Here is a 54,582-nt window from a genome sequence, read left to right on the forward strand (position 1 = left end):
GTCCCGATGGATGATCCAAGAACCAGACTTAGAACCACTTGATTTAGAGGCGTTTTATGCCAGTTATCCTTCAATCGAAGAAATTAATCTTTCTATTCAAAGTGAGGATATCGATACCGTCTTATATGCATTCGGTAGTTGGATGACGATTGGTTTGGAACAAGAACGGTTAGTCCAGGAAATGATGAAACGGATCAACACGACGACGGAGCCGGACCTCCTTGACTTCTTCGCCCAAAGTTTGACGAATTTGGTGTTGAATACAGGGGCGGACGTTTACGTTTCCAATGAACAGTTGGCACGACTCCTGGAATCAAAAGGAGTTGATTCCGATTTAAATGTTTACATCAACTGGTTACGCGCTGAAGATTAACATTCATTTCGGGAGGTCTACATTATGTCTGAAACCTTTTTGTTTTTGATCATTATCGCTTCTCTGACCATTTGGATCAGCCTGTCAAAAGAAGTATCTAAATCATCTCAAGATTTTAACCGTCCCAAAATGCTGACCTTATTGACCGCCGGATCACTCTCTACGATCCTTCTAATCATTGTGCTTGTCCAGTCATGACAGCCGTCTGATGAGAAAGACTATTTTCTTAACACGACAGGAATAGAGGTGCTTCAGTATGAAGTTCAAAACGTTTCTCCTCGGTTTCATCAGCGTCTATCTTTTGCTGAGCCTTCCTGCATTTTTAGGCATCGGGTCTGTCATCGACTGGGTCCCGGAAGCAACCTTCGTCCAAAAATTCAACGGCATCGTGATGGAAGGCCTGACCCGTCACGCGCTGATCAAAAGTATCCTTGCCGCAATCATCAGTCTGTCCGTAAGCCTGTTGTTCTTTAGATACAGGGTCCGTAAAAAACGCTGACGGGACGCCTGCTTCCTTCCCAACGATTTTTTCCAAAAACAAGACGTCCCTCTTTCGAGAAGGACGTCTTGTACTGTTTTACCGGATACTATTCGACTGTGCTTCATACCGTTCCCGTGTCCAGCGGTACAGCCGGCTCGTCACGGTCCGCCCGTCAATCCGTCCCATGACGAACGGTCGGTCCAACACATGTTCAAATCCCAGTTTTTCGATGACCCGGCGTGACGGAACATTAAAGTCAAAGTGCGCACACCAGACAAGATCGACTTTCATCGTCTCAAATGCCACTCCGAGGGCGGTCCGGACGATTTCCGGCATCCGGCCCTGCCCCCAGTAGTCGGGATGAAGAACAAATCCGAACTCGACCTGCTTCAAGTCGGCTAGTTCCTCAATCGGACGCCGGTCATGAAAACCGAAGCTGCCGATGACCCTTTCCGTCGCCTTGTCGACGATTGCATACCCGTCGTTCGCCTCTTGAAAGATGTTGATGACGTCCCGACTTTCGGCAAGCGACGTATGTGGTGCCCAGCCGGCATTTGGTCCGACACGCGGATCCTTCGCATACGCATAAAGACTCTCGGCGTCACTTTTCTGCCAGCGCCGTAACCGGTGCCGCTCTGTTTCAATGATTTCCACGTTTCTATCCCCTCCCACTTTAAGAAGCCTGTTGTTTCTCGACGATTTTTTCTTTCCGGAACAAGCCGAGGTAGACCAGTCCGAGTCCGAGACAAACGATCAGTCCGATATAGACACTCATCATGAACGGCGCAAGCATCGCTCCGAGGATGAGCGTCGACCGCGACAGTAAATCGGCACCGGCGTGCGATGTGCCGGCAAAGGCCGAGTAAGCGCCGCGTTGGTCAGCCGGCATCATGTTGGCTTGTGCCGCATTCAGCGTTGGGGAATAGAGCAGTTCCCCGATCGTCGCGATGAAGATGAATGTCAGCAGCAAGGTCAGGGAATTGGCACTCGTCACTGTCGCATAGCCGATGATGTAGAGGACCAGTCCGCCGACCAATGCCTGTTTGTTCGTAAAACGGTTCGACAGACGCTGGATGAAAAACGTCAGACAGACGACGAGAATCGTATTTTCAATGTTGATCAGACTGAGCATCCGGACGCCGTTAACGGTCAGGTCACCAATCGTCACCGTATCGAATTCTTCCGCTAAACGAACGGCAACGTAACTCCCCATCGAAAACTCCGCGGCCAGAATACACATCGAACCGAAGACAACTTTGACGAACGGCCGGTCACGCCAGGCGATCTGATAACTTTTTCCGAGATCTACGAGGACGGTCCGGAGCGGTTGTTTTTGCCAGACATGTTTGGATTCGTCGAGCAGGAAATGATACGCCACCGGCAACAGCAGGGACGTACACGTCAAAAGACTGAATAAGAACAACCGGTTGCTGACGTAAAGCCAGCCACCGAGCGCCGTTCCGAGGGCAATCGACAGATTGATCAACCAGTAGTCGATCGCATAAACGGCACGCCGGTTTTCCGGCGTCGTCGCATCGATGATGATTGCACTCATCGCCGGCCGACCGATATTACTCGTCACCGTGAAGACGGCATAGGCAATCGTAAAAAGTAGCATCTGATCCATGGCGAGACAAATCGTCATCGTCAAAAACATCAATCCGGTCGCAGTCGTCGAGAAAACGAGCAACCGTCTTCTCGGAAAGCGGTCGGCGAGATAGCCGCCAATCAAACCGATCAGGAAGCTGATAATCACCGTCCCGATCAAAAAGACGCCGGCAAATACTTTGTTGTACGCTTGAACAAATAACAGGGCCATGAACGGCATGATGGCGAACGAAATCGTCCGGTTAAAAAACGACGTTACAAGTCTGACTTTAATTGGTTGAGGCATTTCTTTCCATTTCATTTTTTATAGATCGGCGGAGATCCCCGACTTTAGTCAGGGTTGGGACCGACCTTCACCTCCTTCTGGTTGGATATCGACGAGCCAGGTCTTCGCTTTCTCGAGCAATGTCAGTTTCTTATAAGAAGCAGATTTGTGAATGCTGAAGCCTGCTATCGTTCGGAGGTCGAAGTAGCCGTTCTTGCGTCTTCCGAACACGAAACACGTTTGCTCCTCGTATTGCACCTTGTCGAACAGTTGATAGCCGTGGACAAGGCGCTCCGCTTTGTTTGCCTTTCTTTTACCCTTTTTACCGATGGTCATCTTATGCAGTTGACGGTTGTTCGCGCGTACCTGTCGGAAAAGATACGACACCTTCGGTGCTTCTCCTAATGGATTCCCGCTGATGCAACGTGCGTCGACAGCATGACGCTTCTCCAGTCCATTTTGGATGCGTGTGTTCTTCGTTAGGAAGCCATAGGTCAGTTTGACGTAAGGATACGCTTCTTTGACGGCGTTGTAGATGAACCAACGCATGACTGTCATCTGTGAGGCATCACGGAGAGAACGAGACTTCCGTTGGAAGAGATGCTCCAATTTTTGCTGATGAATCTTGTGGTGGCATGTTTCGCAGAGTGTGATGAGATTGTCAGGAGAATCACCTCCGGTCCGACGACTTTCGATATGGTGGACGTTTAGGATATTATCCTTCGACTTCCCTTTACAATGCTGACACATGTGCTTGTCTCGGAAGAACACGTATTCTCGGACATTCCAAAAACCGAGTTGGTCGCCCTTCTGATACAGATCACCGGATATATCAGGGTTCTTGATTTTTTGAATGTCGAACTGAGCGACTTCAATCGTTAGATGTTTGATCGGCAACAAACGATGAATCATCCGGATCAGTTTGAGATGGGCATCTACTTTATGCTGAATGGATGGAGCAAGCCATCCTTTGGGTTTCTTACGATTAAGAAATCGAGCTTGACGGTAGCGTGTCTTCCGACTTCTTCTTGCGTTTCGCATGGCACGTCGTGTCGCTAGTAGGTCTTGGATGTCGGTGCGCAGTTGAACTTCTCCTTCGAGCAAGACCTTTGTGGATGTTGTCGCTGAGAAACCGATCTGCTTCGTTCCGGCGTCCACCCCGAGGGAGATCGGTTGTTTATAACCACTTGCCCCGTAGAGTAGTTGAATGGTGAATGGTGTTCGCTTGACTATTTTTGCTTTCTTCTCGTCTAAAAGATGACGAGCTTTTCTGGGTTTACACGGCATTAAAGGTTCACCATGTTGATTGAGTACGAAAACGAGCATATCGTTTTCCTCCTTAAGAGTCAGATGTTCTTCGTCAATGTTGGAAAGGCTTTTTCCATCTGCAACACCGCCCCGACCTAACAGGACTTTTAATCACAGACGACAGGGCAAACGGCTAGAACGGGCACCGAGAGGTGTCATGACCCAACCAACGTAGTTCGTGAGAACCTAGACTAGTCAATTTCAAGCTGTATAAGCCCGTCACTTTAGTGATAGGTAATTGACATTGTCACCTTCCATTCTCTACCTGTATGATAAACAAGACACAGCGACTAAAAAATGGACATCGTTAAGAAAAGATGTCCCCTTTTAGAATGGAGGAATGAGATGGACGCTTATTTGTTCACCTTATGGAAATCCTGCCGGGAAGGATCGTACTCAATTGCCGAATTGGCCGACACGATCCACTTAAGTCCCAAACAAACGAAACGGTATTTGAACCGTTGGCAGGAAGAAGGATGGTTGCACTATACGAGCGGTCGGGGTCGCGGACATCTGACGGCACTCGTCTGGCTGCGTCACGTCGAACGGGAATACGCGAAACAGATGCTGGAGCGGATCGAACGGGAGTCGGTCGACGCCGTGACGGAAGAACTCAGCTGGGACTGGTCACCCGCTCAAACGGGACGGTTCATGCGGCAACTCGAGCGAAAGTTCGGCTATACGCAGGAATCGTCGGATACCCTGCTGATTCCGCGGAATCGACCTTTTTTGACGACTGATCCGCTCGAAGCCGCCGACATTCACAGTGCCCACCTCGTCCAAAATGTCTTCAGCCGGTTGTTTGCCATCGACGCGGACGGTAAACTCCGGGGCGAACTGGCACATCATTATGCCTGGAACGGGTCAACGTTATCGCTGTATTTACGAAAAGATGTCCGGTTTCACGACGGTTCGCTGTTGACGAGCAAAGACGTCACAAAAAGCCTGCGGAAGCTCATTGCCTATCCGGCGTACGCCCGGTCGTACCGGCATGTCCAACACATTCAATCCAATGGACCGTATCAGGTCGATGTGACACTCGATCAACGCCGGCATTCCCTGTTGCCGAAACTGGCGACGATTCATACGAGCATCAGTAAAGACAACATTGGGACGGGCGCCTTCCAATTGACGCAGAATAACAATAAAAAAACGATTTTGTCGGCGTTCCCGAACTATTTCGGCATCCGGGCACTGCTCGACCGAATCGAGTTCATTCAAATGCCGGACGCCTACGATCCGGTTTACCGGACATCGCGGTCGGACTCCGGTGAGACGGATACGATCGCGACCCAGTCCGGCTTTGGTCTCGTTTTTTTTAACCCGCGTCCCGGCGGACCGTTCGAACGCCCGGAAGCCCGCCACTACATACACCGTTTGATTGCTTCGATTCGACCGGAGATTCAGTCCATCAGAGAGCGGAGTTTTCCGAACGACCGCGGATTTCTTGAACAGTACAGTTCCGTTTATCCGCCACCGACTGGTCCTGCCGTTTCGTTTGACCAGCCGCTCCGGATCAAACTGACCGACTTCACGGACAAGGTGACCCGTTGGTTGTGCGAAGCATTCGATACACATCAGATTCCGTACGAACTCGTCCCGGTCGGTTTTCAGGAAAGCATCACCGATTTTCACGTCTTTGACACGATTGATCTTGTCGTGCACGCGGAAGTGTTTGAGCGGAACTTGCCAGTCGCCTTCCATCAGTTTTTGACGAATGACTTTTCACCGCCCGCTAAAATGTTTGGTCAGATGCCGGAAATGGAGGCGTGGATCGCCCAATACGACGAGACATCGTTTGCGGACTGGATGACGCTCCATCAGACCGTGGAACGGTACTTGATTGACTCGTCCTACTTCATTCCGCTCTACGATGATACACGGATCATCCCGTTCCCGATCGAGTTGCAAAACATCACGATTGATTCGTTCGGCTACTTTGATTTCTCGAAGCTTTGGATTTCCTCTTGATCTCCGACTTCACTCAGAGGTTTTTGTCTGTTATTTGACGAATTGATGGCGCACTTGTGACAAGTATCACGTACAGTTTTTAATCTAGTATTTTATTTATTGCATTTAAGACCCTGCTGGATGATACTGGAGACGAGCTCACAACGACCCACTCACAACGAAAAAGGAAGTGTCTGTATGTTAACGTCATCTACCATCGAAATCGTCAAGTCGACTGTCCCGGTTCTCGCCGAACACGGTCACAGCATCACACGTGTCTTTTACCAACGCCTGTTTGAACACCATCCGGAAATGAAACATATCTTCAACCAGTCGAACCAAAAAAATGACCGCCAGTCGCAAGCCTTGGCGACGGCCGTCTACGCTGCTGCCGCCCACATCGACCGCCTTGAGGAACTGAAGCCGACCTTATTGCCGGTCCTCCATAAGCACCGCAGTCTGCAGATCAAACCGTTTATGTACAACATCGTCGGGACGGAACTGATCGGGGCGATAAAGGACGTACTTGGTGACGCCGCGACACCTGACATCATCGACGCCTGGACAGCCGGATACGGTGAAATCGCCAACCTGTTCATTTCGCTTGAGGCAGAGTTGTATGAACAAGATGAGCAGGACAAAGCGTTTGTCGGTTACCAGCCGTTCCTCATCGATGCGATCACGCTGGAGTCAAGCGACATCAAAACGTTTACGCTGATTCCGGCGGACGGACGTCCGTTACCAACTTACTTAGCTGGTCAATACGTCACGGTCCGCCTGCAAGCACCGGACGGACTCTGGCAAAACCGGCAGTACAGCCTGACGAAAGCCGCCGACGAAATCTCATATGAGATTTCCGTCAAACAAGACGGATCGGTGTCGGGACAACTCCATGACTTAACGGTCGGTGACTCTCTCTTATTAAGTGCACCGGCGGGTCAGTTCATATTACCGGATTCCGGTGCCCCATTCGTCGGACTTGCCGGTGGGATCGGTTTGACGCCACTGCTTGCGATGGCGGAAGCCGCGCTTGCCGACGGACGACCGGTCACGTTGCACGTCGCCGTCCAGGACGATCTCGATCATCCGTTCACGTCACGATTGAACCAACTTGAGACATTCGGTGCAAGCGTCGTTCGGTACGCGGAACGTAATGCACAAGCCGGGACACGCGCAGGACGATTGACGCGTGATGAGCTGACTTCAATCGATCCAGCGGCCGAGACGTTTGTCTGTGGTCCGGAAGCGATGATCCAGTTTGTCCGGCAACACTGGACAGGACATCCGGATAACCTGCACTACGAAGTGTTTGGTCCGAGCCTCGCCCTTGCGGCACCGACCGTCGTCTCTTAACGCATAAAAAACGAACGACCCCACATGCGGGATCGTTCGTTTTTGTCTGTTTATGTAGCCGCTTATTCCGGTGTGATCCGTCTCCATAAGACGTTTAACAGCACCGTCATTCCACCAATCGGAATCAAAAACATCAAAGCCAGCATCGTCATATTATCCATTCGTCACATTCTCCTCTGTAAGCGTTTTTATTAGTATATCGTTTCTTTAAAGACACGCCCTCCGCCTAAAGACGGATTTGTCATCCGGCTTCATCCCGTCGCACGTGATCACGGGTTTTGTTACGCTTAAAGCGAATCAACAGGACCGTTGCCAGTAACCCCGTAGCGGAAAACAACACAAACACCGTCTCGATCGCAAACACCGTCGTCAAGTAGGAAGAAAGGGCAAAACAGATCGCGGAGCAGAGCGTCGACGCGGCGACCATCGCCGAACGAATCCGGCCCAGCAACGCATCCGGTGTCGTCTGTTGCAACAAGGTCGCAAACGGAATCCCAAACAAACTGAGTGCCATCCCAAGTAACAACATGCCACTAAAGGCAAACGGTAACGTCGTCGTCAGTCCGACCGCTAACGTAAAGACACCTTGCAATAGGATGGATAGTCGGAACATCTGTGTCAAGTCGAGTCGGTCCGCAAACCGGGCATAGAGGAGCGACATACCGATACCACCAATGACGAGGGCCAGTTCAAGCAAGGAAAACGTGTGTGCTCCACCCTGCAGGACATCCTTCGCGAATGGGGCGAGCAAGGCATTCGCCGGTGTAATCATCCAGTTGGCGATGATCCCGAACACTAAAATCCGGATCAACCGGGCGTCCTGAAGCAAATAACGGAACCCGGCCCGCAAGTCGCTCCAATAGGTCGTTTTTTCCGCGACTGCATCAACAGACATCGACCGTAACGGGAACAACAGGAACCAGGCGATGACGTGCAGGATTGCCTCCAGTACTAAAATCGTCTCGATTGAGAATCGGGCGATCAACATCCCTCCGGCGAGGAGTCCCGCTAACGTCCCGATCCGGTCCAGGGTGCTCAAGTAGGCATTGGCGACCGGTAATTTTTCAGCATCGACGATCCGGGTCACGACCTTAAACGCCGTATTACCGCCGATGACTTGTAAAAACGTCTGGACGACGAGTAGAACCAGTAGCGGAACCAGCGTCGTTTCCGTTTGCGTCAAGAGGAACCAGACAAAAAACAATACCAGGAAACGAATCAGGACGGTCGACTTCAGCAATCGGACCGGTTCGACCCGGTCAATCCACGGTCCGATCAAACTGGAACTGACGAAACGAATCAAAAAGACACCGCCGATCAACAAAGCCAGTTCTGCCGGTGACAACAGCTGGGCGCACGTCCAGTAGATGGCGATGTAGGAGACACTCGCCCCGACGACGGCAATCAAATCCGATGCGTAAAAATAACGAAACAAACGTGTCATCCGCTTCTCCTTTCACTTTCACCATATGGATCATACAGTCAGGTTTTTACTTTTTATCAGTTTACACTTTTTTACATAAGACGCCTAGTTGGGAAATGCTTTTTTACAAAATTGGAACTAGCCGACATCGTTTCGTCATATTGTGTTCATCTTGTTATCGACTTCTCATCGGACTGTAACGAAGATTGTAGCGTTTGTCCTCTATACTAAAAGCAGAAGGAAGTGAATAACCATGAGAATGCATACACGAACGGTTTCCCATCATCAATCGACCGACCATCCGTCTGAGTCACGGCTTGGTTATTACTTTTTACTCATCGTCTTGCCGCTTGGACTCGCCCATTTGGCGCAGTCACTAGTCCCCGTGACCCATTCGCCTCAATCGATCTTTTTATCCGTACTTACGGTGTGCGCGATCGGTCTTTTTTCGATTCTAGGGAGTCGGACCGAGGGCAGCCCCAAAACAACCTTTTTCAGCTACGCGCTGTTTTTAGTCGTCAGTTTATTGTCGACCTTTGCCATGCCCCTGATTTGATGTGAAAACATATGTAAAAACATACCTGATTCGGATCCGTCCGAATCAGACAGACTCAACAAAACCAGCCTCTCGCAAAAGCGGGAGACTGGTTTTGTTTTGTTCTTCAGTTGTTCGCACCGACATACGTAAAGAGTGGTCCCCGAAGTTCAAACGAATAATCTTCGGCGTTGACGATGCCGACGATGGCGTCACTGTCGAGCAACTGGTCGAGGAATCCTGCCATCTCGGCTGCCGTGTGGTACTTCGCGACGTGTTTGCTGTAATCAAATCCAGCTTCCCCACGCGAACGGTCCGCAAATTCCGTTTCCGTCGCAGCAGGCGCCAAGACTTTCGCCCGCAGTTTCGCACCGGACTGTTTCAGTTCCTGGGCGAGTCCTTCCGTGTAGGCACTGACATAAAACTTCGTCGCACAATACGTGACGGCGTTCGGGACAATCCGGTAGCCGCCGCCGGACGAGACGTTCAAGACGGTTGTTCCTTCGACATCGTGGTAGTCGTGGACATACAGACTCGTCAAGACCGTCAACGCCTCGATGTTCAGACGGAGCATCTTCTCGATTTTTGAGACCGATACGTCCTTGACGTTGTCAAAATCACCAAAGCCGGCGTTGTTGATCCACGTCTCGATATCGAGGTCTTTTAGCGAGGCATACAATTCATGGACGTTCGCCGACTCCGTCAAGTCGACGGACCGTAAGATGACATCGCTGTCCGGTGCAAGAGCTTTGACTTCGTCGCGTAGTTTTTCGAGTTCGTCTGTCCGGCGGGCGACGAGGACAAGCGATTTTCCTTTTTGCGCGAGCACTTTCGCCGTTTCGTATCCGATGCCTGAGCTGGCTCCTGTAATGACTGTGTATTTCATCTGTAATTCCCCATTTCTGTTTGGTATAGTGAAAGCCTACACGTTAGAGTGAACTCTAAGTCAAGCAAGAAAGGTGGTACGACATGTATACGATTTCTGAAATCAGTCAGTTGACAAAGACGACGGCCCATACGATCCGGTATTACGAAAAAGAAGGTTTGTTGTTCCCGACCCGGACGGCGAGCGGTATCCGGCGGTATGACGACACCCAGCTCAACTGGCTCCGCTTCGTCCTGCGTCTGCGGGCGACCCATATGCCGATCGAACAGATCCGGGAATATGTCGAACTGTTTCTTGCTTCGTCCGAGACGCATGATACATCTCTCGAGCGGCTCCGCCTCCTTGAAGTCCATCAGCAAAACGTGCGCGACCAGCTCGCTGAACTCGCACAAACGGAACAGCTGATTGCGGACAAGATTGCCGCTTACCGTAAGCTTCATCCCTCTGTTGCACCGGAAGCGTTCCGCTCCACTTAAGAAAACATCTGGTCCAGCTGTTCGAACACCTCGTTTAAACGGTCGGTCGCAAGTTTCCCGTAAGCATCCCCGAGACTGATTTCTGTTGAACAATACCCGTCTTTGTCGACGAGGTAACCGACAAGACCAATGCCCGTCGTTTCCTGAATCTGTTCGAGCTTAGGGGAGACCTCATCCGACTGCCCCGAAAAATGCAGGTGGAACATGTTCGAGACAGGGACTTCCGGCGTCGTGAAGACACCCGGCAACGCATTAAACCGTTCCGCCAGTTGTTTCGCGTTTTCATAATACTGACCCATCCGGTCTTTCCGGAGTTCATAATAATGGTCGGCTGAGACGATATACGGATAAAGACTGATCAAATCCCCGCCGTACCGTCGTTTCCAAATCCGCGCCGTTTGACAAAAGGCCGCCGGTCCCGCGAGTATCGCCCCGGCAATCCCGCCGAGTCCTTTATAAAACGAGATGTAGACGCTGTCGAACAAGGCGGCTATTTCCGCTGCCGTCTTTTGATAATAGGGCAACATCTCAAACAAACGGGCACCATCCAAATGAAGACGAATCCCCCGTTCGCGGCAATGCCGACTGATGGCTTCCAGTTCCGTAAATGTCGGGGCGACCCCGCCAATCTCGCGTTGCGGGAGTTCAAGCAACAGACAGGCAATCTCCGGCAAGGCCTTGATCTCGTCAAGCGTCATCAGCCGGTCCGCCTCGCCGACCAGCAGTGTCTGGATCGGATGAAGTTCCTTCAGACCGTCCTGTTCATGGATCTCGAGATGACAGAGCGGGTGATAGGCGACGGTCCGGTTCCCCGTCTCGTCGGACCAGATCCGTAAGGCGATTTGCTGTGCCATCGTCCCACTCGGGAAAAAGACCGCCTCTTCCATCCCGAGTAGGTCTGCCATCTTCTGTTCGAACGGTTCGATGAAGGGACCGGTACCGTACTGATCGCTTGAACGTCCGTCTTCGATTGCCGCGAACGCTGCGGTTAAGACGCCGACATTCCGTTTGCCATGGCCACTGACCTGTCCTGTAGATTGTTGAAAGGTCGTTCGTAATCGACTCATCTGAAAACCTCCATTTTTTTAGGAAATAATGACTATTTTTTGAAAAAACAAAACCTTTTGACGATGAATTTGCTATACTCAGTTGAGATTCATTCATCATCCGTTTTTTGCGGCAAAAAAAGAGGTGCTTCATGCTGACATCCATCCGACTGAAACTTGGATTATTCCTTTCTGTCGTCCTGCTGATCTTGTTACTGATCAAATCATTTGTCCCACGCCTATTGACTCACGTTGTTTCTCTTTTCGACAGCCAAACCGAACTTTCCTGTACGACGCGTTGTGGCGACTCCTACGAGCTGTCACTTCCTTCCGAACCACTCACGCTCACTCTTGATCCGATCATTGATGTCGTCGCAACCGAACCGGAGCCGGCATTTTTACGGACGGTTTTGATTCCTTGGTCGTCGCACCGCCCTATCCGTTCATCTTCATCTTACTTGTCTTCGCAACAGCCGCCCTGATCGCCTACTACATAAAAATCGTCCGGCCAATACGCTTCCAACCGATTCACTTTGCGACCAGTCGCGTTCAGGTCTTGCATTATCCGGATCACCATTTGCCGGCAGAAGACATCCGCCAACATATGCTGTTGTTCAACCGTCGGCTACCGGAGCCGTTACAACGACGAGATCAGGAAACGATGACGGAATGGTTTGACCGGATTGAATTCCCGTCACCGGTCAGTCCCCATTATTTAGAAGTCCGATACAGTGACAAATTTTCTGTACCCGCTCATCAATTGACGTTTTTCAAACAGACGACGGAAGATTTTTTACGTCATGTCGGTTCGATGACCGTCTGATGTCCATGTACTTGTCTTTGACAACGTGCATCGAAATCAGACGGTTTTGTGTAGTTCTTCTAACAAATTCCCTAAAAATCCAATTTCCGGTCACTTTTTAAGGCACAACTGATATTTTTCAAAAAAGATGGGTAATATAGACTATATAGTTAAGTAACAGCATATATTTTTTTGAACTGTTTTTCGGGAAGAGAGCGAGGCGAAACGAGATGATTTCAGCACAAGAAGCATACTTCATCAAGAATGGTTTGAATGAACGTTTTCAAGACCCTCGAATCGACTGTGATTTTTCAATTTTCTCGCTTGAACCGTTTCAACTCTTGTTACATGTTCACGATGAAGAAATGGATGAATTGAGTACGGAAACCCGGTATGTCTTGAGTCGAGAAATTCGGTCCCAATTGAATCAACTTGATGCAAAAGTTGGTGGGACACCGGTCAAGACCGTGTTCGTCATTTCTGCTCCGTTGATTTCCGACCATTCCTATTGTGTGATTTTGCAATGATTCGATGACCAACAAAGAGCTCTGACCCCATCTTCTGGATGAGATCAGAGCTCTTTGTCATACATCAACTGGCTTCATGGCTCGAAATTTGGTTTCGTCCACTTGCTTTCGCTCGGTACAACGCTTGATCGGCCAGAATGATCAAATCCCCTTCCGACAAAGTATCATCCGGTCGGACGACCGCGACTCCGATGCTGACACTGAGTTGACAAAGCGGTTGATAAGCGGCATGTTCGATGTTCAACTGTAAGATTTCACTGCGAATCCGTTCCGCGACCTGTTTGACGTGATCCGCCTGTTCCGTCAAGATGACGGCAAACTCCTCTCCGCCGTACCGGGAGACGAGACCGTACTCACTCGCATGTTTCTTTAACGAGTCAGCGACTTTCTCGAGACACCAGTCCCCTTTCAAGTGACCGTACGTATCGTTATAGAGCTTGAATTCATCGACATCCACTAAAATCAAGGCAACGTCCGTCTGCTGTTCCTTCGCCACCCTGAACGACGTCTCCAGATGTTCGTCAAACGCCCGTCGGTTCGGAATTCCCGTCAAGGCGTCATGCAACGATCGATGGATCAACGTCTGTTTGCTTCGTTCGAGCCGGATTGTCTGCAGGAAGGCCATCAGCAGCAAAACGGCAACACTGACGACGATGACGATGACCCATTTTGCTGAGGCCGAGGCGGCTTTCGAACGATCCGTTGCCTCTTGAATGATGTTATCGATGTCTTGGCGAATCTTGGCGTTGATCGGACGGAACTGGTTGATATAGTCCATGCCACTGTAGCGTTTCAGCGTCGCTCGTTCCACTTGGTTATCTTGGATCCAGCTAATTTGCTGTTCGTAAAAACCGTCCGTCCGTTGAATCAACGGGATCGCTTCTTCTGTCAATAATTGTTTCATGATCGGATGACGCTGATCGAGCATTCTTAGCCACGCAATCGTCTCCTTGAGTTCAGCGTTTGTCGTTTTGAATTGTTGGAAGGTTTGGTCATTTTGATTGAGCAAATAACTCCGGACCGTCAATTCCTGGTCAAGCAACAACGGGAACAGTTGGGACGCCGCGTTTGAGATCGGTATCGCCTCCGTGATGATCCGGTCGTTTTCTTGTTCGATTTTTAAAAAGGCATTATAACTCCAGATGCTTGTAAACAATAAAGAAAACAATGCCAGCAGCAGGTAAAGTTGCAACGTCGATAGTTTCAAGTTCAGTCTGACCTCTTTCTTGTCCGTCGCCTCGACTTACGACCGATGACGATGCGGTGCGCTACCTTATTATCGGTATCTTGGGATCAAACCATTAGCGCTCTACTCGAAATAATGCCCGTTGTCTGCACATTCCAAACAATTTACGAACTCCTTTTTGATTTTTGTTGTTTTAATTCGCGTAACCACTCTTGTGCCTGTTCAGCGGAGTGCGTCAGATTATTATTTTTCCACCAGGCATAGATCAGACTACTTGCCCCAAGACCAGCCGTCAGAGCCGTCTCGACCTGCGGCGTCTCAAACGGAAGCCGCGTATAGCCGAGTGCGAGTAACGTCAGGTTCACGAAACTGTACAAGGGAACGAGGAGCCGGAGTACGGCGACATACCGGCTCTTCATCGATCTGCTCCAAACAGGTGACGCCAGGTGACAGGACCAATCACCCCGTCCGCCTGCAAGTGATGCCGTTGCTGAAACTGTTTCACGACCCGTGTCAATGTCGTGTCAAACCGTCCGGTCAAAGGGAGACGCAGCCGCTTTTGGATCAGCCGGATGACAGTCCCGTCCATCCAGGTCGCGGCCGGATGGAGCGGTCGCCCCGGATACCGTGGACCAAGAAGTGGTTTCGGTTGTTTATTGACGGCGTCATAGAGCTGAAAATGCGGATAATCAGGGAAGTTGCCCCAATCGCCGCCCCACTGCATCTGGTATTGTTTCATCGCTCGGACGAGGCGCTGCAGTCGCGGATCGGGCGGTGCCAGGAATTCCGCCCGCTTGCCCCCGTCGGCATACAAAAACAAGTCGACAGCGACTCCGAAATTGTGATTCGACGCACCCCCCTTCGCATACGTGACGATTTTTCCGGGGCGTGTCCGCCCGATTGCATACAAGGCGTCCTGTTCCTGTCTTGTCCGAAAGGCTTGGGCAATCCCAATCGGTAAACCTTCTGCCGCGAGTTCCGTGATGACGGAGCGGGTGATCGCGACGACGTCCGGGTCCATCTCCTTCGTCAACTTCCGGTCCGCCTGTTCGAGTAACCAGTCAAGTGATGGTGTCATATGATCCTCCTTGTTAGATGAGTTGTGCTAACAGTTGTGCCAGTTCCGCTTGATCCGGGACTGTTTGTTCGAATTGCTGTTTCTGTTTTGCCTCGACCTGTTGTTGTTGCCTGCGTTCCCGCTCGACCCAGTCTGGTAAACGGGTCCGGTTCGTTTTGTGCCGAGCACGATGGGACCGTTGCTGACGTCGTCGTTCGTGGTCATCAATTTCCTCAGGCGTCAACAGATGCTGCTTCTTCAACTTGTTGACAATTGCCTTGATGTAGTTGAAATGCCGGATGTTCGCCGCCGTTGCTTGTTCGATTGCATGATGCACGACGGCATCACTGCTCTCTTGGACAAGCTGATCGAGCTGACGGCGGATTGACGGGGTGACACGTCCGATTTCAGTGTCAAAGTGCTGGACGATTTCGTTCATGGTTTCTCCACTTGGTGAAGGTGAGTGTTTTTTAAAAGTATTGTTCTTAACCCCTTTTTCTTTGGGGTCGACAGGTGGCTGACCCGCTGTCGTCTCCTGCCCCCCCTCCTGCCGAGAGACGACGCGTTCCGGCAGACAGATTCGGTAACCGTTTGACGTCTGTCCGCCGTGACGGTCAAATCGTTTGACCTTCTCGATCCATCCTTTTTCAATCAATGACTGTAGACACGTCTTGACGGTCGTCTTGCCGCACGGGACGGCGTCCGCCAGCGTCTGGTGTGACGGGAAAGCGAGTCCATCCGATCCGGCATAACTCTGGACCAGAAAATAGATCATCTTTTCATGGACGGATGAGAAGTTTGCTCCGTCGCGTAACACGTGGTGTTCGATTCGTAAGTAAGGTTGCATGAATGGTTCCTCCTTTGATGTCAGGAGGGGACACCTCCTTTCTATGAAGGAATAACAGTTTCAACTATCCGTTTGTTCGAAAAAAAACAAAAAAATAGGCACGGTCTTCGGAATCAACTGTTCCGAAAAGCCGTGCCTGTCGTTTACATGAAACGGAGATACAAATAAGGGAGCACACCTGCGAGCAACATGCTAAACCCTGCCATGCCGAGCGTGACGATGATCGCTTTTGAACTCGAAATCGTTTGTTTTGGGTACGCTAAAAAAACGGCTCTGACGATCGTCAAGAGCATCAGGCCACTCAAGAGACACGAGCCGATGAGGAGGACAATCAGTAAATCCATGACATATCACCTTCCATCATTTAGGATATCGTACATATGATTTGATGCTAACTTTCCTTGACGGAAATCTCAAGCTGGTTAGACTAGAAAGTAGAACGCTTTCATGAGACAGACTAAAAAGGAGTTTTTGGATGCAAAGACAGCACGCACTACTTAACCGCCTCGATCAAATCGGGCGTCAACTTGAACAAACACAGGATGCCTGGTTATTGCTTGGACTCGGCTCCGTCGGACAGGAGCTGGAACGGCTCGATGCCTATTCCGACCTCGATTTTTTCGTCATTACGAAACCGGGACAGAAACAACGGTTCCTCGATCGGCTCGACTGGCTCGAGTCCGTTCATCCACTCAGCTTCATCTTCCAAAACACTGTCGACGGTTTTAAGCTGTTATTCGCCGATGGGATTTACGGAGAATGCGCGATTTTTGAACTGGATGAGATGCCGGACATCGCTTTTTCTCCCGGTCGAATCGTTTGGCAAGATCCAACATTCCCGGGCGTTGACTTGACGGTTTCAAAACAAGTCCCCCCCTCGATACGACGGGATACACTCGACTTTGCACTGAACGAGGCCTTGACGAATCTCTACGTCGGACTGTGCCGCTATGCACGCGGCGAACGGCTGTCCGGTCTTCAGCTTGTCGAACAACATGCTTTTTCAAATCTGTTGTCCGTCCTGCATCTGCTCGAGCCGGAAGTCGTTTATTATCCGGACCAGTACGGCAATGAACGCCGGGCCGAGCAACGGTTCCCGCAAGCAAAGGACCGGTTTGCGGACGTGCTCCAAGGGTACAACCGGGTGCCGCAATCAGCCCTCGCGCTGCTCGACTGGCTTGAGCAACTGCACCCTGTCAATCAAGCAATGGCCGATGAAATCCGCCGCTTGGCTGCTGTTTGTCAAAAGCAAAACGAATTCAAGTAAAATGACTCGTTTCACGCGACTTTAATCTTAAAGCGTGTGGGACGAGTCTTGTTTTACATTCATTACTGTGTTTCAAGGTTGACAGTCTAAGTACCCCTCTGCTTGCAGCTGCTCCAACTGTCTCGCCAAAAATCCGTCAAACGGGAAGTCCTGTTTTTCAATTTTACTTTGCAGACGGCGCAGCATCTGCTCCGCCCCTTCAATCACCTCAAGCGGATAATGATACATTCGCTGATGCGCTAAAAATTCCTCCTCAATTATTTTGGTAACCGTGACGTGACGATAAACCCTTTTGTATTGGTCCCGGATACGTGAAAGACGGGCGTATCCGGAATTTTGAGTGCGCGGTGTTTGGTGTATTGCACAAAATAGGTACGACCGGCTGTTTGAATCTGATACGCGTGTTCTTGTTTGAGGTAGTTCAAATATTCTTCGAGCACCCAATTCTCCTCATACATCTTCGTACTGTGCGGCAGACCCACGTAGCGGATGTGCCACGGTTCAAACGAGATTCCCGTCAAGCTCTCTTTCCCCTTTGGATACCGGATGACAAAACCAAACTGATGCGCATGCTTGGCAAGCCATCTGCCCTCTTTCGACTGTTTCATTTTGCCGCGTGTCGAACCGATGTCTACCGACAGACCCGTCTGGTGTTCGCTGTGTCCAGCAGGCAACGCAAAGTCCGCACCATATTCTTCATACAATGCCTGTTGCACTTTCCCACTTCGGTAGGCACTATTGATTTGAAAGTGATCGATGCCGACCTTTTTCGCCCGTTGCATCATCCGTTGCAGAGCGGCTGCGACATGATCCTCAAGCAGTAAATCAGGCTCAAGGCTTGTTTCCGATACCTGTTTGGTAACAATAGATAAATTACGGGGATCTTCTTGAATCTTCGTCTGCTTGTTGATTAACACCAAATCTCCCTGATACAAGGAAACCTCTTTTAAGGAAATCGATTGTGTCAAAGCCGGTGTCCGGCTCACATAAAATTGATACAGAATGAGGCACGTTAATAGGACGACGATTGTTTTTTTCATGTTACACCCTCTCCTTTACTTCCTTACACTCAGCGTAAAGAAAAGGGTTTAAAGGAAAGTCGGGAAAAACCTTAAAGATTTCTTAAATCGGACGGCAACGTGACTTCAAACCGAATTTGTCCATCCGGTTGTTTGATTTCAATCGTCCCTGCGTGTTTCTCGACGATTGTCTTCGCAATGAACAAGCCGAGACCCGTCTGTTTCGTCGGCATGTTCCGGACTTGATCCACCGTATAAAACATATCAAACAGATGCGGGACGTCTTCTTTTCGAATCGGCGGACCGTAGTTCGTAATGTGAATCGTGATGACCTCACCTTGTCGGGTTGCTTGAACTTCGATCGGCCGACTCACATCGCCGTAACGCAGCGCATTACTGAGTAGATTCTCGAAGACCCGCGCCAGTTCTTTCCCGTTTCCGTAGACGGTGAGATTCGGAGCGATTTGTTGGTCAATCCGACCATCGACTCGGCTGATCAAAGGATACATCTCGTCCAGGAGTTGAAGTAGCAACTCGTGCAGGTCAACCATTGACTGTTCAGTCGCCTTGAGTGACAGGTCCAATTTGGAGATATCGAACAGGGTTTCTATCAACTCCTCGAGATCACGGGATTTTTTATAGGCGATCTTCGTATAGGCGACGCGTTGCTCGGCAGTGGTTGACGGTTGGTTCAATAAGTCCAAGTATCCCGTCACCGATGTCAGAGGTGTCCGTAAATCGTGGGCTAAATTGGCAATCAATGTTTCTTTACTGCGCTGGGCTAATGTCTCGGCTTGAATCGCGGTCCGCAATCCACTGCTCGCCTCGTTGAGATCGTTTGCGATTTGACGGAATTCATCTTTTGAGGAAATCTCGATCTGATGCGAAAAATCACCGGCTGCCAATTGGCGGATCCCGGTCGAGATTTCATTGAAGTATTTGGTATAAGTCCGCGTCAATAAGTAGAAAATGAGGATGGAGAAGGGAATATACAGCGCTAAAAACACATAAATATCACCGACTTCGCGCATCCAAAATCGGTACTTCATGTAGGTATCGCCGTAAAAGACGTGGTGATGGTAATAGTATTGCAGGGATTTGTAGATCGCGAACGTGACGACTGCTGCGATCAGCAGACTTTGGATGAACAGATAGATGATCCGCGTCCGGAAACTGTTGATGAATTTACGCATTAACCTTGTACCCGACTCCCCAGACCGTTTCGATCAACATGTTCGCTTTGTTCGTATCACAAATTTTTTTCCGTAAAGTCCGGATGTGAACCATGACAGTGTTGGCCCCTTCAAAATAATCCTCCTTCCACACACGCTGGAAGATTTTTTCTGAACTGAACACTTGATTGGGTGAGCTCGCGAGTAACCAGAAGATATCAAACTCTTTTGGTGTCAGATTAACCTTTTGTTCATTGACCAGCACCGTCCGTTGATCCGCATCCAGACTCACGTTTTGAATACTAATGGTGTCTGTCTTGGATGAAGCCATCTGTCCTGTCCATTGAAAGGCGCGCCGTAACTGGGCATTGACCCGGGCGACCAACTCCAACGGATTAAACGGTTTCGTCATATAGTCATCCGCCCCGATCACGAGCCCGCTGATTTTATCAAAATCGGACTGTTTGGCACTCAAGAAGATGACCGGTGTCTGATTGATCTGCCGGATTTGCGTCAACACTTCATGACCGTTCATTTCCGGCATCATGATGTCTAGGATCACAAGATCGATCGACCGCTGTTGAAACAATGACAGACCCGATTTTCCGTCATACGCAAGTATCGTAGCGAATCCTTCGTTGCGTAAATGAATCGAGACGAGCTCGGCGATTTCGACTTCGTCTTCGATGATGAGAATCGTTCGTGTCTGCATAAGCTGGCTCCTTTTCTACGTCTGAACAGCTTATATGATGGCATAACGAATCCTTCATTCCCCTTTTTTCAAAACAGATTCCGCACGTTTTTTTACAATCGTTTCCAAACGTTATCCGACTTCTGTTTGGTTAGTCTAAAATCACATTTTTCTCTTCCGCACGTAACTTGGCGAGGGACGTTTTCATCTGGTGAATCACTTCTTCCGTATGCCGTTCCCATGTCGCAAGCTCCGCGACGATCACAAGCGGTTGCTGCGACCGATACGACCGCGTCGGATTTCCGGGAAATCGTTTGTCGGTCAAATTCGGATCATCTTCGAACGTCCCGAGCGGCTCGACAAGATAGATGCGTTCAGTCTCGTCTCCTTTTGCGAGTTCTGCACCCCACTTGGCGGCCTCAAGCGTTGCCGTGAAATAGATGTAGTTGGCTCGTTTGTCCTGATAATTGGATGGAAACTTCGCCTCCAGCTGATCACCGACGTTCAACGCTACTTTTGTCCCATGGAAGAACGGTCCCCGGTCCAGTACTTCAGTTTGATCCGTCATCAAAATCCACTTCCTCTCTTCAGTGTTCTTGCTAGTAGTATAAGGGGTGATTTGACAGAAAAGTAGTCTGTTTCCTTTAGGGCAATCGCGGTATACTTCTAGTAGAGGAATACATTACACGTTACCCGGCAGACGAACGTTCCATGAGGAGTGCTTTAGTCAATCGGGTACTTTTCATGCATTTTATTTCGCAGCACGATTAAATCGGCTACTGCAATTGATCCGCATTTCCTGTCCCAAAATTCCCCCTATTCGCCCTTCTTGTTTGACAACTTTTGTCAGCATGGTATCGTAAAAGTATCAAGGTCAAGGATGTGGAAAATCATGTTCATCGTCGAGTTATTGATCAACGCCTGTATCGCCTTTACCGGATTTTATATCATCTCGAAAATCATCCATTCCACCCAATTTTCATCCTCTACGATGAAGTCGATCATTATCGGACTGGCGACCGGATTACTCGGTGTCCTGTTGATGTTCAAGGGCATTCAAGTCAACGAGTCACTCCGGATGGATTTACGACATTTACCACTCGTCTTACTGGCATTTTACGGCATTCGTTTTCCGCTCGTCATTGCGACAGGAGTCATCGGCAGTTCCCGTTTTTTGTTTGGTGTCACACCACAAGCCTTCGTCGCGTTCATCGCGATTCTCGCCATCAGCAGCGGCATGATTTACATCCACCGCAAATTGCTCAACCGACCGTTCCTGCAAAACATTGCCTTAAACGTCTGGGCCCTGTTAATGATCACAATTGCTGTCTTGATCAACTTAGGATTCAATGAAACCGCAATTTTACTTCTGCTATCGACCTGGACGATTGGTCTTGCCGTCGGTGTCCTCTCGAGTATGCTGACGCTTGATTTTCAGATCTTGAATCAGCAGGTCCAACTGTACAAGAAGTCAGCTGAACTTGATCATCTGACAGGTCTGTATAACCGACGGGTCTGGGATGACCGGACAGCGGGACTCGAACAGGAAGGGCGGATCTACAACGTCCTCGCGCTCGACATCGATCACTTTAAGCATGTCAACGATACGTACGGCCACGGTAACGGGGATCTTGTCTTACAACAGTTCGCCAACATCTTGAAACAAGAGACGCGTCCGCACGATATCACGGCCCGGATTGGTGGTGAGGAGTTCATGATTCTCGTCTATGACCTGTCACCGCAAAAAGTCGTCAAGGTCGCCAATCGGATTCGGGAACGGATTGCGACGGAACGGTTTCAACTCGACGGTTTCCCGGCGATTGAAGTCACGACCTCGATCGGGATCGCCCACGGGAAACATGTGCACATACAGCAAATGAACGTGCTTGCTGACGAAGCTTTATACGCCGCGAAACAACAAGGGCGGAACCGGAAGGTTCTGTTTGATCAAGCCGATCAGCAGGATATTGCTGCGACGCAGTCCTCGACTGAAACAATCACTTAACCAAATATGATTGGAGATTTTACCTATGTATGAACCAAAACGGGAATTCATTACAACCTCGGAAACGATTCTATTTGTCAGCAGTCTATTCATGTGGTTGTATACCGTCCAGTATTTCGAAACGGTTGACTCCGCATGGTGGATATTACCGCTTATGACCTTCCTTCTCTTCTTGCGTTCTTTCATAGGCAGACGGGTCGATTTGAGTTTTAACTGGGCTGAGGAAGAAGAAGCAAGAAAATCCGATCAAAAAAAAGGCTGAACGATTAACAGCGCAGGTTTCCTCCATGTCCTGAGGAAACCTGCGCTGTTTGTTTCATTTTCCAAACTAAATTTTGAACTATTCCTTTATTAAAATGAAGATAAAAGATTACGATCCCCTATCTAATATACAAACCTTCCGAACTTAAAGTGACACTTCCTTACAATTTTGTACGTTTTATTTACAATTCCACTCTTCTATACTTAATGTATTCTAAATACTTATACGAAGGAGTAATGCTGACTATGAAATTCCCCAAATGGCTCCTTTACCTCGGTGCACTCCCGACATTCGTTTTCGCCTTTTACGCCATAACGAATCCTCCATTTCGGGCTGCCATTGCTGATTCGTTTCCGATTGCCGCGCCTGTCCTCGCTGTCATTCTCACTTTATTCGTTGCCTACTGGACACTGTTCTTTATTTTGGTGAACGGACTCCGCCGGCACCTTGACTTAGTTGTCTTGTCAGCGCTGTTGCTGATTTGTTTTCTGTTAACGAGTCTATTTGCGACGCTCGATTACTTCCTCGCTTAATGGATTGATCTCCAGCCATCTTCCGGATGGCTTTTTCCATTTTCTGCTTGCTTTCTTCCTTGCTGTCCCTTAATATCAATTGTAATAAATTTCTATATATTCAAAAAGTATTTAAGGGGAGCGATGATGTATGCGCGAAACGTGGAAACATCCTGCTTTATTATTAACAAGTGTCGGGATTTCAAATCTCGGCGCCTGGGTTTACTTCATCGCCCTGAACTTGATCGTGCTCGACCGGACGAATTCGGCTTTTGCCGTCTCCGTCCTCTACATGCTCGTCCCGATTGCTGCCCTGTTGACGAGTTTTTGATCGGGCAACCTGATTGACCGCGTCGACAAACGGAATATCATGGTGATCCTTGACGTGGCTCGGGCCGTCCTGATCGCCGTTCTGCCGTTCCTCGACTCGTTGTTCGTGTTGTATGCCCTCGTCTTTTTGATCAATATGGGCAGTTCCTTATTCGAATCCGCTTCCTTGATCTACATGACGAAACTCGTCTCGAACAACAACCGGCAACGGTTTAATGCCTTAAAAAACTTTATCCAATCCTGTGGCTTCATTCTCGGACCGACGATTGCCGGTCTCCTGTTTCTTGTCGGCTCACCGGCATTTGCCATCTATATGAATGCCGGTGCGCTGGCCTTGTCCGCCCTGATCCTGTTTTTCCTGCCGGATTTGGAGAAACGAACGACGTTTGCCGAGGCGGAACGCCTCAGCTTGCGGATGATTGCCGACGACTGGAAAGAGACGTTGCGGTTTACGCACAAGCACCGGTACATCACACTCGTCTATGGTCTATTTTGTGTGATGACGATTTTCATGTCCGGTCTCGATTCCCTCGAAGCATCATTCGCGACACGAGTGCTTGCGTTTTCTGAAAGTACATACGGCTTCCTCGTCAGTATCGCCGGCGTCGGGATCATCGCCGGCTCTATCATCAATGCGACGTGCACGAAGTGGCTCAGCCTGCGTTTCTTGATTGGCTTCGGTGCTATTACGACACCGGTCGGTTACCTGCTGTTTGCGACGGCGAACAGTTTCTCCCTGGCAGCGGTCGGCTTTTTCCTGTTGACGTTTGCGTTATCGTTTGCGAACACCGGCTTCTTGTCGTTTTATCAAAACAATGTCCCGGTTTCGATCATGGGGCGCTTCTCCGGCGTCCTCAATGTCGCCGAGTCGGTGTTTGTCATCGGTCTGACGTTATCGATCGGTCTGCTCGCCGAAGTCTTCTCGATCCGTTCGACCTACATCGTCTTCTCGCTTGGCTTCCTGTTGATCGGGCTGATCACGTTACCGATCGTGCTGAAGCGTACGAAACGGACGTTGTATACGCTGACGGTCGAAGAAGAACCAAAAGTCTCTTAACTCTACAACAACAGGGGCAACGAGGATTTTCTCCTTGTTGCCCCTGTCGTTTTCTTCGTTTAAGCCGTTGCCGGACAGGATATAGTCAGGAAAACCGATAATCATCCATCCAAAGGAGGGCTTCAGATGACAGGAATCGAATGTCTCTTCCATCTGCATCAAGAACTCGATCGCTATTCGCAAGACGAACTGCACTACATCTCACGACCGGGTGTCTGGTCGCTCGGTCAAATGTATGATCACGTGTTGCTCGTCGCCCATGAATATCTGGACGAAGTCGAGACATGTGCTTCCCTTAACACTGGTTCAGCAACCGGGAAAACACCATTTGGCGAAGATCTGTTTCGCCAGGATGCCTTTCCGCCGATCAAAATCAGACTGCCGGACGCGATGAACGCACCACCCAACAATACCGACAGCGGGGATCAGTTAAAACGACGGCTTTTCGCACTGATCGAACGGATGGAGGACTGGTCGTCACGGCTCGATCAGGTGGATCCGTCGCTTAAAACGAAACATGGTGGCTTCGGCTGGTTGAATGCCCGTGAGTGGTATCAGTTGATCGGCATGCATACCCGGCATCATTTACGTCAGAAACAAGAGCTCGAAAATCACCTTCCGTGACTTGGCTTCTTTAAATAGGTTGGCTTTTTTTCAAGTGCGAACGTGGTGCCGTCGCTCGGTACCAGTGATAACAAAGGATGATAATCAAGACAAGGTCCACCAAGTCGCCGCCATAATACATCAACCGTGCTCCGGCTTCTGCTTCCGACCGGATGACGCCACCCGGTGGATACGCATAGATGTATTTCGACAAGACTTTGTGTCCGGCTAATGCCAAAACAAGAACGATGGCCCGGTACCAATAGCTGAATCGATGCGGCGTCACATCCATATAAATCATCGAGATCGTAAATAAGTATCCTGCTCCAAATACATGAAGATGAATCAACACGTAAAGCGCCAGCGACTCATGCATCATCGGATAGAGCGGGGTCATGTAGAGCAGGTACAGCCCGCCGATATTCAGCAGCGCAGCTGTCGCAGGATTCGTCAGTAATCGAAGCGGACGACTGTTTAAGAAACGGGTCACGCGTCTCGCAACCGGTACAGACAGAGTCCGTAAGAGTAACGTCATCGGTTTTGCACAGACCAGCAAAAGCGGTGCCAACATGCCTAGCAACAAGTGACCGAGCATATGCCCCGGAAAACTGTGATGGGCAAACTCCGCCAATGGACCGACGACAGCAACGGCTCCAACAAATATGCCACTGATCCAAAAAACAGCTCGATACATCGGCCACTTTTGATAACGCCGGCTCGTCCAGTGAGCTGCAAGCGGATAGAGAACGAAAAGGAATAGCACGAATAGCATCATGATCCCCTCCATGCTATTCCCACTCATCTGCGTATGCGAATGGTTCACCGTCACTCCTCCTCCATACGACGATTCGTTTTCATGAACAGCACCAACCCGAGACATAAAATCAGGGTCGCACTCGTATTCCAGATGATGTCATACGGTAAGATGTCGACCTCATAGCGGATTTGGTGCAATCGAAACACTTTATGTTGGACCAAACCGTCGTACAGTTGGAAAACACCGACACCGATCAACACCCCGCTGATCCATCGCATTAACCAAAATGTTTGACGCCGCCGTAAATCTGCTACAAGGAATAAGGCGGCAACGGTCGCGAACCAACTAAAGGCATGAAACAATCCGTCTGAAAACAATCCGACGGACGTCGTCGACTTGTCATAAAAATGGTGCCAACCTAGTAACTGATGAAACATCACTTCGTCTAAAAAGGCGATTAAACCCAATCCAAACAAAAAGCCTGATCCGAGATTTCGTCTTGCATATGTACGTGTCATGAACACCCCACCCCTTCTTCATTTTTTCACCAACACATGATCAGAACACTTTAAGAAAATGTTCCCTTTTCAGAACGACCTAAACACTCCCCATTTCCGTTCCGAATAAATACTTTTGACCATAAACCGCTTGAATACTACCTTCTGAATTCAGCTTAACCACTTGGTTCAAACTGATGTCGATCACCCAGATATTGTTTTTCGCATCGACTTCCAGACCGTGCGGAGATTGAAACATGTTGCGTCCTAATGCCCGTTTGACCGCATGTGTTGTTCCATCAAAGACAATAATCGTTGCAGCTTTAATCATCGTTTCACTGCCATAATTAACGGTCGCCCGGTGCAGATAATAGATGTCGCCGTTCGGGCCGACTGCTACCCTACTCGCTTCACCTGCATCTTGTATGTCGTTTTCTGATTTTTGCCACAGGACTTTTCCAGAATATCGTTCGCTTGTTGCTTTGACGGGAGACGATTGTTTAAAAACAGGTTCCGTTCCACCACTCGCCCACCATGCGACGGTAAGACCGAGTGTCAGGATTGTTCCGATGACGATTGATTTCTTCCTCATGATGTATCTCTTTTCCATGTTTGTCACAAAACAGTAACGTTCTTGACCTTTCATCAAATTGACAAAAAGTGTATATTTAAACCAACTAATTTAACAAAGGAGGCTCTCCCTGCCCCGTGAAACTTTTTAAAACACCGCAAACACTGGAACTTGAATGGATTCCGGAACAGGAATGGCAAAAGGTTTGTACGCAGCGCATGATCGACATACCCCATCATCCAAACGAACAGCTCGTCGGGCTCGCTTATAATAATCAACAGCAAGTCGTCCAAGTGACACGCAATATCCAGGCAGCATTGTCTGGTTATTACGTCACGTTGCTTGAAAACCGTCAGACGAATAAAACCATCTTATCCAAACGCTCACATATGACGATCCAGCACCTGTCGACACGTCTGTTCGGTTCCGTCGAACTGGCTGAGTTTTCATTGCTCGACATCCATGTCCGCGAAGAAGGACTCGGTGAACGAGGGCTGTTGTTAGAAGCCTTGATTCATGACATCCAAAACAAATATACCCATTACCGGGTCAGCGGAGATTTTACTGACATTTCCTATGGCGGACGTGTCGCAGCAGAATGTTTCACCCGGTATGGATTTACGATTGATCAGGATCGTTTGATTTTGAAAAACTATCAGGATCGTTTGTTCGTCAGTTAATTATTCGCCAGGAGGTCAGCGCATTGCGTCTAAAAGATAGTCCATATGTCAAAGCTATCGTCTACACACTGGAATTCATTTTACTAATCGCATCGTATGTCGATTTATGGAACCGCCCACGGACACGCGGTCCAAAATGGGTGTGGGGCATCCTGATTTTTGTCATCAACTACTTAGGGCCCATCATTTATCTAATTTGGGGACGTCATCCGTCGACAGACCCGTCAACTTCCGACTAAAAAAGTGTCATCCGTTTGCCTGACGATTCAGGAAAAAGGGATGACACTTTTGTGTTGAACTCAAGTGGTAGGAGATCCACCGATTTTATGTTAATTTGAGTATAAGAAACCGCTTGCTTTTAGTCGGCGGGTACTATTATTTAACCGTTTATACGGTGACAGAAAAGAGGGATCTGATGACATCACACCTATCCACTCCATCCTACCGTCATTGGCTGGCCATCCAAAAGCTGCATCACCGCTACATGAAGGAAGTCAACGCCGTCTTAAAGGACTGGGGCTTATCAAAATCGCAGTTCGACATGCTTGATACCCTCTACCGAGAACAGAGTGCGACCCAAAAATCACTGGAAACGACACTCGAACTGTCGAGTGGTGCCATCTCGCAAACCTTAAAAAAACTATTCGAACTTCACCTCATCACCCGCAAACGAATCGACCGGGAAAAACGCCTTGTCCTGACACCGTCCGGCGAAACCATCGTCGAAGAGTCAACACCGCTCGTCGAGGTCATTCATGAACAATACTTTAAACAATTCTCGATGGACGATCACGAATCATTCGACCGCCTGCTCCATAAGATGCAGAGCAATCATTTTTAATGACTGGATGCGATTGTTTTTACCGTTCCGCATTCGGCAGACCGTCTTCGTCGATCACATAAAGTTCGATGACTTGACCGTCTCGTAAACGATACGTCATGTATTGATTCTGTTTCAGCGGTAACACATCCGCACGGACCGCCACAGCATAACGTTTGTCTTTGGCCCGATGCTTGTCGTTATAATAGGATTTGACGACGATTGGTTCACTTGTTCCATAGGTCCGTTCGACATGCTCCACGACCTGGCGCATGACTTCCTGTTCGTACGCACGGTCGTATCGCGTTATGTACACATACGACGCAGCTGCCACCAGGACAAGACAGACGATCCACATCAGTTTTTTCATGCTAAGATCTCACCTTTCTCATACTCTACTTTTTTATAAAGGAGCGCTGCCGATGATTTTGCGTCACTTCACCCACCGCCGGCATCTAAAAGCCATCGTCACCCGCGGCGGACTATCCGTAAAGGATACAGCTGAACCATACTTACAGTTCGAATTTAATCCATCTAGCGACCACTTAAAAGAGACGTTTCACAGGCTTCAGCACGTTGCTGACATTCCGTGGGACGAGACGGATACGATCACCCTTGACTTTGATTTCGTCAAGATGCAGGCCGCTGACATTGACGTCCTGGAACAGGTTGAACCGTTCCAGGGAAAAATTGCGTCTGTGTCTGCCAATGGTCCAGTCCGCTTCGTCAAAAACTTTTTGTCGCTTGGCTATCTAACGGAAGAGTCGCGGGAACAGCTGTCTGAATACTACTGATCACACGTCAAGAACGGGCCAATCGTGCCTGTTCTTTTTTTGTCGTCAGCTGCGTCGGTTGTAGATAAACATCATGACTGGGAAAGTCATGACCTGAATGAAGAGGACAGACAACAAAGCTGTCATGATATTATCGATGACGTTCCACTGGACGAGCAGCAGCATGACAAAAATATAGACGATGCTCAAGAGATATGCCATGTGACCACTTTTTCTCTTGATCTCTTCTTGGCGTTCGTCATAGGTTTCAGCAGCTGGGAAAATCAGATCGGTCGCCAATTGACTCAAACCCGCTAATATCAGTATTATACTGAGTGGACTCGGTCCATCAAATATTGCCAAATAGTTGCCGTATAGTATTAGAACTGCGGCGAGTAAACGATTGATTATCGGCATATGTTTTATCATACATCGTCTCCTTTTTTCGTCGATTCGGGAATAAAAATCGCTTCAATCGGACAATCAAATAAAGCTGCGATCGAAAACGCGAGTTCGAGTGACGGATTATACCGCTCCTTTTCAATCGAAATGACGGTCTGCCTCGAGACGCCTAACGTCTTCGCCAAGTCCCCTTGCGACCACTTACGCGCTTCACGTAAAGCCTTCACCCTGTTCTTCATCCCTATCACCTCTCACTCCCAATAATAGGAAAACACTTTCCGTGTGTCAAGGTTCCTTTACATATACAGCTAAAGAAAAACCATTCAATCGATTTCGATTGAATGGTGAAAGATAAAACATAAGAAGTATCAACTTCGAATCGTCCGGTACCTTGGATGGGTCGCAAGCATGGCATTTTTAATCGCCAGGACATGCGGATCCGTCGCGTCTGCAAAAGCCTTGCGGGTCGGGTACTCTCCGACGATTTGACCTTGATCTAAAATCACGAATCGGTCGCTGAGTGCCTGAGCCGCTTGGAGATCATGGGTAATGAACAGATAGGATAGGTCATATTTGTCCTTTAATTCCCCTAACAGCGCGAGGATCAGTGCCTTGTTGACCATATCGAGACTGCTGACGGCCTCATCGAGGATGATCAGTTTCGGGTTTGTCGCAATCGCCCGGGCGATACAGATCCGTTGCAACTGCCCGCCGCTGAACTGATTCGGATATTTCGCCAAATCCGCGCGGGTCAATCCGACCTGTTCGATCAAGGTGACCAACCGGTGCTGCAGGGCATCCGGCGCGAGACGCGTGAAATTCGTCAACGGCTCGGCAATGATTTGCCCCGCCGTCATCTTCGGATTGACCGCAGCAAACGAATCCTGAAAGACGACTTGGATGTCTTGCCGGTAATCGTTTGCTGTCGTCCGGTAAATGTCCTGTCCTTCGAACAAGACACGCCCTGCTGTTGGTCGTTCGAGACCAAGCAGAATCCGTCCAAGCGTACTTTTTCCGGCACCACTTTGGCCGAGCAGTCCAAGACACGTCCCGGCTTCAAGCGTCAACGAAACGTCCTGTAAGACGGTCCGTTCCGTCTGCCGCGACAGGAACCGTTGGCTGCCGTACCGGTGTGACACGTGTTCCATTTGCAGAAGGCTCATGCGTTCATCCCTCCTGCCTGAATCCCGTGTTGGGCCAGCAATCGTTGTGTGTACGGATGTTGCGGGCGGTCAAACAGATCAAAGACGTCCGCCCGTTCGACGATTTCCCCGTGCCGCATGACGAGAACCTGATCCGCCATCTCGGCGATGACACTTAAGTCGTGGGAAATCAATAGGATTGCCGTACCATAGGTCGCCCGGACCTTCTCGAGATAATACAACACGAGCTTTTGATTGTAGACGTCAAGCGCCGTCGTCGGTTCATCGGCAATCAGGACATGCGGGCGCAGGCAGACGGCAAGGGCAATCATGACCCGTTGCAGCATTCCGCCGCTCAGTTCAAACGGATAGGCTTTCAAAATCCGGTCCGGCTCCTCGAGATTCACTTCCCGTAACGCTTCGAGCGCCCGGTCCTTCGCTTCACGTTTGCTGCACCGGTCATGGGTCCGGATCGTCTCGATCAATTGATGGCCAATCGTGTAGACCGGTGTGAAAGCGCTCATCGGATTTTGCATGATGAAGGCAATTTGTCCGCCGCGGACACGCCGAAGCGTTCGGTCGGACAATGTCATCAGATTCGTCTCGTCAAGGTGAATCTGACCCGACTGACGGATCACTTTTTCGTCCAGCAGACGCAAAAGGGCCAGGCTCGTCACTGTCTTGCCGCAACCACTTTCGCCGACGAGACCGACAATCTGACCGGCAAGAAGCGTAAACGAGACATCCCGGACGAGCGGGTTATCGTCAATGATGGTTTCGACGGTCAATCGTTCGACGGATAACACAGGTTTCATCGTGGCGCCTCCTTTCATTTAGGTGGTTTCGTCACGCCGAATCGTTCCGATAACGATTCACCGAGTAAATTAAAGCTTGCGATGACGAGCATGATCATCACGCCGGGATAAATCATCAGTTCCGGATTCGTCCGGATATAGGACTTTCCTTCATGAATCATCGCACCCCATTCCGCTGCCGGAGACTGCACGCCAAGACCAAGGAACGACATCGCGGAAATATCCATGATCGCCCAGCCCATCTCGAGTGTCCCGATGACAAGCAACGGTGGCAGGATGTTCGGCAATAAGTGCGTCCGAAAGATTTTCCAGTGTGACGAGCCGTTGACTCGCGCCGCTGCAATAAAATTCTTTTCTTTGAGCGTCATGACAAGGCCGCGGAACATCCGGGCATAGTAGACCCACTGGACAAGCATCAAGGCGATGATGACCTGTTTGAGTCCCGGTCCAAAAATTCCGACGAGACCGAGGACAAGAATCAAACTCGGAAATGCCATTACCCCGTCACAAAACCGCATCAACAGTTGGTCGACCCAGCCGCCGATGTAGCCGGCCAGTGTTCCGATCAATAAGCCGATCAGCAACGATGACGCAAAAATCAGGACGGCAAATCCGAGTGACACCCGGGCGCCGTATAACAGACGCGATAACGTACAGCGGCCAAGAGGATCGGTCCCGAGCGGATATGTCCAGGACGGTTCCTGCAGTTTCACCGCCAAATTGACGAGAAACGGATCATGCGGCGCAAGCCACGGTGCGGCAAGTGCTGTGAGAAATAACAGCCCTAAAAAAGCGGAACAGCCGATCAAAATCAGCCGTTGATTCGACAAGCGGTCAAGCAGACGCGGTCGTTCAAGCGGAACATTCATCGTCTGTTCCCTCCTTTCCGGGCAATCCGTGGATCGATTGCCAGTTGCAACAAGTCAACGAGCAGACTGCTGCCAATGAACAGCAAGGCGGCGAGGAAGACATACCCTTGAATGATCGGCATGTCGCGGTCAAAGATCGCTTCAATAAAATAACGGCCGAATCCCGGCCACGAGAACACGGTCTCGACGATGATCGTGCCCGTCAACAGTTTCCCGAGGTTCATCCCGAGTCCGGTCAGCATCGGCGGAATCGCGACCCGCAAGACATGTTTTCCTAAAATGATGGTTTCGCGGATGCCGCGTGTCCGGGCAAACAGGACGTACGGTTCCCGCATCGTTTCGATGACACTCGTCCGCAGCAGCCGGGTATAAAGGGCAATCAGCGGCAACGCCAGCGTAATTGCCGGCAAAATGACGTGACTCGGACTGCCGATCCCGCCGACCGGTAACAAATCAAGCTGGACGGCAAAAAAGAAAATCAGCAGATAGCCGAGCCAAAACGACGGAATCGATGCGCCGATGAAGGCAATCACCCGACTCAAATGGTCAAACAAACCGTTCTTCCGAATTCCGGCGAGAAAGCCGAGCGGAATGCTGACGAAAATCGCTAACAACAGACTCGACAGCGCCAGCTGGACGGTCGCCGGCAGACGAAGCAGTACTTCGTCGAGGACAGGTTTCCCGGAAACGTACGATGTCCCGAAATCAAACTGGGCCAGCCGGACGACGGTCGTCGCGTATTGTGTCATGAACGATTGATCGAGACCAAACTCGGCCCGCTTTTGCGTCAGCACCTCTTCCGTCGGTTGGATGTGGGCGGCAGCGAGATAGGCTTCCGCCGGATCGACCGGTGACAAATGAATCATCGCCGTCAGCAGTAAAATAGCGAGGAGCAGGATCGGAATGACCGACCCGACCCGTTTCAGAATATAGACGCTCATTCCGTTCACCTCCTTTTACTTGATGCCGATTTGGGCGAACGGACTTTCATCCCGGTTCGCGGCAAATTTAAAGTTCGTGACCCCGTTTTGATAAATCGCCATCTTCTTCAAATACGAAATCGGCACGAGCGCGCCTTGATCCTGGAGCGACGGCAGAATTTCAGCATACATCTTCTGACGTTTCGTTTCATCCGTCGTTTTGAGGACATCTTTCATTTCCTGTAACAGTTGATCCTTGTTCGGATAAGCGGAAATCGCTTCTTTAAACCCGAATCCGTCCGTACCGATGATGTTGACGAATGTGTGTGGATCGTACGGTGCACCGAAGTTACTATACATGTTGATATCGAATTTGTTGTCCTTGAAGCGCTGGACTTGATCCGGCAGCTCGACACCGACGATTTTCAAGTCGACCCCGATGTTGCCCCACTCCGACTGTAACGTCTCGGCCATCGCTTTTTGGACAAGTTCCGCGGCATCATACATCATCTCGATTTGTAACGGTTGTCCGTCTTTTTCACGGATCTTTTTGCCGTTCGGCAGTTTCCAGCCGGCTTCGTCGAGCAATGCTTTGGCTTTGTCGACGTCAAAATCCCGTTTTTCAACGTTTAGGTTCGACGTGTACGGCAGGTTCGGCGGCAGGATGAAGTCAGCCGGTGCTTCGAGACCGGACGTGATTCCTTCTACGAGTGTCTTCTTATCAAAACCGTATTGCAAGGCTTGACGGACGCGTTCGTCTGCCAGCTGTTTTTTCTTCGTATTCATGATCAACAGACGTGTCGCAACCGGCTCTGACATCGTCGTCTTGTAGGATTTCGTTTCTTTCAGTTGATTATAGGCGTCGACACTGATTGCCCCTTCCCCGAAAATCAAATCGATGTCGCCTTTTTCAAAAGCGAGTACGCGGCTTTCGGCATCGGGAATGATGTCGATCTTGATTTTCTTCACTTTCGGCTTTGGTCCCCAGTAGTTTTTGTTGACCTTAAACGTCGCGTATTGATCCGCTTTATACTCATCGAGCACCCACGGACCGGTTCCGACTTCTTCTTCGACGCCTTTTGACGTATCGCCGTTTTTCGGGAAACCGGCTTCACCGAGGAAACGGACCGGACGGACGACCGCCAATTCCTGAATCGTCGGATAGTACGCTTCCGACAACGTCATCCGGAATGTCTGCTTGTCGACGGCTTCCGTTTTGTCGATTTTTGAGATAAAGCCAAGCCAGCTATGTAAGGCTTTGTTTTTGAGGACGGCGTCAAAGTTCTTTTTGACGATCGTCGCATCAAACGTCGAACCGTCCGAGAACTTGACATCGTCACGCAGTTTGAAGGTATATGTTTTGCCGTCTTTTGAGATATCCCATGATTTCGCGAGGAACGGCTCGAGTTTTCCGCCTTCAGCGTAATGGACGAGCGGCTCATAGACCATCGACTGAGCGAACAGTTGCGACGGATTGTAGACATGCGGATTCATCTCGCCGATGTCGCGCGGCCAGGCGAGGGTCAAGGTATCTTTGTCTTTTGTATTGTCAGCACCTTCATTCGGATTGGAACAGCCGAACAGCAGTGTCGTGATCGAGAGGATGGAAACAGCTTGAATGATGGATTTCTTACGACGTGAAACGTTCATAGTGGACAGGACTCCCATTCTTATTGATAATCATTTTCAATTGTAAGAGTCCGTACTAAGAATTGTCAATGGATAATCGGTGAGAGCGTTGAATTTGCTGTGTTTTATGGTGAAGTCGAATCATTTTTATATTCAGTGTAATCTGCCTCAAGCGTTTTGATGATATTTCCGGCAAGAGTGTAAAGAACAACGAGAACGCCGATTAATGTAAAACGGATATTCACACCACTCACGTTGACTAAACTCTCCATCAACAGTGAATAGTTCAACACACTAATGACTAGAAGAATGATTTGAGCACATTCCCTTTTTTGACTAAGCTGCTTGCTTATTGCTTTATCTAGAGGCTGATTATCCAGTAATTTTTGATAATAAAACCGTTCTGGAAGTATCGTATTAAAAGACAGTGCCAAGAACCACACCCACCCGATCAAACTACCGGTCAACCACAATTCATTCCATTGGAGGAAAGGCATCAAAATGGTCAGTATACTGGTACTTACTATGAACGGCATGAGAACGAAAAATAAGACTTGATCAACGAAGGCAGAGTAACGATTTTTCAAAAAAATCCAAAACGTTTTTTTGTCTCGATTCGGATCAATCTGATTTTTCTTTCTTGAAAATTCACCTTCTACAATCAAAGGACTGATTGTAAGAAGAAAAATAAGTGCCAGAACGATTAAGGCAATTTCTTTCAGCGAAACGGTATCACCTCTGTGTAGATTCTCTATCAAAAGAGCAGTCGCATAGAAAATAAACAGAAGATAACCCGCAAACAGAAGGTAGTTGCTCCGTCCTTTACGCTCAAAGACGATTCATCCACGAACCAGTCGCCGGATTGTCATTTCATACCTACCAATGAAGGAGTCTACCGGACGCTCTAATCGATGGATGAAAGACATTAATCCTTTAATCCCCTTGAGAGATACGAAAAGCGATAACAAAATACCAAAAATGATTCCCATTTCATGTTTTCCTCCTCCATAAAAAGTAAAGCACTCATCAAACTGCATGAGTGCTCCAAAAAATCGATTCCTTTTATTTTGTCTGGAAATCAAACGCCAACACTTCGACGTCACACCCTTGCCCATCAAGGTTCGGGCTGCACGCGTACGGACCGACTTTCCAGTCCCCTTCCGCATGCAGATGGGCAATCCGCAATTGTTCCTTCGTCTCACCGTCGACGAAGTACAGCTCAACGTCCTGTTGATTGCAGACGAGCTCAAACGTCAATGGATGATCAAAGACCGTGTTGTCGATATCCCGCGATGACCAGTCAGAGTAACCGAACGAAGTAACGACGGCTCCGAGATGTGATTTTCCGTCCGGAAGGAATTCCGCTGAAACTTTTAGCCAGTTGTCTTCGTTTAAATAGAGAAGGATCCCCGCCTGATCATACGTTAGACGCGGGTGCAGCTTCACTTCGATTCGGCAATAGAAAGACGGTGCCGGGATTGGTTTAAGTAAGGCATGACCGGTCATCCGGTTAAACTGATAATAGGTATTGCGCCAAAAGTCGGTATCGCCTTCTGTCTTAAAGGTCAGGCGTTCCTGCATACTGAATTCTTTTGGTTCATTCAACCAAGTAAAATCTTGCCACATGTGAATTCCTCCTGTTTTGAAAATATTTGTGTTGAAACAACCTATACGTTTACGGTTCATCTTTAAACTGTTCGAACTCAGGATGTTTCGGTTCTCGAAAATCAATAAAATCTTCGGATGGATCTAAAAAATTGTGTCCTAAGTATATCGCAAAGTAGTTCCCGTCTTTATCTCTGACACTAAACAAATAGGATGTCCGCGGTTCATCTTTTAGAAATACACTGTATCCATAACCAAACTTCGTAAATTGACCGAATATCTGATACTCGTCTTTTTTCAGCCCGTACTGTTATTCTAGTTGCTCTTCCAAATATAACTGCCGCAGGATTTTCTGATGAAAAGTATACAAAAAACATGAGACCAACACCAGCATTACCGCTAGTAAGATGAACCGTCCAATCCGCCACTTGCCGTTTGCTTTCCAAAAGTTCGTCATCGGCTCTCCTTTGCACTTTCTTCCTGCCGTATACTTAACTATTATCAGAAGTTTTACTATCAATATAAAATAAAAGTACTCTAGATAAATTAACTATAAACCTTGCTTCATCTTCTTCAATTATGTCGTCATTAGGATGAGAAAACCCATGACGGTTTCTAACCTCATTCATATTTCCAAGAATTTTCCCTATAGCAGCTGCTGTTTGGTTTATTGGTCTTTGATGTTCTTTAATCTCTATACTAAAACTGGTATGTTCTACTTTGAGCCTTCCCCACATATCCTGAATTTTTACATTTTGCTCGTTAAAGATAATATTTTCTTCGTCGCACAATGCTTTCAAATAACCGTGTATAGCTGTATGAACTCGATCTACAGCACTACCGTAAGAGTGATTTGAAATTAATATCTCTGACTGGTCTAAAACTTTTTTCACAAATTCAAAATCATTCTTCAGTTCCCCTTGTTCAATGATTTCTCCATCTAATCTATTTATCCATTCGTTGATTTTCTTATATGTTCTAATTTTTTTTTGATATTCATTAACACTGATTATTTTTTCTTTAGATAAATCCTCGAAATATTCTATTGGATATTTCTCTAAAACTCCTTCTAATATTTTTGATTGATCACTTGGCGATGCTTCAGAAATTATAGCTATGAATCGCTCTCTCGTAGTTCCATTGTACATACTTGGATCTATATCTAATCCACAGTAGTCTGGATAAAAAGCTGCATGTGTTGCGTAAGAAAAATCACCTAAATAACCATTATGAACTCCTATATATGACACAATACTGTTAACCTCTACATTCTTTAATTTCGCCATAACTTAGTCCTCCATTTTTATGTTCAGTATCATATTTTCTTGAAACTCACTTCTGTTTTATAGTGAAAATATAAAAGTACCTTTTAAGTATTTTTTTCTCTCTCATAATGTAAGACACCTTCCGCATCGATCCGGACATGCAGCTTGCCGTCGAGTTCGAGAACGAGTGGACTTGTGACCGCCGGTTTCGGTGAGAACAACCATGTTCGGTCTTCTCGCCCAAGCAACAGGTGGGTCCCATCTTCCGGTGCCCCGAGGAAATTCAGGAAGTCGACGTTAATCGGTTGATGGTAGCGGTGAAAGACACCAATTTCCGCAAATGATGCGCCGACACCTGCAACATCCGGCGTCGTCACGTTCATTTCTCCGATATCAAGAATGTGATGTACACTGAAGCTGTCAAGCGACTTATTCGGATTGACGTCATGCCGGGCAATCAATTCGACGACGTTCTCATCCGGATCGTAAAAGTAAACGGAATGGGCATTGATGTTTTCAAAAAAGATTTCGTCCGCTCCGTCCTCGATTAATAACGGCACTTTCTGTTGCAACCAGTCCTTGGCCAGTTGAAACGCATTTCCCGGAACGTTAAACGCAAAATGGTATTGTTTCGGTTGCTGTGTCGTATCTTGTTCAAATCGAAGCTGACTTGTCCCGATTTGTACCGTAAAAGATGTTACGGTTTCTTCAACAAGTCTGAAGCCAAGCGTCGTCGTATAAAAGTGTTGTATCGGTTTTAATCGATCCGTCCAAAGTGTCGCGGCTGTAATTTTCATTCCACATTCCCTCCGTCTGTCTTTTAAATTCACTCGCTTCAGTATACAACAATTTATGTATAATATTGGTTAAAAAGTAAGTGCATACCTATTCGAGAATGGAGGAAAACAGATGAAACGTTACAATATCGCATGCGCCGGAATTTCAACACACATTACAGAATGGGGCGACCCGGATCACCCGGTGATTTTTTGTCTGCATGGTCTCGGTGGAACGAGCCTCAGCTTCATTGAACTCGCCGATGCGCTGAAAAACGACTACCGGATTATCTCGATCGATGCCCCGGGTCACGGGAAGACCGAACCGTTTCCGGATGAACGGGATTATCAGTTTGCCCGGTTTTCCGATTGGCTGAATCGACTGTTTGAACAGTTATACATCGAAGACTTTTATTTCCTCTCGCACTCTTGGGGCAGTTTCATCGCACTTTATTATCAAAAAGAACAGCCGGAGCGGGTCCGCGGATCGATTTTGATTGACGGCGGTTATCAAAGTAAACGGTTGCGGGGCACACCACTCGAGCAGGAATCTGCATTTTACGATACGGATTTTGAGGAGTCCGTCTCGACGTGGGAGGAATTTCGGGACGTTGCCGTGTACGGACCAAAGATGCGCCGGTCGCCGCTGCTTGACTTAGCCGGAAAGGATTTTGTCCGGATGCAGGAGGGGCGCTACTACTGGCATGCCCGGGCAAAGACGGTGCGAGCGATTCTGGCCGCGATGTATCAGGACGAAATCCTCGATTTTCTCGACGACGTTCCGGGAGAAAACCTGGTGTTACTCCGTGCAACGTTACCCGTCTCGGATGAACCGTTCCGCAAACAAGCAATTGCCCTGTGGCAGGAAAAAACCGGTGGTACTGTGATCTCCGCTCCGGCGACTTCCCACATCACGCACTGGGACGATCCGGCTTTTGTACTGCAAGTGATTCAGGAACACTGGACCAGAACGCTTGCCGTTGACGAACAACCAACTCAACTCTGAAAAAATTGAACGATAAATAAACGACTCCCAGTTGCCCGGGAGTCGTTTGCTTTGTCTACTTTTTTCACACTGCTCAGGCAACACTTTCGATAAACCGCTGAACCTCTTGCGGAGACTTTAAAACGACAATTGTCTTCGTTGATGCGACTTGAACGAGTCTTGACTGAATGTCGGGTCGCTGAACGTTTGGATAGTTCCAAATCCACTTCAAAAAAGCAACATCGATTTTCTCCGGACACCCGGCTGCCATATCCGGTCGGGCCTGATGCCGGTACCGAATCGACCGTTTGAGAATCCGGTAGACACAGGTCGTTCGCGGTAAATCAAGAAAGATGATCGTATCCGCGGCGTTCAACCGAAGATCCATCGTCCCGCCGTAGTTTCCGTCGATGATCCAGTCGTCTCGGCTGACCAATTCCTTTTGAATTCGTTGTTGTTCTTCGCGTGGAACTGCCTGCCAGTCCGCCCGCCACAATAAGCTGTCGAGATGGTGGACGCGAATGCCTAGCCGTTGACCGAGTTGTCTCGCAAGCGTCGACTTACCTGATCCGCCGGAACCAATTAGCATAATCTTTTTCATTCCGTTTCCACCCACTCCAACCGGAACCGTCCGCCGGGTCCAATCTGGTGCAGCAACGCTCGGTCCGCCTCGATTATACGTCCGATGACATTGACGCGTTCATCCGCCGCAAGATTCCGTTTCGTAACCTGCAATTCTCCGGCATATCGTCCGTAACGCAGGTTATCAATTGTCACGGATCCGATGGGACGGTCTGATAAAGTCGCGGGTTCCAGTAGTCCGTTGCCCGGCCGGCCGTAAGCGCGTGACTCGATCGAACGGACGACATCACGGGCCGGATCCATCCGATTTGTATGTACGCTCTTCAACAGTGGATCATCGCCTTGTCCCGTTGCCCGGAGGACAATCACACCCTCTTGATACGCAGCAAACTGCCGTATCGAGTTCTCCGACAAGCTCGGATCCCCGATCAGAATCCGGTCGATGGATGCTTCCAGCTCCAAATAACAGGTAAAAGGCGCTTGTCTCCGATGGTCTTCGAGCGTCGGTAATGTGGCATGGAGCGGACCACGCAGTTGCCCGTCTCCCGGAATGAAGGCTTGGACACGTATGCCTTGTCCGTGAAGCCACGCATTTTTGTCGTTGAACCAGTTCCGATCAAGCCCTGTTTCCGGACGCGGATAATAGTTATGCCACGCCTCGACGTTCTCAAGGATTAGTCCTTCTGCCTTCATCGCATTGAGTTCTTCCGCTGTCACGGTACTGGCGTTTAAGGCAACCATCAGTTGTCTCGACAAATCGGCGACCTGTTTCGGTGTCACACCATAATCAACCCGCAGTCCGGTCACCCCCCATTCGGTTAAGGTATCGGCATCCTCCCACGTCTTGCCGAGCGCGGCAAGGGAAGTCGGGGCGATATCCGCGACGAGTTCCATCTCAAACTGTCGTGCCAATCCCCCTAAAGCCCGCAACCGTTCCGTATACAACGACGGATCGTCTTCCGGAATATGTAACGAGGTAAAGATCGAGGTAAAACCGATTGCCCGCATCTGTCGGATGCTGTCTTTCGCCTCATCTGTCAGTGGTTCACTCAAATAAACGGCAAGTCCTTTCATCTGTTTCACTCCTTCTTGTCAGCGTAGTGCTCAAAGACCGTCAATTGTTACTAAAGTTCCAATATAAGAATTTTTTAGGAGATACTTCATGAATTATGATACCATTAGTACGAGATACATAAAGGAGAGATTGTATGAAACGAATTTTGATTCCGTTCCTGTCGATTGCCTGTCTGGTATTGATCTGGAATGGCTACAGTCAACATGCCGATTCAAAGACGGATCTGTTCCACTATAAACATTCCTATGTCGGCGACAACAGCGCCGTCGCGAATATCGTCAAAGAATTGGCACACCATCAAGAGTTGCATCAGATTGCCCTTGAAACGAAACAAACACCGTATGGCATCCATTTGACTTACAAGGACATCGAGACGGAACAAGTCGAACAGGAGATCAAAGAGACGGTCCTGTTCAACGCAACCTACCTGTTTGTTCTCGTCGATAACGTGGACCGGATTACGTTTACCTTCCCGGATTATACCTTCACCGTGACCCGTGATAAACTGAACGGCTGGTACAACACGCAACTCAGCACAATCGAACAGGAACAAGCAGTCACAAAATTGATTCAGCGTCATTTAAAGTCTGAAACCAAGATCAACCAGTTTTTCGCTGACTGATCCTGAACATGATTTGAGTCAAAAAAGATGGAACATCACCTCAACGTGATGTTCCATCTTTTTGTTGTGTGCTGTTCTTCTACTGGCGTTAAATCCCGTCCGCCATTTCCTCTTTAAACCCAAACCAGAATGTAAATAAGAATCCAAAGACGTACGAGATGACAAGACCGCCGATATACGTCAGGTACATTCCGTTATCGATCAACGGTGTCAACGACAGACCGGACACACCGACCCCAAGCGCCGCCGTTTTCATCGTCGCTTGGAAGGCACCGCCGACTGCGGCTCCCATACAAGCCGTCAGGAATGGACGACCAAGCGGTAACGTAACCCCGTACAGCAACGGTTCACCGATGCCGAGGAACCCAACCGGAATCGCCCCCTTGATAATGTTGCGCAACCGTTGATTCCGTGTCTTGACGAAAATCGCCATCGCTGCTCCGACTTGCCCGGCTCCCGCCATCGCAAGAATCGGCAACAGTGCCGTATTCCCGACGGTGTTGAGCAGTTCCAGATGAATCGGTGTCAATCCGTGATGGAGACCGACCATGACGAGCGGCAGGAAGAATCCGGCCAGTACGGCACCCGCAAGTGGACCACCGACTTCGAGAATCACGTTGATCGCTTTCATGATCCCGTCAGACAGGACACCGGCGACCGGCATGATCGCATAGAGTGCCGTAAAGCCGACAATCAACACGGTGAAGAGTGGCGTAAAGATGATATCAATCGAGACCGGCATGAACCGGCGGATATGTTTTTCGAGATACGTCATCAACCAGGCGGCAAAGATGACCCCAAACAAACCACCCCGACCGACGACAAGCGGTTCACCGTAAATAATTATATCGACGAGTAACGGATTAAATAAAATCCCCCCGGCAATCGCCCCGAGGACCGGCGTGCCGCCGAATTCCTTCGCTGTATTCCACCCGACGAGAATCGCTAAGTAGGCAAAGACGGTACTGCCGATCAGTAACAGAATCTGCATCCACGTTTCTGTCGCATCGACCCCGGCATTTTTCGCAAAGTTCGCCGCTCCGTTGATGATTCCCGATGCGACGAGTCCCGGAATGAGCGGGATGAAGATATTTCCTAAGCGCCGTAAAAAGCGTTTGAACGGCGACTTTTGTTTGTCCTTCACTTTTTGCCGTTCAATCGCGGCCCGTTCTTCAAACGTCAGGTTCTCATCGACCGACTCTTCACCAATCGCAAGACCGGTTTCGCGGCTCAAGTAGTCGGCGACCCGGTTGACCGTTCCCGGTCCGACGACGATTTGCAGCGTCTCGTCATCGATGACACCCATGACACCGTCAATTTGTTTGAGGGCCTGGATGTCCGCTTTCGTCGGATCTTTCAGCGCCAACCGGATACGTGTCATACAGTGGGCCAGTTGCCGGAGGTTGTCTTTTCCGCCGACATGTTCAAGGATGGCGGATGCCAACACTTCTTCCTTCTTCATGTTTGTCCCCCCTTAAAGCGCGTCGCGGACGAATCCGTGCGCACGTTGTAATCGTTCGACCGCCTCAGTATACGAAACGTCCGCTAAAATCATGACGATTGCCGTCTTGACGTGACCATTCGCCGATGTGAAATAACGCGCGGCTGTCTCAAGATCAACCCCTGTCGCTTCCACGATCATCCGTTTGGCCCGGATTTCGAGTTTTTCATTCGTCGATTGGACATCGACCATCAAGTTTTGATAGACCTTCCCGACACCAATCATCGCTGCCGTCGAAATCATGTTCAACACGAGTTTTTGTGCCGTACCGGCCTTCAGGCGTGTCGAGCCGGTCAAGACTTCCGGTCCGGTTTCGACTTCAATCCGGAAGTCCGCGTGTTCACTGATTGCCGCCTGTTTGTTGCAGGACAGGGCAGCCGTCGTCGCACCGACTTCACGTGCATAGTCCAGACCGCCGATCACGTAAGGGGTCCGGCCGCTCGCCGCGATGCCGATGACGGTATCGTTCGCTGTCAGCTGAAGTGCCTGTAAATCTTCGACCGCAAGCGTCTTGCTGTCTTCCGCCCCTTCGACGGCTTTGATGAGTGCCCGTTCGCCCCCGGCAATCAGGCCGACGACCATATCCGGTGAGACGCCAAACGTCGGCACACATTCGGCTGCATCCAGCACACCGAGTCGACCGCTCGTTCCGGCTCCGATATAAATCAATCGTCCGCCCGCTTGAAACGATTGAATGACCCGATCGACGACTTGTTTGATGACCGGGATTTCCTGCTGAATGACCGCAGCAACCGTTTGATCCTCCGCATTCATGACCATCAAGATGTCCTCGACCGACATGTCGTCGAGACGCATCGTCTTTTCATTCCGGCGTTCTGTCGCTAATTTTTCTAACATGACCTTCATCCTCTCTGACAACTCCTTCTACTTCCTATATAAAAAATATAATAACAATTAAATTTAATAATAAATGAAATTTTATTGCAAAAAGAGTCAATAGGGAAAGCCCAATCGGATTGATTGAGCTTACCTATTCCCATCGTCCTTACCGGTTCCAGTTCTTGAACCCGTCTCCAAACTCGAGGTGAAGTGTGTTCCGGAACGTGCCGTCTTTGAACTTCGATACATCAACCGGCAGTTTCCCTTGTGGTTTCACTTCACCAAAGATGGCGCGGATTCCTGCCGGTAAATTTGGTCCGGCTGATTTCGTGTTCCCGGCTTCCGAGTCCGGACCGTTCGGATCCCCCTTGAAGCCGTAGACAAGCAGCTGCGCTTTCGCGTCCGGTTGCACGGCGACATCATACGGATTCCGGAGACTGAGCAGGACGGACGGTGTGTTAGTCCGTTTCGCCTGACGGAACACTTCCGCCGGTACATAATGATCCGCCGACGTCGCTTTCAGCTTGTCACTGTTGTTGACGTTTGAGCCGACGATGATGTAGTCCGCAGCTGCCAGCTTTTCTTGCAGATTCGGATTTTGCTCCAGATGTGGCGTCGACGTCGTATAATTTTCCGTCAATATGTTCACGTGTTTCAGGTTCCCGGCATTTTTCTCAAGCGACCGGATTGTCTTGACCATACTGTCCGTCTGATCTTTTGCCGGCGACAAGACAAGGATTGTCTCCCCTTTTTTGGGTTTGAACGGCAATGTTTTCTTGTCATTTTTGACGAGCGTGACCGCCGCTTCCGTCATTTTTCGTTCGAGCGCCTTATGTTCCGGACTGCCGACGACCGTTTTTGCTTGCGCCAGTTTTTCATCGAGCGTGACCGGTGTGTCCGTTTCATTCCAAATGCCGCGTGTTGCTTTTAACGTCAAAATCCGCGAGACAGACTGATCGATATCCGCTTCCAACAGTTCACCGCTTTCGACAGCTTCAATCACGTCGTCAAAAATCGTCTCGAGTTTCGTCACGTCTTGTGTCGACCGGAGAATCGTCGGCATCAAGGCGATATCGACGCCGGCTTTAAACGTCTTGATGACCGCTTCCGACTCCGTGAAGTTGTCAGCAATCGCCTGCATGTTCAAGGCATCGGTGATGACAAGTCCCTGATACCCGAGCTCTTCCCGCAAGACGCCGGTGATGACGTCATCCGATAACGTCGCCGGTAACGGGAACGTGCCTTGTGTCGATTCGACGACCTCATCTTCGATTTGCGGCATCCCGATATGTCCCGTCATGACCATATCGATTCCTTCAGCAATCGCCCGTTTAAAGGGAATCAGTTCCAGCCGTTTCAGTTCGGCCAGTGATTTATCGACGACCGGCAAACCGTAATGCGAATCCACTTCCGTATCCCCGTGTCCCGGGAAGTGTTTTGCCGTCGCAGCGACACCCTGCTCCTGAATGCCTTGCGTCATCGCTGAACCGAGTTTCCCGACCAGCTGCGGATCACTTGAAAACGACCGGACCCCGATGACCGGATTCCCCGGATTGTTGTTGACGTCTAGGACCGGACCAAAGTTGACGTTGATTCCGAGAGCGTTCAATTCGGACCCGATGATGCCGCCTGCCGCTTCCGCATAGGATGCACTCCGGGTCGCGCCAAGTGCCATGTTGCCCGGTAAATTCGTTCCCGTTCCGAGTCGTGTCACGATCCCGCCTTCCTGGTCAATCGTCACGAACAACGGGATATCGTTGCTTGTATCCTGCTTGACGACCTCCTGCAAGTCATGGACCAGTTTCGTCGTCTGCTCCGTCTCGCTGACGTTTTCCGCAAACAGGATGACGCCCCCTAAATCAAACCGGTCGATGACCCGTCCGACTTCCGGTGCCAGTTGCGTATGATTGACCCCGTCCCATAACCGGAAATCCGGCATGATCATTTGACCGATTTTTTGTTCAAGCGTCATCTGTTCCAGTTGTGCGTCGACCCGTTGCGTAACGGATGGTGTCGTTTCCGCCGCGACCGGTTGTGTTGGCAGCGACGTGGCGAGTAGCGCCGTCGTCAATCCGAGTGTTGCTGTCCAGTTGAGTTTCTGTCCCATATGCTCAGCTCCCCTTTTGTTTTGACCCCTGGCTTGAACTTTTAAATCCTTCTGACCATCCACTATGTTTACCGTCATGCCGTTGATGCCTTCCCCTGCGTTCACCGTTAGTATAACAATCTCCTTAAATAGAAACAATGTTTTATTTGAAAGCGTAATCAATATGAAATAAAATTTCTTACCGGGCGATTCAGACGAAGATTTTTAACTATAAATTTATTTATGGATAACCTCATTTTTATTAATTTGTTTTTACATCAACTCCGCGTTATTCTAATCACGTAGCGAATTACTGAACACATCCAAGGAGGAAATGAACATGAGTAAACACGTCTTAATGGTTGTTACAAATGCAAGCGAAATGAAAGAAGGACACGCAACAGGCATTTGGTTATCCGAGTTCGGCGAAGCCTATGTCGCGTTCCAAAAAGAAGGCTATACGATTACGGTCGCCAGTCCAAACGGTGGACTTTCGCCAATCGACGCCCGCAGCCTCGAAGACGAAGTACCGGCAGACATTCAAGCCACGGCCCCACTGCTCGAAAACACACTCGATTTGAAATCAATCAGCGACTTCAGTCCGTTTGATGCGATCTTCATGCCGGGTGGTCACGGTACGATGTTCGATTTGCCACACAGCGATGCCTTGAACCACGCACTGCGGACGTTGTTCGAAGCGGGTAAAACCGTTGCTGCCGTCTGCCACGGACCAGCTGGACTCGTCAGTGCGACACTGACAGACGGAACACCACTCGTCGCCGGTAAAACGATCGCAACATTCACGGATGAAGAAGAACGTGCGACAGGACTCGACATCTACATGCCGTTCCTGCTTGAGACACGTCTGCGTGAACTTGGTGCGAACATCATCGTCGCCGACAACTTTACAGAAAACGTCCAAGTCGACGGAAATCTTGTAACAGGTCAAAATCCACAATCTACGGTTGCTGTTGCAAATGCCGTCATCAAAACGCTTAACTAATCTACAAGAGACCCGTCTATATTTAGGCGGGTCTCGCTTATGAAAGGAGATAAAATCGATGATTATTCTCATCGCTCAGATTCAGATCAAGCCGGGTCAAAGTGACGCTTTTCTTAATGCCGTTAAAGCAGTTATCGCTCCGTCCCGCGCAGAAGCCGGTTGCCTGCAGTATACCTTCCATCGTGAAGCCGATTCATCAGACCACTTCGTCTTTTACGAGCAGTGGCAGGATCAGACCGCCTTTGATGCGCATATCGCTTCTGATCATTATCAAACGTACCGGACACAGACCGCAGAGTTGGTTCTTGACCGGAAACTGACTTTCTTAGACGAAATCATCTAATTTAGATAAGAACTTAATACCTTTTCTAAAAAAAGTAGGATCCGCAATTGGATCCTACTTTTTGTGTTGCAAGGCAGCTAAAATATCGAGCATCAACGGATCATGCCGCGACTCCGTCCGGTACGCCATGTAGATATGGTTCGTCGCAAAACGTTCCGGTGCAATGACTTGAATCGTATCGTCTTTGAGCGCTTGGCGAATCAAATAATCCGGTAGCACACTGACACCATGCGAAGAAGCAACGGCTTTTAAAATGGCATCGACATTCGGCAACACCATCTCGGGCCTGACGTCCGGTCGTTCACCGAACTGTGTCTGGTAATACCGCCGGATGATCGGCAGTTCGAGCCCATAACTGATCCACGGCTGACGATCCATCCAGCCCTTCAAGTCATCGTCCGGTTGCTCCCAGGCGTGAGGGGCGACGAGGAAAAATGCTTCGTCAGCAATCGGGACAAACTGAATGCCTGGTTCTTCGACACGTTTCGTCGAGATGACAAAGTCGAGTTCACCTGCTGCGAGCCGCTTCAGTAATTGGTCGGTCAGTCCGAAATCGCCGATGTACTGGGCGAGATCAAGCGGTAGGACCGGAATCACTTCGTGGGTAATGAATTCGGTCGGACCACCAAACTTCAACAACGGTCGCACCTGTTCACCTGCGACATATTTCATTTCGAGCGACAGTTCTTCCAAGCGGTCAATCAAACCGACGACTTGCGTATACAGCTCCTTGCCGGCATCCGTCGGAACCATTTGCCGCGGAGCGCGAATAAACAACGAGCTTTGCAATTCCGCCTCGAGTGCCGCGATATGCTGGCTGACGGCGGGTTGCGTCAAAAACCGGATCCGTGCGGCCGCTGAGACCGAACGTTGTTGGTACACATGGATGAAGCTCCGGTACCATTCAAAATCAATCATTGTCTTCGCTCCTTTTCCTGCGATACTTTAAGTATAGGGAGACGTCAGGCATTAGACAAATAATATTTCAAGCAAGCATCCATAATAATATTTATAGTTAGAAAGGATTGATCCAGATGAAAAAATTCAGAGGCAAACACCGATATTTCCGGAATCTGCAAAAGGAACAACAACTCAGCGCCTATCCGCTCGATTTCAGTCCCGACAGCTGGTTCAATTTTTGGCACGTCCATCTTGATTTTGACGGACGCGGAAACGGTCACCTTAAAATGCGAAAAGCACATGTCCAGGCACTGTTCCATCTGATGGATGAGTTAAACGCTGCCCTTCAAACGTGGGGGCAGCCGTATCAGCTCTGGATCGAACTGTCCCGGCTGGATGCAGGATTGGACGCCGTTTTTATCCATACAAACAATCCGAACGACGATAATTTTCCGTTTACCTATCCAACTTTAACGGAACCGACCGAAAGATTGCCGGACTATTTGCAAACCGTCGAGGGTTTGGAGCAATATCAAATCCGGTTGTCCGAACGAATCATATATGATGCGTTCGACGACGAACCGGAAGAAATCACGGATCACATTCTCGTCATCGAACGACGAGGGAGTCGTTACCCTCTTTAACCACTTATATACGGACGGTCCTATGAAAGAAACCGTCCGTCGACAGCGACTGACCTTTAAATTCTTTTGAAAATCATTTTGGAGCAGGCAAGGAACACGATCAGAAGTACGCCGCCGAATACGAGATTGATCAGCCAAGGCAACGTTCCCATAAAGACTTCTCTTGCCGCACCGTTGAACCAGTAAGCTAGAGCCGTGAACAAAACCACACTCATCAGCAGGATAAACGAAAAGCCACTGTCCTGCTTCTGCGTTTTCTTGGCAATCCCGTAACCGATGAGAAAAACAACCATTGCCCCAATTGCAAAATAAATGTAAAACCATGCATCGACCGAAAACATTAACGAACTATTCAAATCGACTACCCCCTATTAAGAAATGAATTTCCTTAATAAGGAATACGCCATCCCCCCCTAATTCCTTTCGACTGATCATACAAACCGATCGCCTGCATCATTCGGTCCTGCATCTCGATGCGATCCAAGACGCCGAGTCCCCCGCTGTTTCGACATGGTTGATCCAGTGCACGACTCCCTTTTTAATATGGTCGGCTTTCGGTTCCCTATTCAGCCGCTTCTTCACGCGGTATGACCGCCTTTTCCGATTCACGATGTCCACCTTACTGGTTTACTCGGCTACAACGATATTTTAATTAAACGGACGGATGCCTATCTGACAGGAGCATTCGTCCGTTTTTTGTTATGATGAATATAGGAATAACAGGATAAAAGGAGTGGTTCGAGCATGCCGATCCGTTGGAAAGAAGAAACCATCGTATTTGAGACCTTTCGTGAGGCAGACGTCTGGGCGGATGCACTCGCAAACGAAATCTACGGTCGTACGATTAACGGTTACTGTACACCAGACTATAAGATTGCCTGTGCCCTGACCTTTTATTTGGCGCATGTGCCGGAATTCCGGGTTCAAACGGCAGAAATACCATTCGAAGATCTCACCTATTATCAAGTATGGGTAGAAATTGTTGAACTCCATGCGTAAGGAAAGGAGAATATCATGAGCGATCCCGTTGAACGGTTACCGTTCTACTTAAAACGCTTTCCGTTTTTTGTGATTTCCTATATTGTTGCTCCTTTGGCCTCCTTGTTGCTGTTGATTCACTGGAAATCGCTCCGTCCTCAAACGCGGGACGCACGGCTGATTGTCTCCTCCTTGTTCCTGTTGTTGTTCCTCGTCGATTTTTTCCCGAGAGGATGGTATCAAAATGCGATGCTTGCCTTTACGCTTACTGTCGGATTGTTTGTCACTTTCATCGGACTACACGGAAAAGAGACACGCTAGACGGGTAATACATCACGCTTAAGTCGTGGCTTACCCACGGACCAGCATTCTGTTTACGATGCCATCAAACACTTTTTTTATCCGGGAATCCGCTTCCTTCTTGAAGTAATGCCTACACAAAAAACGACCGTCTGGAAGACAGACGATCGTTTTTTGTGCGTATCGTTTGATTTGTTCCGCTTAAGAAGATACGACTTCCTCGCCGGTCAAGTCGATATGTCCTTCGCCCCAGGCGCACATCGCGTCTAAGATTGGGCGCAACGACCAACCGTATTCGGATAAGGAATAGATGACTTTCGGCGGCACCTGCTCGTAAACGGTCCGGATGATGACACCGTCCTGTTCAAGCTCGCGCAGTTGTTGCGTCAACATTTTTTGCGTGATGTTCGGCATCAGCTTCTTCAACTCACTCGTCCGGCGTTCGCCTTTGATGAGATGACACATGATGACGACTTTCCATTTGCCTCCGATGACTTGCAGGGTCGCTTCGACCGGAATATTGTAGGCCATGCTGATTCGTCCTTTCGATTCTTGAAGTACAGCGGGACAGGTACTTTTTAGTGCCTATCGCACTTGAAAGTGCGTACTTCTCAAGAAAATTTGATGGGTTTATGATAACAACTGTCAACGGAAAGTACAAGCCGCATTCGTCCATTGCTTTAGTTGAAGGGGGTAAGGTACTTTTTAGTGCCTATAGCACTTAAAAGTACGTACTTCCGTAAATGGATTTCCCGCTCTATGATGGGATCACGCAGAAACGTTTTCTCATCATTCAATGCGAACCGGGCCCGGTCGTTTGGGAACACTTCCGTCATTTACTTTCATCATCCATCTCACTTTAGGAGGAATCATCATGAATCAATTAAACCCGCGTGCCGAACAGGAGCAGGTCCCGCAAAACGGTCGCCTCGCCCTGCTCGCACTTGCTATTAGCGCCTTCGGAATCGGAACAACGGAATTTGTCCCGGTCGGCTTACTCGCTGCCATCGCCGGCGACTTAAACATCGGCATCACCCTGGCCGGTCTGATCATCTCCGGTTATGCTATCGGTGTCGCTGTCGGGGCTCCGATTTTGACTGCTTTGACGAACCGGATGAACCGGAAAACGTTGCTCATGGCGTTGATGGTCGTCTTTATCGCCGGTAATCTCGTCTCTGCCGTCGCTCCGAGTTTTGAACTGTTGATCGTCGCCCGATTTATCACCGCCTTCTCACATGGTGTCTTCTTCTCGATCGGTTCAACGATCGCCGTTCAGCTCGTACCGGCGGATAAAAAAGCCAGTGCCATCGCTTTGATGTTCACCGGACTGACAGTCGCAACCGTCACGGGTGTCCCGCTCGGCACGTTCATCGGTCAAGCATTCGGTTGGCGCGCGACGTTCTTCGCTGTTGCTGCATTAGGTCTTGTCTCAATTATCGCCAGTTTCTTCTTGATTCCAAAAGACTTGAAACAATCTCCACCGGCGAAGTTTTCCGATATGTTTAAACTGTTGACGAACGGCCGCCTGATGCTCGGTTTCCTGATCACGGCACTGGGTTACGGCGGAACATTCGTCGCCTTCACCTACTTGACGCCGATCATGCAGGACGTCACAAAAATCAGTCCGAGCCTAATCAGCATCATTCTGCTCGTGTACGGCATTGCCGTCGCGATCGGCAATGCCGTCGGCGGAAAACTCGCCAACGGTAACCCGATCAAAGCGTTGTTTTATATGTTCATTCTCCACGCCATCGTCATGATTGCCTTGTCGTTCATGATTCCGTTTAAAGTTGCCGGGATCATCGGGATTATCTTGATGGGGCTGCTCGCCTTCATGAATGTCCCGGGACTCCAACTTTATATCGTCCAGTTGGCGGAAAAATATGTCCCGGCTGCCGTTGATGTCGCGTCCGCGTTAAACATCTCCGCCTTTAACATCGGGATCGCACTTGGTGCAACAATCGGCGGACTCGTCGCCGACACAATCGGACTTGTGCATACACCGTGGGTCGGTGGCATCATGGTCATTTTGGCCGTCATTTTGACTGCGGTCTCCCGTCGTCTTGAACGCCTATGACATGACGTCTGATGTACACGGAGTTGTCGAACGACCGGCAGCCATCATCGCCTGACACCAATCGGTGAGAGTTTGCAGCCCATCTTTAAAAACAAACCCGGCCTCCGCTTACGGATGCTGGGTTTTATCTCGTTGCGACAATCGTGAATTCCCACGGGATGTTTTCACCGTTCCACCCCCGATGTTCGTCCAGTTGCGCGAGCCTGAAGCCGCTGCTGATGACGGTGTTCACGATCTCACTCATCGTATAGTGCCGCAACATCACTTTTGGAAAATCCGCTTGTTCAGCCGGATCAAAATGGGATTGGTACGCAATGTTCTCTTCATATGTATCCTGATCAAAATAACGCGGGATGTAGTGTAACTCCTGATTAATACAATGTTTGATCGGATGATAGTCACTCAAAATCAATTTCCCGCCCGGTTTGAGCAAGGCAAACAAAATCGCCGTGAACGCCTCAAGGTCATGAAAATAATGCAATATCCCGCCTTCAAGATACAGAACATCGAACTGGTGCTGATAGGCATGCAAATCGATATCATAAATATCGCCGACGACATACTCGATCTCTGTCTCGGCGCATGCGGCAAGCTCGAGTGCATACCGGCGATTGGCTTCCGAGATGTCGAAGACCGTGACGTCCGCACCCAGCAGTGCGAGCGGAACCGCCTTGCGACCGTTTGATCCACACACATTGGCAATCCGTTTGCCGGTCACTTCCTGAAAATAGTCCTGATGTTTCTTAAGACTTGCTTTCGGGTTAGCCATAATTTCTTTTGCCTTGTCAGACGGTGCCCCGTCACGTTGATTCCAAAATTCATAGGCCCGGTATTCCCAAGCGGTTTTGTTGATCGCACTCTGTTGTTTCATCTGATCAACTCCTTCTCCTGTTATGTTGAATTATAAAGTGAAAACGTGATAAATGTGTTATGTCTAAAAAAACAGCACACTTAACGCTTTACTTTGAGTTCTTATGAACTTATAATCAAAATATAAACAGAACACCACTTAAAAGGAGGAAGCGCTGTTGACACTATTGATTGTATTTTTAGCCATCGTCTTCATCATGCTCGCACTGGACCTTGGCGTATTTCACAGGAAAGCCCATGAGGTCTCGCTTCGAGAAGCTTGGACCTGGACGTTCGTCTGGATCGGACTTGCCGTCGCCTTTGGCGGTTGGTTATTCTATGCGCAAGGCAGCGACGCTGCAATTGAATACACGAGCGTTTATTTCATCGAAAAGGCACTTGCGATTGATAACGTCTTCGTCTTCTCACTCGTCTTTGCTTACTTTGCGATTCCGTTGAAGTACCAGCACAAAGTCTTGTTCTGGGGAATCCTCGGTGCTATCTTCTTCCGCGTCATCTTCATCGTCGCAGGGGTTTCGCTTCTTGAGAACTTCGCTTGGGTCTACTACATCTTCGGTGCTTTCCTCGTCTACACCGGTTACATGATGTTCAAGAACATCGGGCAGGAAACGTCGCTTGAAGAGAACAAAACAGTCCGTTGGTTGGAAAAACGATTGCCGATCACACAAGACATCTCGTCTGGTAAGTTTACGCAGCGGATTAACGGTAAGTTGTTCTTCACACCGTTACTGATCGCACTGATCTTCATCGAGATTTCGGATATCGTCTTCGCCGTCGACTCGGTCGCTGCAAGCTTCGCGTACTCACGTGATCCGTTTATCATCTTCTATGCGAACATCATGGCCATCCTCGGACTCCGTAGTCTCTACTTCGTCCTTGCGAACCTGATTGATCGCTTCTACTACCTGAAACACGGTCTGAGCTTCATGCTCGTCTTCATCGGGGCGAAGATGATTCTCGGTGATGTCTACAAAATGCCAATCTGGATGTCGCTCGGAACGATTGTCCTAGTCATCCTGATCAGTGTCTTCTACAGCTTCTATAAGACGAAGCCCGGGAAGTAAATTCGTATAACAGTAAACAGGGAGCGGATCATTTGATCCACTCCCTGTTTTTGACGAAGCCAATTACCACGAAAAAAAGGTGAAAGTACATCCGGTCATCATGGATGTCTTTCACCTTTTTTTTATGACATAAACAGATCAGCTGTTGAC

Annotated in this window: 73 protein-coding genes (1 of these 73 only partly in view); 30 read left to right on the forward strand and 43 right to left on the reverse strand. The window is 49.2% G+C overall.

The annotated features are described in order from the left end of the window. From P404_RS18470 to P404_RS0100015, 3 genes are all read left to right on the forward strand, one after another. A partial coding sequence (locus P404_RS18470) for a hypothetical protein (protein ID WP_034773846.1) occupies positions 1–373 on the forward strand: 373 nt, incomplete at its 5' end. Between the two features lie 24 nt (positions 374–397). Then, positions 398–571, forward strand: a complete 174-nt coding sequence (locus P404_RS18550) for a hypothetical protein (protein WP_162833758.1) — start codon at positions 398–400, stop codon at positions 569–571. Between the two features lie 58 nt (positions 572–629). Further along, complete coding sequence (locus P404_RS0100015; RefSeq protein WP_026829611.1) at positions 630–872, forward strand: hypothetical protein; 243 nt, start codon at positions 630–632, stop codon at positions 870–872. 78 nt (positions 873–950) lie between these two features. Here the strand turns inward: P404_RS0100015 and P404_RS0100020 are convergent, their stop codons facing one another. The 3 genes from P404_RS0100020 to iscB are packed head-to-tail and all read right to left on the reverse strand — an operon-like array spanning position 951 to position 4,053. Continuing rightward, complete coding sequence (locus P404_RS0100020) at positions 951–1,508, reverse strand: GNAT family N-acetyltransferase (protein WP_026829612.1); 558 nt, start codon at positions 1,506–1,508, stop codon at positions 951–953. 19 nt (positions 1,509–1,527) lie between these two features. Then, on the reverse strand, positions 1,528–2,763 hold the full coding sequence (locus tag P404_RS0100025) for an MDR family MFS transporter (RefSeq protein WP_026829613.1): 1,236 nt from the start codon (positions 2,761–2,763) through the stop codon (positions 1,528–1,530). A 33-nt stretch (positions 2,764–2,796) separates the two neighbouring features. Then, positions 2,797–4,053 (reverse strand): RNA-guided endonuclease IscB, encoded by a 1,257-nt coding sequence (iscB, locus tag P404_RS0100030; RefSeq protein ID WP_026829614.1) that lies wholly within the window; start codon positions 4,051–4,053, stop codon positions 2,797–2,799. Positions 4,054–4,380: 327 nt separating this feature from the next. Here iscB and P404_RS0100035 point away from each other — a divergent pair, with 327 nt between their 5' ends. Both P404_RS0100035 and P404_RS0100040 read left to right on the forward strand, forming a co-directional pair. After that, positions 4,381–6,006 (forward strand): ABC transporter substrate-binding protein, encoded by a 1,626-nt coding sequence (locus P404_RS0100035; RefSeq protein ID WP_026829615.1) that lies wholly within the window; start codon positions 4,381–4,383, stop codon positions 6,004–6,006. Between the two features lie 177 nt (positions 6,007–6,183). Then, on the forward strand, positions 6,184–7,338 hold the full coding sequence (locus P404_RS0100040) for a globin domain-containing protein (protein ID WP_026829616.1): 1,155 nt from the start codon (positions 6,184–6,186) through the stop codon (positions 7,336–7,338). A 241-nt stretch (positions 7,339–7,579) separates the two neighbouring features. Here the strand turns inward: P404_RS0100040 and P404_RS0100050 are convergent, their stop codons facing one another. Beyond that, positions 7,580–8,782: an MFS transporter gene (locus P404_RS0100050; RefSeq protein WP_026829617.1), complete on the reverse strand. Its 1,203-nt coding sequence runs from the start codon at positions 8,780–8,782 to the stop codon at positions 7,580–7,582. A 232-nt stretch (positions 8,783–9,014) separates the two neighbouring features. On the opposite strand from P404_RS0100050, the gene P404_RS0100055 reads away from it, so the two are divergent. Next, a complete protein-coding gene (locus P404_RS0100055) occupies positions 9,015–9,317 on the forward strand; it encodes a hypothetical protein (RefSeq protein ID WP_026829618.1) in 303 nt (100 codons plus the stop codon). A gap of 106 nt (positions 9,318–9,423) precedes the next feature. Here P404_RS0100055 and P404_RS0100060 read toward each other — a convergent pair whose 3' ends face one another. Next, positions 9,424–10,182, reverse strand: coding sequence for an SDR family NAD(P)-dependent oxidoreductase (locus tag P404_RS0100060; RefSeq protein ID WP_014970285.1), 759 nt, complete (start codon positions 10,180–10,182; stop codon positions 9,424–9,426). 83 nt (positions 10,183–10,265) lie between these two features. Between P404_RS0100060 and P404_RS0100065 the strand changes: the two genes are divergently transcribed. Further along, positions 10,266–10,658: a MerR family transcriptional regulator gene (locus tag P404_RS0100065; protein WP_014970284.1), complete on the forward strand. Its 393-nt coding sequence runs from the start codon at positions 10,266–10,268 to the stop codon at positions 10,656–10,658. Here the strand turns inward: P404_RS0100065 and P404_RS0100070 are convergent. Next, positions 10,655–11,725, reverse strand: a complete 1,071-nt coding sequence (locus P404_RS0100070; protein WP_014970283.1) for a threonine aldolase family protein — start codon at positions 11,723–11,725, stop codon at positions 10,655–10,657. The genes P404_RS0100065 and P404_RS0100070 overlap by 4 nt on opposite strands. A gap of 131 nt (positions 11,726–11,856) precedes the next feature. Between P404_RS0100070 and P404_RS18670 the strand changes: the two genes are divergently transcribed. From P404_RS18670 to P404_RS0100080, 3 genes are all read left to right on the forward strand, one after another. Next, positions 11,857–12,186, forward strand: coding sequence for a hypothetical protein (locus tag P404_RS18670; protein ID WP_236624150.1), 330 nt, complete (start codon positions 11,857–11,859; stop codon positions 12,184–12,186). Next, positions 12,123–12,527, forward strand: a complete 405-nt coding sequence (locus P404_RS18675) for a hypothetical protein (protein WP_236624152.1) — start codon at positions 12,123–12,125, stop codon at positions 12,525–12,527. Before P404_RS18670 ends, P404_RS18675 begins: the two co-directional genes overlap by 64 nt. Positions 12,528–12,736: 209 nt before the next feature. Then, on the forward strand, positions 12,737–13,033 hold the full coding sequence (locus P404_RS0100080; RefSeq protein WP_014970281.1) for a hypothetical protein: 297 nt from the start codon (positions 12,737–12,739) through the stop codon (positions 13,031–13,033). Positions 13,034–13,097: 64 nt separating this feature from the next. Here the strand turns inward: P404_RS0100080 and P404_RS0100085 are convergent, their stop codons facing one another. The 5 genes from P404_RS0100085 to P404_RS0100105 form a co-directional block, all read right to left on the reverse strand. Next, entirely contained in the window at positions 13,098–14,240 is a 1,143-nt protein-coding gene (locus P404_RS0100085) for a GGDEF domain-containing protein (protein ID WP_026829619.1), read from the reverse strand. Positions 14,241–14,383: 143 nt separating this feature from the next. Beyond that, the gene (locus P404_RS0100090; protein ID WP_026829620.1) at positions 14,384–14,638 is read right to left on the reverse strand and encodes a phage holin; all 255 of its coding nucleotides are present in this window, start codon (positions 14,636–14,638) and stop codon (positions 14,384–14,386) included. After that, complete coding sequence (locus P404_RS0100095) at positions 14,635–15,297, reverse strand: M15 family metallopeptidase (protein WP_026829621.1); 663 nt, start codon at positions 15,295–15,297, stop codon at positions 14,635–14,637. The genes P404_RS0100090 and P404_RS0100095 overlap by 4 nt, the downstream gene beginning before the upstream one ends. Before the next feature lie 13 nt (positions 15,298–15,310). Beyond that, the gene (locus P404_RS0100100; RefSeq protein ID WP_026829622.1) at positions 15,311–16,123 is read right to left on the reverse strand and encodes a DnaD domain protein; all 813 of its coding nucleotides are present in this window, start codon (positions 16,121–16,123) and stop codon (positions 15,311–15,313) included. 143 nt (positions 16,124–16,266) lie between these two features. Next, positions 16,267–16,467 (reverse strand): hypothetical protein, encoded by a 201-nt coding sequence (locus P404_RS0100105; RefSeq protein ID WP_026829623.1) that lies wholly within the window; start codon positions 16,465–16,467, stop codon positions 16,267–16,269. Positions 16,468–16,598: 131 nt separating this feature from the next. Here P404_RS0100105 and P404_RS0100110 point away from each other — a divergent pair, with 131 nt between their 5' ends. Further along, positions 16,599–17,390 (forward strand): hypothetical protein, encoded by a 792-nt coding sequence (locus tag P404_RS0100110; RefSeq protein WP_026829624.1) that lies wholly within the window; start codon positions 16,599–16,601, stop codon positions 17,388–17,390. Between the two features lie 72 nt (positions 17,391–17,462). On the opposite strand, the gene P404_RS18680 is transcribed toward P404_RS0100110, so the two are convergent. The 5 genes from P404_RS18680 to arr form a co-directional block, all read right to left on the reverse strand. Continuing rightward, complete coding sequence (locus P404_RS18680; protein WP_209548521.1) at positions 17,463–17,618, reverse strand: hypothetical protein; 156 nt, start codon at positions 17,616–17,618, stop codon at positions 17,463–17,465. A 29-nt stretch (positions 17,619–17,647) separates the two neighbouring features. After that, complete coding sequence (locus P404_RS0100120; protein WP_026829625.1) at positions 17,648–18,430, reverse strand: D-Ala-D-Ala carboxypeptidase VanY; 783 nt, start codon at positions 18,428–18,430, stop codon at positions 17,648–17,650. Between the two features lie 71 nt (positions 18,431–18,501). Continuing rightward, positions 18,502–19,602: a sensor histidine kinase gene (locus P404_RS0100125; RefSeq protein ID WP_026829626.1), complete on the reverse strand. Its 1,101-nt coding sequence runs from the start codon at positions 19,600–19,602 to the stop codon at positions 18,502–18,504. Beyond that, positions 19,595–20,293, reverse strand: coding sequence for a response regulator transcription factor (locus P404_RS0100130; protein ID WP_026829627.1), 699 nt, complete (start codon positions 20,291–20,293; stop codon positions 19,595–19,597). Before P404_RS0100130 ends, P404_RS0100125 begins: the two co-directional genes overlap by 8 nt. A 130-nt stretch (positions 20,294–20,423) precedes the next feature. Beyond that, on the reverse strand, positions 20,424–20,840 hold the full coding sequence (gene arr, locus P404_RS0100135; protein WP_026829628.1) for an NAD(+)--rifampin ADP-ribosyltransferase: 417 nt from the start codon (positions 20,838–20,840) through the stop codon (positions 20,424–20,426). A 324-nt stretch (positions 20,841–21,164) separates the two neighbouring features. Between arr and P404_RS0100140 the strand changes: the two genes are divergently transcribed. The 6 genes from P404_RS0100140 to P404_RS0100160 all read left to right on the forward strand — a co-directional run bounded on the left by P404_RS0100140 (position 21,165) and on the right by P404_RS0100160 (position 25,062). Beyond that, on the forward strand, positions 21,165–22,277 hold the full coding sequence (locus tag P404_RS0100140; RefSeq protein ID WP_236624154.1) for a GGDEF domain-containing protein: 1,113 nt from the start codon (positions 21,165–21,167) through the stop codon (positions 22,275–22,277). 25 nt (positions 22,278–22,302) lie between these two features. Beyond that, a complete protein-coding gene (locus tag P404_RS0100145; RefSeq protein WP_026829630.1) occupies positions 22,303–22,539 on the forward strand; it encodes a hypothetical protein in 237 nt (78 codons plus the stop codon). A 245-nt stretch (positions 22,540–22,784) separates the two neighbouring features. Next, complete coding sequence (locus P404_RS0100150) at positions 22,785–23,072, forward strand: hypothetical protein (RefSeq protein WP_014970271.1); 288 nt, start codon at positions 22,785–22,787, stop codon at positions 23,070–23,072. A gap of 130 nt (positions 23,073–23,202) precedes the next feature. Next, positions 23,203–23,382 carry a hypothetical protein gene (locus P404_RS18685; RefSeq protein WP_236624156.1) on the forward strand — a complete coding sequence of 60 codons (180 nt, stop codon included), beginning with the start codon at positions 23,203–23,205 and terminating at the stop codon, positions 23,380–23,382. Between the two features lie 12 nt (positions 23,383–23,394). Further along, positions 23,395–24,438: an MFS transporter gene (locus P404_RS17070; protein WP_269077466.1), complete on the forward strand. Its 1,044-nt coding sequence runs from the start codon at positions 23,395–23,397 to the stop codon at positions 24,436–24,438. Positions 24,439–24,564: 126 nt separating this feature from the next. Further along, positions 24,565–25,062: a DinB family protein gene (locus tag P404_RS0100160; protein ID WP_026829631.1), complete on the forward strand. Its 498-nt coding sequence runs from the start codon at positions 24,565–24,567 to the stop codon at positions 25,060–25,062. A 10-nt stretch (positions 25,063–25,072) separates the two neighbouring features. Here P404_RS0100160 and P404_RS0100165 read toward each other — a convergent pair whose 3' ends face one another. The 3 genes from P404_RS0100165 to P404_RS17075 form a co-directional block, all read right to left on the reverse strand. Further along, entirely contained in the window at positions 25,073–25,870 is a 798-nt protein-coding gene (locus tag P404_RS0100165) for a cytochrome c oxidase assembly protein (RefSeq protein WP_081809544.1), read from the reverse strand. Then, on the reverse strand, positions 25,867–26,316 hold the full coding sequence (locus P404_RS0100170) for a DUF2243 domain-containing protein (RefSeq protein ID WP_034773852.1): 450 nt from the start codon (positions 26,314–26,316) through the stop codon (positions 25,867–25,869). The genes P404_RS0100165 and P404_RS0100170 overlap by 4 nt, the downstream gene beginning before the upstream one ends. Positions 26,317–26,395: 79 nt before the next feature. Further along, positions 26,396–26,887 (reverse strand): NHL repeat-containing protein, encoded by a 492-nt coding sequence (locus P404_RS17075; protein WP_051590432.1) that lies wholly within the window; start codon positions 26,885–26,887, stop codon positions 26,396–26,398. 116 nt (positions 26,888–27,003) lie between these two features. Here P404_RS17075 and P404_RS0100180 point away from each other — a divergent pair, with 116 nt between their 5' ends. The 3 genes from P404_RS0100180 (at position 27,004) to P404_RS0100190 (ending at position 28,387) form a co-directional block, all read left to right on the forward strand. Beyond that, positions 27,004–27,546 carry a hypothetical protein gene (locus P404_RS0100180; protein ID WP_026829633.1) on the forward strand — a complete coding sequence of 181 codons (543 nt, stop codon included), beginning with the start codon at positions 27,004–27,006 and terminating at the stop codon, positions 27,544–27,546. Between the two features lie 23 nt (positions 27,547–27,569). Next, a complete protein-coding gene (locus P404_RS0100185; protein WP_026829634.1) occupies positions 27,570–27,785 on the forward strand; it encodes a PLD nuclease N-terminal domain-containing protein in 216 nt (71 codons plus the stop codon). Positions 27,786–27,961: 176 nt separating this feature from the next. Beyond that, entirely contained in the window at positions 27,962–28,387 is a 426-nt protein-coding gene (locus P404_RS0100190) for a MarR family winged helix-turn-helix transcriptional regulator (RefSeq protein WP_026829635.1), read from the forward strand. Between the two features lie 19 nt (positions 28,388–28,406). Here P404_RS0100190 and P404_RS0100195 read toward each other — a convergent pair whose 3' ends face one another. Beyond that, positions 28,407–28,736, reverse strand: a complete 330-nt coding sequence (locus tag P404_RS0100195) for a hypothetical protein (protein ID WP_026829636.1) — start codon at positions 28,734–28,736, stop codon at positions 28,407–28,409. Between the two features lie 52 nt (positions 28,737–28,788). Between P404_RS0100195 and P404_RS0100200 the strand changes: the two genes are divergently transcribed. Beyond that, positions 28,789–29,160, forward strand: coding sequence for a hypothetical protein (locus P404_RS0100200; protein ID WP_026829637.1), 372 nt, complete (start codon positions 28,789–28,791; stop codon positions 29,158–29,160). Positions 29,161–29,205: 45 nt separating this feature from the next. On the opposite strand, the gene P404_RS0100205 is transcribed toward P404_RS0100200, so the two are convergent. The 13 genes from P404_RS0100205 to P404_RS0100265 all read right to left on the reverse strand — a co-directional run bounded on the left by P404_RS0100205 (position 29,206) and on the right by P404_RS0100265 (position 38,583). Further along, entirely contained in the window at positions 29,206–29,556 is a 351-nt protein-coding gene (locus P404_RS0100205; RefSeq protein WP_236624161.1) for a hypothetical protein, read from the reverse strand. Positions 29,557–29,564: 8 nt separating this feature from the next. Then, entirely contained in the window at positions 29,565–29,780 is a 216-nt protein-coding gene (locus tag P404_RS0100210; RefSeq protein ID WP_026829639.1) for a helix-turn-helix transcriptional regulator, read from the reverse strand. Between the two features lie 129 nt (positions 29,781–29,909). Then, positions 29,910–30,704, reverse strand: a complete 795-nt coding sequence (locus tag P404_RS0100215; RefSeq protein ID WP_026829640.1) for an ATP-binding cassette domain-containing protein — start codon at positions 30,702–30,704, stop codon at positions 29,910–29,912. Beyond that, on the reverse strand, positions 30,701–31,498 hold the full coding sequence (locus tag P404_RS0100220) for an ABC transporter ATP-binding protein (RefSeq protein WP_026829641.1): 798 nt from the start codon (positions 31,496–31,498) through the stop codon (positions 30,701–30,703). Before P404_RS0100220 ends, P404_RS0100215 begins: the two co-directional genes overlap by 4 nt. Positions 31,499–31,512: 14 nt before the next feature. Then, positions 31,513–32,367: a nickel ABC transporter permease subunit NikC gene (nikC, locus tag P404_RS0100225; RefSeq protein ID WP_034773854.1), complete on the reverse strand. Its 855-nt coding sequence runs from the start codon at positions 32,365–32,367 to the stop codon at positions 31,513–31,515. Continuing rightward, complete coding sequence (locus P404_RS0100230) at positions 32,364–33,308, reverse strand: ABC transporter permease (protein ID WP_026829643.1); 945 nt, start codon at positions 33,306–33,308, stop codon at positions 32,364–32,366. Before P404_RS0100230 ends, nikC begins: the two co-directional genes overlap by 4 nt. A 15-nt stretch (positions 33,309–33,323) precedes the next feature. Further along, positions 33,324–34,937: a nickel ABC transporter substrate-binding protein gene (nikA, locus tag P404_RS0100235; RefSeq protein WP_026829644.1), complete on the reverse strand. Its 1,614-nt coding sequence runs from the start codon at positions 34,935–34,937 to the stop codon at positions 33,324–33,326. 104 nt (positions 34,938–35,041) lie between these two features. Then, complete coding sequence (locus P404_RS0100240) at positions 35,042–35,674, reverse strand: hypothetical protein (protein WP_026829645.1); 633 nt, start codon at positions 35,672–35,674, stop codon at positions 35,042–35,044. Between the two features lie 81 nt (positions 35,675–35,755). Next, entirely contained in the window at positions 35,756–35,953 is a 198-nt protein-coding gene (locus P404_RS18690; RefSeq protein ID WP_209548448.1) for a hypothetical protein, read from the reverse strand. Between the two features lie 25 nt (positions 35,954–35,978). Beyond that, positions 35,979–36,542 carry a DUF1349 domain-containing protein gene (locus P404_RS0100250; protein WP_026829646.1) on the reverse strand — a complete coding sequence of 188 codons (564 nt, stop codon included), beginning with the start codon at positions 36,540–36,542 and terminating at the stop codon, positions 35,979–35,981. Between the two features lie 289 nt (positions 36,543–36,831). Continuing rightward, positions 36,832–36,978, reverse strand: coding sequence for a hypothetical protein (locus P404_RS18695; protein ID WP_236624171.1), 147 nt, complete (start codon positions 36,976–36,978; stop codon positions 36,832–36,834). 34 nt (positions 36,979–37,012) lie between these two features. Further along, entirely contained in the window at positions 37,013–37,807 is a 795-nt protein-coding gene (locus tag P404_RS0100260) for an abortive infection family protein (RefSeq protein ID WP_026829647.1), read from the reverse strand. 83 nt (positions 37,808–37,890) lie between these two features. Beyond that, entirely contained in the window at positions 37,891–38,583 is a 693-nt protein-coding gene (locus tag P404_RS0100265; RefSeq protein WP_026829648.1) for a VOC family protein, read from the reverse strand. 112 nt (positions 38,584–38,695) lie between these two features. On the opposite strand from P404_RS0100265, the gene P404_RS0100270 reads away from it, so the two are divergent. Continuing rightward, on the forward strand, positions 38,696–39,568 hold the full coding sequence (locus P404_RS0100270) for an alpha/beta hydrolase (RefSeq protein ID WP_026829649.1): 873 nt from the start codon (positions 38,696–38,698) through the stop codon (positions 39,566–39,568). A 73-nt stretch (positions 39,569–39,641) separates the two neighbouring features. On the opposite strand, the gene P404_RS0100275 is transcribed toward P404_RS0100270, so the two are convergent. Together P404_RS0100275 and P404_RS0100280 are read right to left on the reverse strand one after the other, a co-directional pair. Beyond that, positions 39,642–40,148 carry a DNA topology modulation protein gene (locus P404_RS0100275; RefSeq protein ID WP_026829650.1) on the reverse strand — a complete coding sequence of 169 codons (507 nt, stop codon included), beginning with the start codon at positions 40,146–40,148 and terminating at the stop codon, positions 39,642–39,644. Then, complete coding sequence (locus P404_RS0100280) at positions 40,145–41,203, reverse strand: DUF871 domain-containing protein (protein ID WP_026829651.1); 1,059 nt, start codon at positions 41,201–41,203, stop codon at positions 40,145–40,147. The genes P404_RS0100275 and P404_RS0100280 overlap by 4 nt, the downstream gene beginning before the upstream one ends. Before the next feature lie 134 nt (positions 41,204–41,337). On the opposite strand from P404_RS0100280, the gene P404_RS0100285 reads away from it, so the two are divergent. After that, complete coding sequence (locus tag P404_RS0100285; RefSeq protein WP_026829652.1) at positions 41,338–41,826, forward strand: DUF4825 domain-containing protein; 489 nt, start codon at positions 41,338–41,340, stop codon at positions 41,824–41,826. An 88-nt stretch (positions 41,827–41,914) separates the two neighbouring features. On the opposite strand, the gene P404_RS0100290 is transcribed toward P404_RS0100285, so the two are convergent. The 3 genes from P404_RS0100290 to P404_RS0100300 form a co-directional block, all read right to left on the reverse strand. After that, positions 41,915–43,288: a PTS transporter subunit EIIC gene (locus P404_RS0100290; protein ID WP_026829653.1), complete on the reverse strand. Its 1,374-nt coding sequence runs from the start codon at positions 43,286–43,288 to the stop codon at positions 41,915–41,917. Positions 43,289–43,300: 12 nt separating this feature from the next. Continuing rightward, entirely contained in the window at positions 43,301–44,185 is an 885-nt protein-coding gene (murQ, locus tag P404_RS0100295) for an N-acetylmuramic acid 6-phosphate etherase (RefSeq protein ID WP_026829654.1), read from the reverse strand. Positions 44,186–44,333: 148 nt separating this feature from the next. Next, positions 44,334–46,274, reverse strand: coding sequence for a glycoside hydrolase family 3 protein (locus P404_RS0100300; RefSeq protein WP_026829655.1), 1,941 nt, complete (start codon positions 46,272–46,274; stop codon positions 44,334–44,336). Between the two features lie 319 nt (positions 46,275–46,593). On the opposite strand from P404_RS0100300, the gene P404_RS0100305 reads away from it, so the two are divergent. Both P404_RS0100305 and P404_RS0100310 read left to right on the forward strand, forming a co-directional pair. Then, complete coding sequence (locus P404_RS0100305) at positions 46,594–47,256, forward strand: type 1 glutamine amidotransferase domain-containing protein (protein ID WP_026829656.1); 663 nt, start codon at positions 46,594–46,596, stop codon at positions 47,254–47,256. 58 nt (positions 47,257–47,314) lie between these two features. Next, positions 47,315–47,599: a putative quinol monooxygenase gene (locus P404_RS0100310; protein WP_026829657.1), complete on the forward strand. Its 285-nt coding sequence runs from the start codon at positions 47,315–47,317 to the stop codon at positions 47,597–47,599. Between the two features lie 54 nt (positions 47,600–47,653). On the opposite strand, the gene P404_RS0100315 is transcribed toward P404_RS0100310, so the two are convergent. Next, entirely contained in the window at positions 47,654–48,517 is an 864-nt protein-coding gene (locus P404_RS0100315) for a LysR family transcriptional regulator (protein WP_026829658.1), read from the reverse strand. A gap of 116 nt (positions 48,518–48,633) precedes the next feature. Between P404_RS0100315 and P404_RS0100320 the strand changes: the two genes are divergently transcribed. Continuing rightward, a complete protein-coding gene (locus P404_RS0100320) occupies positions 48,634–49,143 on the forward strand; it encodes a hypothetical protein (protein ID WP_026829659.1) in 510 nt (169 codons plus the stop codon). A gap of 56 nt (positions 49,144–49,199) precedes the next feature. On the opposite strand, the gene P404_RS0100325 is transcribed toward P404_RS0100320, so the two are convergent. Then, positions 49,200–49,499 carry a hypothetical protein gene (locus P404_RS0100325; protein ID WP_026829660.1) on the reverse strand — a complete coding sequence of 100 codons (300 nt, stop codon included), beginning with the start codon at positions 49,497–49,499 and terminating at the stop codon, positions 49,200–49,202. Positions 49,500–49,893: 394 nt separating this feature from the next. On the opposite strand from P404_RS0100325, the gene P404_RS0100330 reads away from it, so the two are divergent. Beyond that, complete coding sequence (locus P404_RS0100330) at positions 49,894–50,142, forward strand: hypothetical protein (protein ID WP_026829661.1); 249 nt, start codon at positions 49,894–49,896, stop codon at positions 50,140–50,142. Positions 50,143–50,157: 15 nt separating this feature from the next. Further along, positions 50,158–50,442, forward strand: a complete 285-nt coding sequence (locus tag P404_RS0100335) for a hypothetical protein (protein ID WP_026829662.1) — start codon at positions 50,158–50,160, stop codon at positions 50,440–50,442. Positions 50,443–50,622: 180 nt separating this feature from the next. Here the strand turns inward: P404_RS0100335 and P404_RS0100340 are convergent, their stop codons facing one another. Then, on the reverse strand, positions 50,623–50,952 hold the full coding sequence (locus P404_RS0100340; protein WP_026829663.1) for a winged helix-turn-helix transcriptional regulator: 330 nt from the start codon (positions 50,950–50,952) through the stop codon (positions 50,623–50,625). A 343-nt stretch (positions 50,953–51,295) separates the two neighbouring features. Between P404_RS0100340 and P404_RS0100345 the strand changes: the two genes are divergently transcribed. Next, complete coding sequence (locus tag P404_RS0100345) at positions 51,296–52,498, forward strand: MFS transporter (RefSeq protein ID WP_026829664.1); 1,203 nt, start codon at positions 51,296–51,298, stop codon at positions 52,496–52,498. A gap of 124 nt (positions 52,499–52,622) precedes the next feature. Here P404_RS0100345 and P404_RS0100350 read toward each other — a convergent pair whose 3' ends face one another. Beyond that, entirely contained in the window at positions 52,623–53,369 is a 747-nt protein-coding gene (locus tag P404_RS0100350; protein WP_026829665.1) for a class I SAM-dependent methyltransferase, read from the reverse strand. A gap of 157 nt (positions 53,370–53,526) precedes the next feature. On the opposite strand from P404_RS0100350, the gene P404_RS0100355 reads away from it, so the two are divergent. Continuing rightward, positions 53,527–54,432: a TerC family protein gene (locus tag P404_RS0100355; protein ID WP_026829666.1), complete on the forward strand. Its 906-nt coding sequence runs from the start codon at positions 53,527–53,529 to the stop codon at positions 54,430–54,432. 138 nt (positions 54,433–54,570) lie between these two features. Here the strand turns inward: P404_RS0100355 and sstT are convergent, their stop codons facing one another. Beyond that, positions 54,571–54,582 carry the 3' portion of a serine/threonine transporter SstT gene (gene sstT, locus P404_RS0100360; protein ID WP_026829667.1) on the reverse strand. It continues 1,260 nt past the right edge of the window, so only the last 12 of its 1,272 coding nucleotides appear in the window; its start codon lies beyond the right edge, outside the window; its stop codon occupies positions 54,571–54,573.

This window comes from Exiguobacterium antarcticum DSM 14480, from assembly GCF_000685865.1.
Taxonomy (GTDB): Bacteria; Bacillota; Bacilli; order Exiguobacteriales; family Exiguobacteriaceae; genus Exiguobacterium_A; species Exiguobacterium_A antarcticum.

Bases quoted from the DNA above. Each gene is read 5' to 3' on its own strand.
- P404_RS0100170 (WP_034773852.1), bottom strand. From the start codon at position 26,316: ATGACACGTACATATGCAAGACGAAATCTCGGATCAGGCTTTTTGTTT.
- P404_RS0100070 (WP_014970283.1), bottom strand. From the start codon at position 11,725: ATGAGTCGATTACGAACGACCTTTCAACAATCTACAGGACAGGTCAGT.
- P404_RS0100345 (WP_026829664.1), top strand. From the start codon at position 51,296: ATGAATCAATTAAACCCGCGTGCCGAACAGGAGCAGGTCCCGCAAAAC.
- P404_RS0100065 (WP_014970284.1), top strand. From the start codon at position 10,266: ATGTATACGATTTCTGAAATCAGTCAGTTGACAAAGACGACGGCCCAT.
- P404_RS0100060 (WP_014970285.1), bottom strand. From the start codon at position 10,182: ATGAAATACACAGTCATTACAGGAGCCAGCTCAGGCATCGGATACGAA.
- P404_RS0100095 (WP_026829621.1), bottom strand. From the start codon at position 15,297: ATGACACCATCACTTGACTGGTTACTCGAACAGGCGGACCGGAAGTTG.
- P404_RS0100145 (WP_026829630.1), top strand. From the start codon at position 22,303: ATGTATGAACCAAAACGGGAATTCATTACAACCTCGGAAACGATTCTA.
- P404_RS0100285 (WP_026829652.1), top strand. From the start codon at position 41,338: ATGAAACGAATTTTGATTCCGTTCCTGTCGATTGCCTGTCTGGTATTG.
- P404_RS0100055 (WP_026829618.1), top strand. From the start codon at position 9,015: ATGAGAATGCATACACGAACGGTTTCCCATCATCAATCGACCGACCAT.
- P404_RS0100205 (WP_236624161.1), bottom strand. From the start codon at position 29,556: ATGCCGATAATCAATCGTTTACTCGCCGCAGTTCTAATACTATACGGC.
- P404_RS0100110 (WP_026829624.1), top strand. From the start codon at position 16,599: ATGCAAAGACAGCACGCACTACTTAACCGCCTCGATCAAATCGGGCGT.
- P404_RS0100335 (WP_026829662.1), top strand. From the start codon at position 50,158: ATGAGCGATCCCGTTGAACGGTTACCGTTCTACTTAAAACGCTTTCCG.
- P404_RS0100220 (WP_026829641.1), bottom strand. From the start codon at position 31,498: ATGAAACCTGTGTTATCCGTCGAACGATTGACCGTCGAAACCATCATT.
- P404_RS0100230 (WP_026829643.1), bottom strand. From the start codon at position 33,308: ATGAGCGTCTATATTCTGAAACGGGTCGGGTCGGTCATTCCGATCCTG.
- P404_RS0100215 (WP_026829640.1), bottom strand. From the start codon at position 30,704: ATGAGCCTTCTGCAAATGGAACACGTGTCACACCGGTACGGCAGCCAA.
- P404_RS0100160 (WP_026829631.1), top strand. From the start codon at position 24,565: ATGACAGGAATCGAATGTCTCTTCCATCTGCATCAAGAACTCGATCGC.
- P404_RS17075 (WP_051590432.1), bottom strand. From the start codon at position 26,887: ATGAGGAAGAAATCAATCGTCATCGGAACAATCCTGACACTCGGTCTT.
- P404_RS0100140 (WP_236624154.1), top strand. From the start codon at position 21,165: ATGTTCATCGTCGAGTTATTGATCAACGCCTGTATCGCCTTTACCGGA.
- P404_RS0100260 (WP_026829647.1), bottom strand. From the start codon at position 37,807: ATGGCGAAATTAAAGAATGTAGAGGTTAACAGTATTGTGTCATATATA.
- iscB (WP_026829614.1), bottom strand. From the start codon at position 4,053: ATGCTCGTTTTCGTACTCAATCAACATGGTGAACCTTTAATGCCGTGT.
- P404_RS0100105 (WP_026829623.1), bottom strand. From the start codon at position 16,467: ATGGATTTACTGATTGTCCTCCTCATCGGCTCGTGTCTCTTGAGTGGC.
- P404_RS0100270 (WP_026829649.1), top strand. From the start codon at position 38,696: ATGAAACGTTACAATATCGCATGCGCCGGAATTTCAACACACATTACA.
- P404_RS0100350 (WP_026829665.1), bottom strand. From the start codon at position 53,369: ATGAAACAACAGAGTGCGATCAACAAAACCGCTTGGGAATACCGGGCC.
- P404_RS0100035 (WP_026829615.1), top strand. From the start codon at position 4,381: ATGGACGCTTATTTGTTCACCTTATGGAAATCCTGCCGGGAAGGATCG.
- P404_RS18680 (WP_209548521.1), bottom strand. From the start codon at position 17,618: ATGTATCATTATCCGCTTGAGGTGATTGAAGGGGCGGAGCAGATGCTG.
- P404_RS18550 (WP_162833758.1), top strand. From the start codon at position 398: ATGTCTGAAACCTTTTTGTTTTTGATCATTATCGCTTCTCTGACCATT.
- P404_RS18690 (WP_209548448.1), bottom strand. From the start codon at position 35,953: ATGCAGTTTGATGAGTGCTTTACTTTTTATGGAGGAGGAAAACATGAA.
- P404_RS18695 (WP_236624171.1), bottom strand. From the start codon at position 36,978: ATGACGAACTTTTGGAAAGCAAACGGCAAGTGGCGGATTGGACGGTTC.
- P404_RS0100200 (WP_026829637.1), top strand. From the start codon at position 28,789: ATGATTTTGCGTCACTTCACCCACCGCCGGCATCTAAAAGCCATCGTC.
- P404_RS0100305 (WP_026829656.1), top strand. From the start codon at position 46,594: ATGAGTAAACACGTCTTAATGGTTGTTACAAATGCAAGCGAAATGAAA.
- P404_RS0100130 (WP_026829627.1), bottom strand. From the start codon at position 20,293: ATGCAGACACGAACGATTCTCATCATCGAAGACGAAGTCGAAATCGCC.
- murQ (WP_026829654.1), bottom strand. From the start codon at position 44,185: ATGTTAGAAAAATTAGCGACAGAACGCCGGAATGAAAAGACGATGCGT.
- P404_RS0100125 (WP_026829626.1), bottom strand. From the start codon at position 19,602: ATGCGTAAATTCATCAACAGTTTCCGGACGCGGATCATCTATCTGTTC.
- P404_RS0100340 (WP_026829663.1), bottom strand. From the start codon at position 50,952: ATGGCCTACAATATTCCGGTCGAAGCGACCCTGCAAGTCATCGGAGGC.
- P404_RS0100315 (WP_026829658.1), bottom strand. From the start codon at position 48,517: ATGATTGATTTTGAATGGTACCGGAGCTTCATCCATGTGTACCAACAA.
- P404_RS0100310 (WP_026829657.1), top strand. From the start codon at position 47,315: ATGATTATTCTCATCGCTCAGATTCAGATCAAGCCGGGTCAAAGTGAC.
- P404_RS0100300 (WP_026829655.1), bottom strand. From the start codon at position 46,274: ATGGGACAGAAACTCAACTGGACAGCAACACTCGGATTGACGACGGCG.
- P404_RS0100150 (WP_014970271.1), top strand. From the start codon at position 22,785: ATGAAATTCCCCAAATGGCTCCTTTACCTCGGTGCACTCCCGACATTC.
- nikA (WP_026829644.1), bottom strand. From the start codon at position 34,937: ATGAACGTTTCACGTCGTAAGAAATCCATCATTCAAGCTGTTTCCATC.
- P404_RS0100090 (WP_026829620.1), bottom strand. From the start codon at position 14,638: ATGAAGAGCCGGTATGTCGCCGTACTCCGGCTCCTCGTTCCCTTGTAC.
- P404_RS0100265 (WP_026829648.1), bottom strand. From the start codon at position 38,583: ATGAAAATTACAGCCGCGACACTTTGGACGGATCGATTAAAACCGATA.
- P404_RS0100080 (WP_014970281.1), top strand. From the start codon at position 12,737: ATGATTTCAGCACAAGAAGCATACTTCATCAAGAATGGTTTGAATGAA.
- P404_RS0100250 (WP_026829646.1), bottom strand. From the start codon at position 36,542: ATGTGGCAAGATTTTACTTGGTTGAATGAACCAAAAGAATTCAGTATG.
- nikC (WP_034773854.1), bottom strand. From the start codon at position 32,367: ATGAATGTTCCGCTTGAACGACCGCGTCTGCTTGACCGCTTGTCGAAT.
- P404_RS18685 (WP_236624156.1), top strand. From the start codon at position 23,203: ATGCGCGAAACGTGGAAACATCCTGCTTTATTATTAACAAGTGTCGGG.
- P404_RS0100275 (WP_026829650.1), bottom strand. From the start codon at position 40,148: ATGAAAAAGATTATGCTAATTGGTTCCGGCGGATCAGGTAAGTCGACG.
- P404_RS0100025 (WP_026829613.1), bottom strand. From the start codon at position 2,763: ATGAAATGGAAAGAAATGCCTCAACCAATTAAAGTCAGACTTGTAACG.
- P404_RS0100320 (WP_026829659.1), top strand. From the start codon at position 48,634: ATGAAAAAATTCAGAGGCAAACACCGATATTTCCGGAATCTGCAAAAG.
- P404_RS0100290 (WP_026829653.1), bottom strand. From the start codon at position 43,288: ATGAAGAAGGAAGAAGTGTTGGCATCCGCCATCCTTGAACATGTCGGC.
- P404_RS0100120 (WP_026829625.1), bottom strand. From the start codon at position 18,430: ATGAAAAAAACAATCGTCGTCCTATTAACGTGCCTCATTCTGTATCAA.
- P404_RS0100190 (WP_026829635.1), top strand. From the start codon at position 27,962: ATGACATCACACCTATCCACTCCATCCTACCGTCATTGGCTGGCCATC.
- P404_RS0100040 (WP_026829616.1), top strand. From the start codon at position 6,184: ATGTTAACGTCATCTACCATCGAAATCGTCAAGTCGACTGTCCCGGTT.
- P404_RS0100015 (WP_026829611.1), top strand. From the start codon at position 630: ATGAAGTTCAAAACGTTTCTCCTCGGTTTCATCAGCGTCTATCTTTTG.
- P404_RS18670 (WP_236624150.1), top strand. From the start codon at position 11,857: ATGCTGACATCCATCCGACTGAAACTTGGATTATTCCTTTCTGTCGTC.
- P404_RS0100210 (WP_026829639.1), bottom strand. From the start codon at position 29,780: ATGAAGAACAGGGTGAAGGCTTTACGTGAAGCGCGTAAGTGGTCGCAA.
- P404_RS0100050 (WP_026829617.1), bottom strand. From the start codon at position 8,782: ATGACACGTTTGTTTCGTTATTTTTACGCATCGGATTTGATTGCCGTC.
- P404_RS0100280 (WP_026829651.1), bottom strand. From the start codon at position 41,203: ATGAAAGGACTTGCCGTTTATTTGAGTGAACCACTGACAGATGAGGCG.
- arr (WP_026829628.1), bottom strand. From the start codon at position 20,840: ATGACGGATCAAACTGAAGTACTGGACCGGGGACCGTTCTTCCATGGG.
- P404_RS0100100 (WP_026829622.1), bottom strand. From the start codon at position 16,123: ATGCAACCTTACTTACGAATCGAACACCACGTGTTACGCGACGGAGCA.
- P404_RS0100195 (WP_026829636.1), bottom strand. From the start codon at position 28,736: ATGAAAAAACTGATGTGGATCGTCTGTCTTGTCCTGGTGGCAGCTGCG.